The sequence below is a fragment of the Sphingobacterium thalpophilum genome (assembly GCF_038396785.1).
Taxonomy (GTDB): domain Bacteria; phylum Bacteroidota; class Bacteroidia; order Sphingobacteriales; family Sphingobacteriaceae; genus Sphingobacterium; species Sphingobacterium thalpophilum_A.
On record NZ_CP151087.1, the window covers coordinates 4,959,748 to 5,017,418 of the forward strand.

Annotated in this window: 53 protein-coding genes and 1 riboswitch; of the genes, 30 read left to right on the plus strand and 23 right to left on the minus strand. The window is 39.0% G+C overall.

What is annotated here, in order from left to right; all coding sequences use genetic code 11:
• The first annotated feature begins 46 nt into the window (after positions 1–46).
• The 4 genes from AACH28_RS21905 (at position 47) to AACH28_RS21920 (ending at position 3,043) form a co-directional block, all read left to right on the plus strand.
• Entirely contained in the window at positions 47–505 is a 459-nt protein-coding gene (locus tag AACH28_RS21905) for a DUF4783 domain-containing protein (RefSeq protein ID WP_312905355.1), read from the plus strand.
• Positions 506–581: 76 nt separating this feature from the next.
• Positions 582–1,439: a carboxylating nicotinate-nucleotide diphosphorylase gene (nadC, locus tag AACH28_RS21910; RefSeq protein WP_313262712.1), complete on the plus strand. Its 858-nt coding sequence runs from the start codon at positions 582–584 to the stop codon at positions 1,437–1,439.
• A 15-nt stretch (positions 1,440–1,454) separates the two neighbouring features.
• Positions 1,455–2,105 carry a glycerol-3-phosphate 1-O-acyltransferase PlsY gene (gene plsY / locus AACH28_RS21915; RefSeq protein WP_046674998.1) on the plus strand — a complete coding sequence of 217 codons (651 nt, stop codon included), beginning with the start codon at positions 1,455–1,457 and terminating at the stop codon, positions 2,103–2,105.
• 125 nt (positions 2,106–2,230) lie between these two features.
• Complete coding sequence (locus AACH28_RS21920; RefSeq protein WP_088162617.1) at positions 2,231–3,043, plus strand: M48 family metallopeptidase; 813 nt, start codon at positions 2,231–2,233, stop codon at positions 3,041–3,043.
• Between the two features lie 79 nt (positions 3,044–3,122).
• Here AACH28_RS21920 and AACH28_RS21925 read toward each other — a convergent pair whose 3' ends face one another.
• Entirely contained in the window at positions 3,123–3,599 is a 477-nt protein-coding gene (locus AACH28_RS21925) for a hypothetical protein (RefSeq protein ID WP_046675000.1), read from the minus strand.
• A 463-nt stretch (positions 3,600–4,062) separates the two neighbouring features.
• Between AACH28_RS21925 and AACH28_RS21930 the strand changes: the two genes are divergently transcribed.
• From AACH28_RS21930 to AACH28_RS21950, 5 genes are all read left to right on the plus strand, one after another.
• The gene (locus AACH28_RS21930) at positions 4,063–7,314 is read left to right on the plus strand and encodes a carboxypeptidase regulatory-like domain-containing protein (protein WP_341831492.1); all 3,252 of its coding nucleotides are present in this window, start codon (positions 4,063–4,065) and stop codon (positions 7,312–7,314) included.
• 300 nt (positions 7,315–7,614) lie between these two features.
• A complete protein-coding gene (locus tag AACH28_RS21935) occupies positions 7,615–8,790 on the plus strand; it encodes an IS4 family transposase (protein WP_103290968.1) in 1,176 nt (391 codons plus the stop codon).
• A 666-nt stretch (positions 8,791–9,456) separates the two neighbouring features.
• Positions 9,457–10,683, plus strand: a complete 1,227-nt coding sequence (locus tag AACH28_RS21940; protein WP_073067027.1) for an IS4 family transposase — start codon at positions 9,457–9,459, stop codon at positions 10,681–10,683.
• Positions 10,684–11,152: 469 nt separating this feature from the next.
• Positions 11,153–11,542 (plus strand): helix-turn-helix transcriptional regulator, encoded by a 390-nt coding sequence (locus AACH28_RS21945; RefSeq protein WP_341831493.1) that lies wholly within the window; start codon positions 11,153–11,155, stop codon positions 11,540–11,542.
• 69 nt (positions 11,543–11,611) lie between these two features.
• A complete protein-coding gene (locus tag AACH28_RS21950) occupies positions 11,612–12,238 on the plus strand; it encodes a hypothetical protein (protein ID WP_341831494.1) in 627 nt (208 codons plus the stop codon).
• Between the two features lie 307 nt (positions 12,239–12,545).
• Here the strand turns inward: AACH28_RS21950 and AACH28_RS21955 are convergent, their stop codons facing one another.
• Genes AACH28_RS21955 through AACH28_RS21995 form a run of 9 tightly spaced genes read right to left on the minus strand, consistent with a single transcriptional unit; the run spans position 12,546 to position 22,615 of the window.
• Positions 12,546–13,757 carry a Shedu immune nuclease family protein gene (locus AACH28_RS21955; protein WP_341831495.1) on the minus strand — a complete coding sequence of 404 codons (1,212 nt, stop codon included), beginning with the start codon at positions 13,755–13,757 and terminating at the stop codon, positions 12,546–12,548.
• A gap of 12 nt (positions 13,758–13,769) precedes the next feature.
• On the minus strand, positions 13,770–13,985 hold the full coding sequence (locus AACH28_RS21960; protein ID WP_341831496.1) for a hypothetical protein: 216 nt from the start codon (positions 13,983–13,985) through the stop codon (positions 13,770–13,772).
• Between the two features lie 37 nt (positions 13,986–14,022).
• On the minus strand, positions 14,023–15,300 hold the full coding sequence (locus AACH28_RS21965) for a GIY-YIG nuclease family protein (RefSeq protein WP_341831497.1): 1,278 nt from the start codon (positions 15,298–15,300) through the stop codon (positions 14,023–14,025).
• Positions 15,293–17,227, minus strand: a complete 1,935-nt coding sequence (locus AACH28_RS21970; RefSeq protein WP_341831498.1) for a DEAD/DEAH box helicase — start codon at positions 17,225–17,227, stop codon at positions 15,293–15,295. The genes AACH28_RS21965 and AACH28_RS21970 overlap by 8 nt, the downstream gene beginning before the upstream one ends.
• Before the next feature lie 60 nt (positions 17,228–17,287).
• Positions 17,288–17,716 carry a type II toxin-antitoxin system death-on-curing family toxin gene (locus tag AACH28_RS21975; RefSeq protein ID WP_341831499.1) on the minus strand — a complete coding sequence of 143 codons (429 nt, stop codon included), beginning with the start codon at positions 17,714–17,716 and terminating at the stop codon, positions 17,288–17,290.
• A gap of 3 nt (positions 17,717–17,719) precedes the next feature.
• Positions 17,720–18,793, minus strand: coding sequence for a DNA-binding protein (locus tag AACH28_RS21980; protein ID WP_341831500.1), 1,074 nt, complete (start codon positions 18,791–18,793; stop codon positions 17,720–17,722).
• 3 nt (positions 18,794–18,796) lie between these two features.
• Positions 18,797–21,472, minus strand: coding sequence for a DNA methyltransferase (locus AACH28_RS21985; protein ID WP_341831501.1), 2,676 nt, complete (start codon positions 21,470–21,472; stop codon positions 18,797–18,799).
• Positions 21,473–21,526: 54 nt separating this feature from the next.
• Positions 21,527–22,336, minus strand: a complete 810-nt coding sequence (locus AACH28_RS21990; RefSeq protein ID WP_341831502.1) for a hypothetical protein — start codon at positions 22,334–22,336, stop codon at positions 21,527–21,529.
• 6 nt (positions 22,337–22,342) lie between these two features.
• Positions 22,343–22,615, minus strand: coding sequence for a helix-turn-helix transcriptional regulator (locus tag AACH28_RS21995; RefSeq protein ID WP_341831503.1), 273 nt, complete (start codon positions 22,613–22,615; stop codon positions 22,343–22,345).
• Between the two features lie 71 nt (positions 22,616–22,686).
• Here AACH28_RS21995 and AACH28_RS22000 point away from each other — a divergent pair, with 71 nt between their 5' ends.
• Positions 22,687–23,598, plus strand: a complete 912-nt coding sequence (locus AACH28_RS22000) for a hypothetical protein (RefSeq protein WP_341831504.1) — start codon at positions 22,687–22,689, stop codon at positions 23,596–23,598.
• 816 nt (positions 23,599–24,414) lie between these two features.
• On the opposite strand, the gene ltrA is transcribed toward AACH28_RS22000, so the two are convergent.
• On the minus strand, positions 24,415–25,689 hold the full coding sequence (gene ltrA, locus AACH28_RS22005) for a group II intron reverse transcriptase/maturase (RefSeq protein WP_341831505.1): 1,275 nt from the start codon (positions 25,687–25,689) through the stop codon (positions 24,415–24,417).
• Positions 25,690–26,302: 613 nt separating this feature from the next.
• Between ltrA and AACH28_RS22010 the strand changes: the two genes are divergently transcribed.
• From AACH28_RS22010 to AACH28_RS22040, 7 genes are all read left to right on the plus strand, one after another.
• A complete protein-coding gene (locus AACH28_RS22010; protein ID WP_341831506.1) occupies positions 26,303–26,776 on the plus strand; it encodes a hypothetical protein in 474 nt (157 codons plus the stop codon).
• 4 nt (positions 26,777–26,780) lie between these two features.
• Positions 26,781–27,458: a hypothetical protein gene (locus tag AACH28_RS22015; RefSeq protein ID WP_341831507.1), complete on the plus strand. Its 678-nt coding sequence runs from the start codon at positions 26,781–26,783 to the stop codon at positions 27,456–27,458.
• A 131-nt stretch (positions 27,459–27,589) separates the two neighbouring features.
• Positions 27,590–28,135 (plus strand): hypothetical protein, encoded by a 546-nt coding sequence (locus tag AACH28_RS22020; RefSeq protein WP_341831508.1) that lies wholly within the window; start codon positions 27,590–27,592, stop codon positions 28,133–28,135.
• 47 nt (positions 28,136–28,182) lie between these two features.
• Positions 28,183–28,839 (plus strand): hypothetical protein, encoded by a 657-nt coding sequence (locus tag AACH28_RS22025; protein ID WP_341831509.1) that lies wholly within the window; start codon positions 28,183–28,185, stop codon positions 28,837–28,839.
• 1 nt (position 28,840) lies between these two features.
• The gene (locus AACH28_RS22030; RefSeq protein WP_341831510.1) at positions 28,841–29,407 is read left to right on the plus strand and encodes a hypothetical protein; all 567 of its coding nucleotides are present in this window, start codon (positions 28,841–28,843) and stop codon (positions 29,405–29,407) included.
• A gap of 54 nt (positions 29,408–29,461) precedes the next feature.
• Positions 29,462–30,307: a hypothetical protein gene (locus AACH28_RS22035; protein WP_341831511.1), complete on the plus strand. Its 846-nt coding sequence runs from the start codon at positions 29,462–29,464 to the stop codon at positions 30,305–30,307.
• Between the two features lie 3 nt (positions 30,308–30,310).
• Positions 30,311–30,847 (plus strand): hypothetical protein, encoded by a 537-nt coding sequence (locus AACH28_RS22040; RefSeq protein WP_341831512.1) that lies wholly within the window; start codon positions 30,311–30,313, stop codon positions 30,845–30,847.
• Positions 30,848–31,079: 232 nt separating this feature from the next.
• Here the strand turns inward: AACH28_RS22040 and AACH28_RS22045 are convergent, their stop codons facing one another.
• Positions 31,080–31,529: a helix-turn-helix transcriptional regulator gene (locus AACH28_RS22045; protein ID WP_341831513.1), complete on the minus strand. Its 450-nt coding sequence runs from the start codon at positions 31,527–31,529 to the stop codon at positions 31,080–31,082.
• A 190-nt stretch (positions 31,530–31,719) separates the two neighbouring features.
• On the opposite strand from AACH28_RS22045, the gene AACH28_RS22050 reads away from it, so the two are divergent.
• The 5 genes from AACH28_RS22050 to AACH28_RS22070 all read left to right on the plus strand — a co-directional run bounded on the left by AACH28_RS22050 (position 31,720) and on the right by AACH28_RS22070 (position 40,764).
• Entirely contained in the window at positions 31,720–32,916 is a 1,197-nt protein-coding gene (locus tag AACH28_RS22050) for an IS110 family transposase (protein ID WP_341831097.1), read from the plus strand.
• Positions 32,917–33,707: 791 nt separating this feature from the next.
• Entirely contained in the window at positions 33,708–34,082 is a 375-nt protein-coding gene (locus AACH28_RS22055; protein WP_286775124.1) for a hypothetical protein, read from the plus strand.
• Between the two features lie 125 nt (positions 34,083–34,207).
• Positions 34,208–36,166: a TlpA disulfide reductase family protein gene (locus AACH28_RS22060; RefSeq protein ID WP_341831514.1), complete on the plus strand. Its 1,959-nt coding sequence runs from the start codon at positions 34,208–34,210 to the stop codon at positions 36,164–36,166.
• A 2-nt stretch (positions 36,167–36,168) separates the two neighbouring features.
• Positions 36,169–39,390 carry a SusC/RagA family TonB-linked outer membrane protein gene (locus AACH28_RS22065; protein ID WP_341831515.1) on the plus strand — a complete coding sequence of 1,074 codons (3,222 nt, stop codon included), beginning with the start codon at positions 36,169–36,171 and terminating at the stop codon, positions 39,388–39,390.
• Between the two features lie 9 nt (positions 39,391–39,399).
• Entirely contained in the window at positions 39,400–40,764 is a 1,365-nt protein-coding gene (locus AACH28_RS22070; RefSeq protein WP_341831516.1) for a RagB/SusD family nutrient uptake outer membrane protein, read from the plus strand.
• 76 nt (positions 40,765–40,840) lie between these two features.
• Here the strand turns inward: AACH28_RS22070 and AACH28_RS22075 are convergent, their stop codons facing one another.
• From AACH28_RS22075 to AACH28_RS22090, 4 genes are all read right to left on the minus strand, one after another.
• Entirely contained in the window at positions 40,841–41,239 is a 399-nt protein-coding gene (locus AACH28_RS22075) for a hypothetical protein (protein WP_341831517.1), read from the minus strand.
• Positions 41,233–41,973 carry a MauE/DoxX family redox-associated membrane protein gene (locus AACH28_RS22080; protein ID WP_286775129.1) on the minus strand — a complete coding sequence of 247 codons (741 nt, stop codon included), beginning with the start codon at positions 41,971–41,973 and terminating at the stop codon, positions 41,233–41,235. Before AACH28_RS22080 ends, AACH28_RS22075 begins: the two co-directional genes overlap by 7 nt.
• 402 nt (positions 41,974–42,375) lie before the next feature.
• Positions 42,376–43,464 carry a hypothetical protein gene (locus AACH28_RS22085; RefSeq protein ID WP_341831518.1) on the minus strand — a complete coding sequence of 363 codons (1,089 nt, stop codon included), beginning with the start codon at positions 43,462–43,464 and terminating at the stop codon, positions 42,376–42,378.
• Positions 43,461–44,156, minus strand: coding sequence for a hypothetical protein (locus tag AACH28_RS22090; protein WP_341831519.1), 696 nt, complete (start codon positions 44,154–44,156; stop codon positions 43,461–43,463). The genes AACH28_RS22085 and AACH28_RS22090 overlap by 4 nt, the downstream gene beginning before the upstream one ends.
• A gap of 316 nt (positions 44,157–44,472) precedes the next feature.
• Between AACH28_RS22090 and AACH28_RS22095 the strand changes: the two genes are divergently transcribed.
• The gene (locus tag AACH28_RS22095) at positions 44,473–45,501 is read left to right on the plus strand and encodes a hypothetical protein (RefSeq protein ID WP_341831520.1); all 1,029 of its coding nucleotides are present in this window, start codon (positions 44,473–44,475) and stop codon (positions 45,499–45,501) included.
• Between the two features lie 31 nt (positions 45,502–45,532).
• Positions 45,533–45,841, plus strand: a complete 309-nt coding sequence (locus tag AACH28_RS22100; protein WP_112375799.1) for a hypothetical protein — start codon at positions 45,533–45,535, stop codon at positions 45,839–45,841.
• Between the two features lie 16 nt (positions 45,842–45,857).
• Here the strand turns inward: AACH28_RS22100 and AACH28_RS22105 are convergent, their stop codons facing one another.
• On the minus strand, positions 45,858–46,484 hold the full coding sequence (locus tag AACH28_RS22105; protein ID WP_115049991.1) for a DKNYY domain-containing protein: 627 nt from the start codon (positions 46,482–46,484) through the stop codon (positions 45,858–45,860).
• A 163-nt stretch (positions 46,485–46,647) separates the two neighbouring features.
• Here AACH28_RS22105 and AACH28_RS22110 point away from each other — a divergent pair, with 163 nt between their 5' ends.
• A complete protein-coding gene (locus AACH28_RS22110; protein ID WP_075993880.1) occupies positions 46,648–46,953 on the plus strand; it encodes a hypothetical protein in 306 nt (101 codons plus the stop codon).
• 30 nt (positions 46,954–46,983) lie between these two features.
• On the opposite strand, the gene AACH28_RS22115 is transcribed toward AACH28_RS22110, so the two are convergent.
• Complete coding sequence (locus AACH28_RS22115) at positions 46,984–47,247, minus strand: 5-oxoprolinase (protein WP_070567048.1); 264 nt, start codon at positions 47,245–47,247, stop codon at positions 46,984–46,986.
• A 66-nt stretch (positions 47,248–47,313) separates the two neighbouring features.
• A riboswitch (SAM-I-IV-variant riboswitch) is annotated at positions 47,314–47,407 on the minus strand.
• 210 nt (positions 47,408–47,617) lie between these two features.
• Between AACH28_RS22115 and AACH28_RS22120 the strand changes: the two genes are divergently transcribed.
• From AACH28_RS22120 to AACH28_RS22135, 4 genes are all read left to right on the plus strand, one after another.
• The gene (locus tag AACH28_RS22120) at positions 47,618–48,388 is read left to right on the plus strand and encodes a DUF3050 domain-containing protein (protein WP_341831521.1); all 771 of its coding nucleotides are present in this window, start codon (positions 47,618–47,620) and stop codon (positions 48,386–48,388) included.
• Positions 48,389–48,610: 222 nt separating this feature from the next.
• Positions 48,611–49,930 carry a TolC family protein gene (locus AACH28_RS22125; protein ID WP_204990979.1) on the plus strand — a complete coding sequence of 440 codons (1,320 nt, stop codon included), beginning with the start codon at positions 48,611–48,613 and terminating at the stop codon, positions 49,928–49,930.
• A complete protein-coding gene (locus AACH28_RS22130; RefSeq protein WP_112375805.1) occupies positions 49,930–50,991 on the plus strand; it encodes an HlyD family secretion protein in 1,062 nt (353 codons plus the stop codon). The genes AACH28_RS22125 and AACH28_RS22130 overlap by 1 nt, the downstream gene beginning before the upstream one ends.
• A complete protein-coding gene (locus AACH28_RS22135; RefSeq protein WP_146753141.1) occupies positions 50,991–52,568 on the plus strand; it encodes a beta-carotene 15,15'-monooxygenase in 1,578 nt (525 codons plus the stop codon). The genes AACH28_RS22130 and AACH28_RS22135 overlap by 1 nt, the downstream gene beginning before the upstream one ends.
• 70 nt (positions 52,569–52,638) lie before the next feature.
• Here the strand turns inward: AACH28_RS22135 and AACH28_RS22140 are convergent, their stop codons facing one another.
• The 5 genes from AACH28_RS22140 to AACH28_RS22160 all read right to left on the minus strand — a co-directional run bounded on the left by AACH28_RS22140 (position 52,639) and on the right by AACH28_RS22160 (position 56,871).
• Positions 52,639–54,015 carry an ATP-binding protein gene (locus AACH28_RS22140; protein ID WP_341831522.1) on the minus strand — a complete coding sequence of 459 codons (1,377 nt, stop codon included), beginning with the start codon at positions 54,013–54,015 and terminating at the stop codon, positions 52,639–52,641.
• Positions 54,015–54,173: a winged helix-turn-helix domain-containing protein gene (locus AACH28_RS22145; RefSeq protein WP_239468812.1), complete on the minus strand. Its 159-nt coding sequence runs from the start codon at positions 54,171–54,173 to the stop codon at positions 54,015–54,017. Before AACH28_RS22145 ends, AACH28_RS22140 begins: the two co-directional genes overlap by 1 nt.
• Positions 54,160–54,696, minus strand: coding sequence for a response regulator transcription factor (locus AACH28_RS22150; protein WP_341831523.1), 537 nt, complete (start codon positions 54,694–54,696; stop codon positions 54,160–54,162). Before AACH28_RS22150 ends, AACH28_RS22145 begins: the two co-directional genes overlap by 14 nt.
• A gap of 204 nt (positions 54,697–54,900) precedes the next feature.
• Positions 54,901–56,187, minus strand: a complete 1,287-nt coding sequence (locus tag AACH28_RS22155) for a HAMP domain-containing sensor histidine kinase (protein WP_341831524.1) — start codon at positions 56,185–56,187, stop codon at positions 54,901–54,903.
• A 9-nt stretch (positions 56,188–56,196) separates the two neighbouring features.
• The gene (locus AACH28_RS22160) at positions 56,197–56,871 is read right to left on the minus strand and encodes a response regulator transcription factor (RefSeq protein WP_088162590.1); all 675 of its coding nucleotides are present in this window, start codon (positions 56,869–56,871) and stop codon (positions 56,197–56,199) included.
• A gap of 166 nt (positions 56,872–57,037) precedes the next feature.
• Here AACH28_RS22160 and AACH28_RS22165 point away from each other — a divergent pair, with 166 nt between their 5' ends.
• Positions 57,038–57,562, plus strand: a complete 525-nt coding sequence (locus AACH28_RS22165; protein WP_145329622.1) for a DinB family protein — start codon at positions 57,038–57,040, stop codon at positions 57,560–57,562.
• The last annotated feature ends 109 nt before the right edge of the window (positions 57,563–57,671 follow it).

The following is a 57,671-nucleotide window of genomic DNA, read 5'->3' on the forward strand; positions in this document are numbered from 1 at the left end:
TGATTGATATGGATGATAGAAGCTGTTCTATAATATGTTGAGCTATATGAAATTTTTAAGCTATTGCGCATTTATACTTATTAATAGTCTTTTTGTACACACTGCGGCCTTCGGGCATTATTTAAGAGAAGTGAATACAGCGGTAAATGTAGCTTTGCCAGGTGATGATGATTCTTTAGGAAGTATTTCAGAGGAACTGAAATCATATTTGAAAGAAGGTAATGCAAAAAATATGGCCAAGTATTTCGGTTCAAACTTAACCTTATCTATTTTGGGGGAGAATGGCGTCTACACAAAGTATCAGTCAGAAATCATGTTGGCGGCATTTTTTAATCAGCATAAACCCAAGACTGTTAAATTGACGCAAGCAAACAATGCGAACAATGGCTATCAATATTTTACATTTACATTAGCTACAGAACAAACAAACTATCGTGTCTTTATTAAGATCGGCGTAGGAAATAATAACCATTCGATTGAAGAGCTAAGAATCGACAAAAATTAAAGCTAGCGATGCTTTTTTTATAAATCTATTTTTCGATTAAAAAATTATTCCACATCTTAGCCCAATAAATAGTATTATGGAGAAGGAAATCAAGGACTTTTTGGCCCATTTTGTAAAACAGGCTGTCGCGGAGGATTTGGGCGATGGAGATCATACCTCACTTTCTACGATTGAAACTGGGGCACAAGGGGAAGCCAAATTGATTGTTAAGGATAATGGTATTTTGGCCGGGGTTGAAGTGGCGCAGGCGATTATTGCCTATATTGACGATACGTTGACCTGCGAGGTGTTTATCCACGATGGAATTCAGGTTAAAGTAGGTGATATTGCTTTTTATGTGAGGGGAAATATCCAAAGTATTTTGCTGGCAGAGCGTTTGGTGCTGAATGTCATGCAGCGTATGAGTGGCATAGCGACAACTACCCGAAAATACGTAGACCTTCTCAAAGGTACAGATACGAAAGTTTTGGATACCCGGAAAACCACACCCTTATTGCGTGTATTGGAGAAAGAAGCCGTTCGTATAGGAGGCGGGACTAACCACCGTTTTGGTCTATTTGATATGATTTTAATTAAGGACAATCATGTGGACTATAGTGGCGGTATTGTACCGGCTCTAAAGCGCGCAAATGATTACAGAAAAAGCCTAAATAAACCGATAGAAATAGAAATTGAAGTCCGAAATTTTGCGGAGCTTGATGAAGTTCTTAACTTTGGCGAAGTGGACCGGATCATGTTAGATAATTTTTCACCGCAAGATGTAGCCAAAGCTGTTCAGCTAATTGACCATCGATTCAAGACAGAGGCCTCTGGGGGAATAACTTTCGACACGATCCGATCGTATGCGGAGGCCGGGGTAGATTATATTTCAGTAGGCGCTTTGACACATAGTGTAAAGAGCTTGGATCTTAGTCTGAAAGCCAAATTAATATAAGAACTGATTTAATTAATGATATCGATTTATTTAGTAACTGCAGTATTACTAGCTTATTTGTTTGGGTCCATACCTACAGCAGTATGGTTGGGACAGGCATTTTATGGGGTAGATGTTCGTGAGTATGGTAGCGGTAATGCTGGGGCGACTAACACCTTTCGCGTATTGGGTCCTAAAGCGGGGTCGATCGTGATGTTTGTAGATATATTTAAAGGCTGGACAGCAACAAACCTCGCTTATTTAATCGAATTGGGGCAAAATACGAGCGATGTCCAATTTGTCAACTTTCAGTTGGCCTTAGGCGTTATTGCGGTATTAGGGCATTTATTTCCTGTATTCGCCGGATTTAGAGGCGGAAAAGGGGTGGCAACACTTTGCGGGATGATTCTCGCGATCCATACACCGGCTGCATTGGTCTGTGTTTCTGTATTTATCATTATCCTGCTGACCACACATTATGTTTCATTGGGATCCATTTCAGCGGGATTTGCATTTCCCTTTAGTTTGGCCTTTATTTTTAAAACAACCATACCCTCTGTGCTGCTTTACGGCATAGCCATCTGTATTCTGTTGTTAATTACCCACCAAAAGAATATTGAGCGCCTGTTAAAGGGGCACGAATCCAAGATTTATCTCTTCAAGAAAAAGGCTAAGGAAAAAGAATAGGCACAATAATTGTATTTGCTAAGTACGATTTAATAATTATTGTGAAATATCCATGTGGGAAGAGCGGAAACGCGATTATCTTTCGCTTTGAAACTCCATATGGCCCTTGAAATAAAATATAAACTATGAACGGAATGTTTAAGTATTCAGCTATGGTATTAGCGTGTGTAACACTGGCATCGGGGTTGTCAGGTTGTGCAACTTCAGCTGTTACCGGGAAAAAATATTTGAAATTAGTGAGTGCTGATCAGGTTAACCAGCAAGCAGCATTGGCTTATAAAGATTTTTTATCGAAGAATGGTGCTAAAGTGGTCACTGGAACTGCGGATGCGGCGATGGTAAAACGTGTTGGTAACAAGTTGGCAACAGCGGTTAATCAGTATTTGCAGAGTACAGGTCGCGCAAATCAATTTAACTTCAATTGGGAATTTAATTTGGTGAAGAGTGATGACGTGAATGCCTGGTGTATGCCTGGGGGTAAAGTTGCGGTATATACTGGAATATTACCAGTAACACGTACGGAAGCAGGTTTGGCAACCGTGATGGGACACGAGATCGCACATGCTATTGAAGAACATTCTGTGGCTCAGGCTTCGAATCAGATAGCGCTGCAATTGGGTGGACAGATTTTAGGTTCAGCTGCAGGCGTATCTGGAAACAGTACGCTTGGTGTTTTTAACAATCTTTATGGATTAGGAGGCAACTTGGCGCAACTGAAATTTTCGCGAAGCGACGAATCTGATGCGGATGCAGCAGGTTTGATCATTATGGCTTTGGCGGGTTACAATCCCAATGAAGCTGTAGATTTCTGGAAGCGTATGGCATCGGGTAGTCAAAAAGGGCAGCCAGAGTTTTTGAGTACCCACCCGAGTGATGAGCGACGGATTGCGGATATTCAGAAATTGATTCCAAACGCAATGAAATATTATAAAAAATAAGGAGTCAATACGATAAAAAAAGCGGAGTATCCAAATGAATGAGATACTCCGCTTTTTTTTTACTTTATTTATGGCTGTATTATACCCCAGCAAAAGCGTCACTGATTCCGAGTACGACTCCAACGACCAATCCCATAAAATTGAACGCAATGGTAATAATGACCATGATTCCAATAAATTTATAGTGTTTTTTGAGCGCATCTAAGCATAATTCCAATTGGATGCTGTCACGGTTTGCTATTGCTTTTTTTGCTTTGGATCCAAAATTATACAGGAAATAGATGGGAAGGCAGAAGAAAGCAAGAAATAAAAGATAAAGTACACCAAAGGTGGATAAAGCTCCTGCTGTTACATATTCGTCGGCACCGAGTGATAATGCACTGGCACCGAAGATCAGGCTGACCATGGTTATGGCAGAAATGCCGATGAAAATAAAACAGACAATGGCCAGAAAGTTGGCCCATTTGGCCGCTGAAGCCAAGAAGGAGAGTCCTGCTGGAGACAGTTTAATGTCTGCAGGTTCTTGAAAAGAAGAATTTTGAATACCGTCTTCCATGAAGCATAAATTAATAGGTGTGCGAATTTCTGAAAAGTTCTCGGTTTTTGAAACATTTTTTATAGAAACCATCAGGCCTATAGAATCGTTTAGATTTTTGGTCAGAATAGGTTACAGTGGCTCAAATTTGACAAGGAACTGAGTTATTTAATAAAATTCTCGATTGACTGGAAATTAGCTAATTTTTTTTTAAAACTTAAATCTCAATTGGAAGAATGTTGTTACAAAAGAATTTTAGCGATTTGATGTGGAAAACTATTTTAAGTAGGTCCGTATGAGGGGATATGCTGGTTTAAAACATGTTATAACGTTTTTTTCGCTAATAAATTGTATGTTAATATAGTAATTTAGGACTGTATTTCATGAAGTATGTGTGGTTTAGTGTGTTAAGTTTATATTAAGTCCTTTGTAATTTAAAATCTCTTAGTAATTTTGCTTAACATTTTTTAACAAATCACATTATATGAAAAGATCTTTACTCTTTTTCGCTCTTGTTATGGCCAGCTATGGTGCTGTACAAGCTCAGGTTACGACAAGTAGCGTTACAGGTATTGTAAAAGAAGCAAACGGCAGTGTAACTTCGGGAGCAACAATCAAAGCTACACACGTTCCATCGGGAACAGTTTACTCTGGTTCTTCAAATTCAGCAGGTCGTTTTAACCTACCAGCGATGCGTGTTGGCGGACCTTACAGAATAGAGGTAACTTATGTTGGACAAAATCCGATTGTTTATAATGATGTTTATATACAATTAGGTCAGCCCTATGTTCTGAATAGTACTTTTGGCAGTAGTGAGACCGTATTGGATGAGGTCACTGTAACTAGAACAGGTGGGTCTAAAAATTTAAAGACTGGTGCTGAAACTTCGATTTCGAGAAAGCAGATGGAAAATTTACCTACTGTTTCTCGTTCGATTGAAGATTTTACTCGTTTGACGCCACAAGCCGATGTGAAAGGGCAGTCTGTCTCCATTGGCGGTATGAACAATAGATTCAATCAATTTACTATCGACGGAGCTGTTACCAATGATGTATTTGGTCTTAATGCAAATGGTTTAAACGGTGGTGGTAGTGGTACGAATCCGATATCTTTGGATGCGATCGAGCAGATGTCTGTTCAAGTGGCACCGTTTGATGTGCGCTCCAGTGGCTTTGCTGGAGGCGGTATTTCAGCAGTAACTAAATCAGGTACAAATCAATTTCAGGGATCAGTTTATCATTATTTTAGAAATCAGGATTTTACTGGTAAAACCCCAAAATCTTTGGTCAAAGATGGTGAGGAAAGAACTAAATTGGCAAACTTTTCAGAAAAAACATACGGCGTACGCTTAGGAGGACCTATTGTTAAGGATAAGTTGTTTTTCTTTGTAAATTACGAACATACGAAAAATAATACACCAGAAAATTATCCTGTAGGATCATCAAGCTCAAATTTATTAGAAGCTGATGCTCAACGTATTTATGACATCGCATTAAATAAATATAAATATGATGCAGGTTCTTACACTGATCTTGCAGATGAAAATACATCCAATAAAGTGATGACACGCTTGGACTGGAATATTAATGAAAAGAACAAACTTTCGTTGAGATACAATTATGTAGATGGTGTCGATATGGGTAATACGCGTACACAATCTTCATTAACTTTTGGTAATGGTGCTATCTTAAAAGATTTTAAGTCAAATACTTTGACGTTGGAGTTAAGTAGCCGTATTAACAATTCATTGGCAAATAGCTTTATTGCTGGTTATTCGAGAGTGAGGGACGCTAGGAGCTATAAAGGCCAGTTGTTTCCAAATGTTAGAATAAATGTACCAAGACAAATGGAGGTTAATGGAAAATTAACAACCGTGACAGGTACATACTATTTAGGTGTAGATCCTTATAGTAATATCAATCAATTGGACCAGGATGTTTATACTTTATCGAATAACTTGACTTGGTATAAAGGACTGCATACATTAACTTTCGGTACGCATAATGAATTTTATAAAATGTATAATGCATATACACAAAATTCAAATGGTGCCTTTGTTTTTAGTGATTCTAAAGCTGGAGATATTAACCCTGCTACAGGAAAAGCCTATACAGCAATTGAGAACTTTGAGAGAGGTTTGGCAAATAGCATGAACTATAGCTATAGCAATACAGATGATCCTCGCCAAGGAGCCAAATTTGATGCTGTTCAGTTAGGTTTTTATGCTCAAGATGAGTTTCAAATGCAGGATAATTTAAAAATAACTGCTGGCGTTCGAGTGGATATTCCAATTTATTTGGATAAACCGATGGAAAATACTGATTTTAATAATTCAATATTAGCAAAACAGTATAACGTCCAAACCAATCGTATGCCTAGTGCGCCTTTAATGTTCTCACCTCGTATTGGGTTCAACTGGGATGTAAATAGAGATCGTTCGACTGTCGTAAGGGGAGGAATGGGAATATTTACATCTAGAGTTCCATTTGTTTGGGCAGCGGGTGCATTTACCCAAAGTGGGGCATTACTTGGCGGTAATAGTCTTGGTAATGGTACTGATGCAAATGTGCCGTTTATAAGTGATGTTAACAATTTGCCAAAGTATTCGGGCACAGTTACACCATCTGGAAACATTACAGTACTTGATAAGAATCTGAAATTGCCTCAAATTGCACGTTTCTCTGGTGGAGTGGATCAAGTACTACCATATGGAGTTAAAGGAACTTTAGAATTTATTTATTCTAAAAACTTAAGTGCATTTAATTTTAGAGATTTAAATCTCGAGAGGCCAATTGGTACGTTAGAGGGGGCAGATAATCGATTAGTTTATGATGCAAATAACAATAACCGCCGAGTTCTCGATAATTATACAGAGGTTATTTACGTTAATAATGTTAACAAAGGTTACTCTTGGTCAACTACCGCATCACTATCAAAAAGCTTCTTGTTTGGCCTAGATGCATCTGTTGCGTATACTTATACCGCAGCTAAAGATTTAATTTCTGGTACATCGTCTCAGAACCAATCCAATTGGTATAGAGTTGCTTCTGTAAATGGTTCTAACAATGTAACCCTTGCTCACAATCCATTTAGTACTGGAAGTCGTGTAATCGGATTTTTATCATTCTCGAAAGAATATTTAAAACATTTAGGGACTTCTGTTTCTCTTGTATACACTGGACAATCTGGAGCTAGATTCTCCTATTTAGCTGGAGGTAACCTAACCGGCTATGCAACTTCATCTAGTAATCAGTTTAACTTAATGTATATCCCTAGGGATCAGTCCGAAATTACTTTTGTACAAAATGGCGATCAGACACCTCAACAACAATGGGAAGCTTTGAATGGATTTATTGAATCAAATGATTATTTGAAATCGAGAAGAGGACAATATGCGGAAAGAAATGGAGCTAGGTCGCCATTCTCTCATAAGTTTGATTTGAAAATTGTTCAAGATTTATTCACGAATATTGGAAATACCAAAAATAAACTTCAACTTTCAGTTGATATCATGAACGTTGGTAACTTGCTGAATGGAGATTGGGGTAAACAATATACTGGAGCAGGTAGTTTCTGGGATAATAGTTTTATACCTGTGACATTTGCTGGTTATGAGGGAACAACTAAAAAACCTACTTACAGATTATCAAATATAAATAACAATGTACCTTATTATGTGCAAGACATCTATTCAAGGTGGTCAGCACAAGTGGGAATTCGTTATATTTTCAACTAATCTGAAGAACATATCTTAAGAAGACCGTCCTAGATTCTAGGACGGTCTTTTTTGTTTCAGAATGAACAAAATGGGAGTCGCTTTTCTAGAGATCTATTATAGGATTTTCATAGCTCTTAACCCTCTTATTCTTATTTATATTGTATTACTAGAAAATTTATTACATTGAAAAAGAGATAAATAAATTGACGCCTTTATTATTTGTATTGAATTCACTTGCGTCCTAAACGTTTAAAAAGTGGCGGTGTTTGGATATAGCAAAGTTGCTATATTTAAATTGCAAAATTATAACACACCGCCATGATAAATTTAAATGTTTTTAGTCAGATTTTATCTCTTATCGACCGCGAATTATTCAAAGATTTGGTTTCAAAGCACAAAAGTGACAAACATCAGAAAGGGATCAACAGCTGGACGCATCTAGTCAGTATGCTTTTCTGTCATTTTTCCTCGGCAGATTCGGTTCGTGATATTAGTAACGGTCTACGCAGTACCACTGGTAATCTGAACCACTTAGGTGTAGTAAGAGCTCCAAGTAAGTCTAATATATCCTATATCAACACACACCGTACCCATGAACTTTTCAAAGATCTTTACTATTCTGTTTTGGATAGGCTTTGGCAAAAGGACACCCATTTTCGCAAAGATCTTGGTCAGCTAAAGCGTAAAGTATATCTGATGGATGCAAGCATCATCCCCTTATGTCTATCTGTATTTGACTGGGCAAAGTTTCGCAGCACCAAAGGTGCCGTAAAGCTGCACACTGTCTTGGATTATGATGGCTGCCTACCTGTTTTTATGCAGATTACCGATGGAAAAGTACATGAGAGCCAGCGAGCCGGTAGTTACAGTTTTTCCAAGGGAAGCGTGGTGGTAGTGGACCGTGGCTACGTGGATTACAGCTGGCTTGGGGATTTGGACAGCAGGGGGTGTTACTTCGTTACCAGGAGTAAAGTTAATATGAAGTACAAGGTTATCAAGTCCTATCAGAGTGAAGCACTCATGGAAAAGGGGATCCTTAAGGATGAGCTCATTGAGCTATCCGGTGCTGCCTGCAATAAATACAACGGCAAGCCGCTACGCCTAGTCCACTTTTGGGACAGCACCACTGGCAATGAGTACCACTTTTTGACCAATAATACGAAGTGGAAGGCTTCTTTGGTGGCAAACATCTATAAACAACGCTGGCATATCGAAGTCTTCTTCAAGCATCTAAAGCAGCGCTTAAAAGTATCGACATTCATAGGGACTTCTGAAAATGCAGTGATGATCCAGATCTGGACTTCACTCATTGGCATATTACTGTTAAAATACTTACAAAAAAAGGCCAAATATGACTGGAACCTGTCCAATCTGGTCGCATTCATCAGAATGAATATCTTCGTGAAAATAAACATCTGGCAATGGATAGATGATCCCTTTCTCAGGCCGCCTATAAAAGGAAAAAAGGGACAGCTAAAGATCTTCGCAGATTGAAAAATAGGGGTCAATATCGAAATGATGAAAAAAGCTATGCTTGTACCACAGAAATCGAATCCTAAAATTTATTTAGGACACATATGTATTGAATTCGTTTAGTCGTGTCCTTTGATCTCCGTTTATGGTATGTGTTATGTCTTTTCCGTTTCTAAAAAAAGAAGTTTTATAATAAGCTATCAAGCCGAGACTAAAGTTTTTATAAGGATATTCAACTAACAGACTTAGGTTATTAGTGCCCCCAATATCCCCTTGTGTAAAAGAAGGTTTTCTAAAGTTAGTCCGTAGATTCCAAAAACCTTCAGATTTGAGCTTTGATAAATATATAGTGTTTTGTAATTCAAAATAGAAGTTTTTTCGAAATCCAATTCCAGTATTTAAACCGATGTGTTTCATCGAAAATTTATAATAACTATCCAATCCAGTGGATTTATCAATAATAGGGAAATAGTGCTTTTCATAATTTAAATTAGTCGATAAGAATACCGTAAATTGTTTGCTCAGATAAAAATAATATCTTTTGAATCAACCATCCTGCTTCAAATAGACGTATTAACTGCCTGTATTTATTATAAAGAATCACTACTAACCGACAAAAAAATATAAGGAGCCATCTGTTCAGGTAGCTCCTTTTTTCATATTTTAGTTTTACTACACACTAAAAATATGAGCCATAAAAATACAGAAAAGAATTTAGTCGGTCAGCCAATTTTCAAACAAATATTGCAATTTATCCCCCGCAACAAGTTTGATTTATTGGTTAACAAGCATCAATCAGACCGATATTATAAAACATTTGATTCGTGGACGCATTTGATGACGATGCTTTTCGGCATATTCAGCCGATGCGATTCTATGGGTGAAATATGCGATGGGATGCAAGGTTTGGCAGGGAAACTCAATTATTTGGGAATGGAAAAATCTCCCGCCAAGAGCACGGCAGGCGATGGGCTTCGGGGCAGGGACAATGAATTTTTCAAGGATGTCTATTTTATGTTATTGGAACATTTCAAGTCCGTTTTGTCGGTCAGCCGTATTGATAATGTTTCTTTTGCCAAGCTTTTTATCTTCGATTCCAGTACCATACGCTTGTTTTCAGACATTATGAAAGGAGTAGGCAGAAACCCCAAGAACGAAGGAAAGAAAAAAGGCGGACTGAAAGTACACATGATGACAGATGCCCACAGCGATACGCCTGAATTTGTGAAAATCAGCGAAGCTAAACTGCACGACAAAAATTTTCTTCAGTATTTGAATCTGGCAGCCCACAGCATGATTGTTTTTGACAGAGCTTACAATCATTACCTGCAATTTGCCCATTGGACGGAGCAACAAGTCAATTTTGTGTGCAGATTGAAGAAAAATGCGGTATATCAAGTAGAGGAAGAACTCTTCAGACAAGAGTTGCAAGACGGAGAATCCGGTGTTTTGCTGGAAGAGCACGTTCATCTCATTTACAAAGAAGACAATAAGCAAAAGACTTTATGCCTCAGAAAAGTAAACTACAGGGATGATAAAGGGCGGATTTTTGAGTTTATCACCAATAATTTTGAAATCAGCCGGGAAGAAGTCGCTTTTTTGTACAAACTTCGTTGGAACATTGAACTATTGTTCAAAAAACTCAAACAAAACTTCCAGTTACATTATTTTTATTCCGAAACAGAAAACGGCATCAAAACCCAAATTTGGTGTACCCTGATTGCACAGCTACTGTTGCAAGTTCTACGTGTAAAATCAAAGAGCAAAAAGGCATTTTCTACCATTGCGGCACTCATCAGGATTCATTTAATCAGCCATCTGGAAATATTTTGGATGGTACAGAACAGCAGGAGAACTTACACGAAACAGAAAAAACGAAGAAAACCACCTTGGATACAGACAGAATTGTTCTGAAAAACAGAGAGGTGAGTTTTTGTATTCTTATAAAAACATATTGAAAAACAATGTTTTATGAAGGAATATTACTCATTTGTGTGTTTATCCGTTTGATAGTGATAAAGAATCAATGGAGATTCATAAGTTATCCAATAATTTCGACGGATAGCCAGTGTAAATATTTCAAATAATTCATCCTGTAGGTGAATAGGTGATGAAAACTCTTTGAATGTCTCTTTTAATACTATATACGGATTTAGTATTTCTTCATCTTTTAGTAGTGCGATGTAACTACTTTCATAATCTACATGATGCATAATCTTATGGATTTGTTGTAACCAAATGAACACAACATCATTCATGTACCGAACCAATAAAGCTTGTTTTACACCAATAATAAGTGGTATTTCACTAGAATTAACTTGTATTGTACCATCTGAATATCTTTCGTATATTGAGTGCTGAATAAATGTTAACTTTGGATATTATGAATACAACTAACACCACAAACCATATAGGAAGAAAAATCAGCCGTATCCGTGAACTGCGGGGAATGAAGCAGGAAGCTTTAGCGATTGAATTGGGCGTAAGTCAGCAGACGGTATCCAATATCGAAAAAAGTGCTGCTATCGAAGCTGATTTATTGGCACAAGTAGCAGAAATATTAGGTGTTACTCCGGAAGCGATTGAGAATTTTAGTGAAGAGGCTGTGTTCAATATTATTAATAACACTTTCCAAGACAGCAGTTCAAACAATAACAATTACTTGTGCACTATTAATCCACTGGATAAAATCATAGAATTGTACGAACGACTTTTGGAAGCGGAAAAATCTAAGGTAGAGTATTTGGAGAAATTAATGAAGGGTCGGCAATAGCCAAAAATCTCAAAAAGACATCTATTACCTTTGACGTTAAATAGAAAACCTAAATCCACTATTGATGATATGATAACGCAGGAAGATAATTCTTATTATAATGATTTAAGGCTGTTTTATGAACGACTAATTGTTTTGAGACATAATGCTTACTTCATGAATAACATGATGAATGCTACTCTCAAAAGTTACAGTGATGTATCTCCAGAACATTTAATATCAGCATCGGCGCTTGTTATAAGCGATATTACTGGAGTAACCGACAACGGTTGGGATATTAATTTTCATACAGGTATTTCGAAATCTGTATTCGCAAATGGATTTAATGATGAAGTGGCTAGGTTGATATCAGTTGAATGTTGTTATGTTTTAGCACAAAGTTTTGAAGCTTTAGAAAAGCTTTTCAAAAATTTTGTTTATGAAAAATGCAAATTAGACGATTTCTTTTCCGAAGAAATAAAAACGGAAAAGATTAATCCGCAAGATAGAGTTACCTACCCAGGAGGTGAATCACTTTTAAAGCTAATTCGTAAAGCGACCAAAGAAAATTTTAATAGTTATTCTGAATCCAATAATTACAGATTGAAGTTTTCTGTTTTTTGGAAGACAATCTCAGAGCTGAGACACGCTGTTACACACAGTCAAAATATTATAAAAAACGAAAGATATTTAAATCAAATGATTACACAAATTTAGCTAGGCATTTTGCATCATTCAATCCGATAAACGAAAATGAGTCCGAAATTTTATTAGATTACAAAAAAATTGATAGGCTTATAAAATCAATAGCCGAATTCGCATATCAAGTATTTAAGATTCTATCCATTGAGAGAGGTTTTGAATGGAAAATTACTTAAAATAATTATCTTCTTATTTGAGCACAGCCCTCCTAATTTCTTTTTCACCGCTCTTAAGCTCCAGATTCAACTCCACTTTCTTACTAAACTGCTTGCAGGTAGATATGGCCGACCGTAGTTTGTTGATGTCTTTTCGAAGTTGAAAATTAAAAAGGTAGGTCGTCATCGCTACTGTCGTGCATATTTTCCTCAACAGATTCAGCTCCGTCTTGATTAAGAAAATCGTAAAGGTATTTTAATTTTTCTAGCAGCTCTTTAAAGGTGATTATCTGTACATTTTTGCTATTACCGCGATAAAGATCGAAAGATTTTTGTTCCTCAGCAGTATTCACAGCATTTCCAGCGATTAAAACCCCTGTAACATGATATGTCTCTATAGACTGGCCTGTCATGCCAGAAGAAAGACTTAAGATGTTTTTTTGAAAATGATACATTTGATCGAGTACCTGATTAACAGAAGACGTCAGCTTATCCGAAGGGCCAAATACCCCGCTTCTATAAGTATTCTTTTTCAACAATTCCATAGAAGGTGTTTTGATTTCAATCAATGCAGCATTGCCTCCTATAGCGTTCTTTACCAAAAAATCTGTAATCTTATCTCCCTTACCCCTAAAATTTCGACCACCTACTGTAGCTTGACCTTGAACCAGCATGATTGGGACACCAAAGATCATATTTAAGATAAAAGGGTTTTGTTCAAATAACTTTTGCCATTGAGCTTCCGTTGTACTAACATTTAACATGTTGGTATACTTATCAATTAATTGTTTTAGCGAGACTAACTCAATCTCGTTTCGAAGCTTATATAATTCAAAAGGTTGCTCTCTGGCTATTTTAGAGCCATTTCTACGAATTACATCCATAGCATCTTTTTGCTCCCTTTTATTAGCACCATCAAAAAGAAATTTTCTTGCAGATCCAATCTGTTTTGTTATTTCTTTGGACATATTTTGATAAGTACTTTCGTGCTCTCCATTAATAGCTTGAACAATCCAACTTCCCACCGATTCACATTTTAAATTGTAAGACAGACGCTGAACCCTTTTTGTAAGACTGTCAATTCCATTACATATTTCACTTAAATCAACACGGTTAATTATCACTTTATGGTTCGAGATATCGAAAGCTGTTTTTTCAGAATATACGATGGTTAATTCGTTAATTTCAAAGTCCTCAAGGGACTTTACAATTGATCGATAATTCTTCTTAAATCCTAAACCAAAATTATAATTTTTTAAAAAAGAATTAGGCAATACTTCATCCAAGAAATCATTTAGGTCACCAGATTCGTAATCCGCCAATTGTGTCTCTTTCAGCTCAAAATTGATAACTCTCAATTTTAAATAACGATTTTTCATTGGTTCGATACCTCATACCTGATAAGGATAAAGTTTTAAGATATTATTCCTTTTATCTATTGTTATGACTGAACGCTTCCAGTCTCCTTCGAGATCATTTTGGATTGCTTCTTTAGGTGGTGTGAAAAATATCTGGTCTATACCTAATGATTCACTTGTCACTTTGGAAATTTCCCCAGGAATATCCCTTGCTTCAAATGAATATATTTTTTCTAAACTATTAATCATAATATAACATTTATTTTATCAACTGAGCAAGCTATACTTATTTCAAAACTATGCCTTCAATTGTAGCATCATATCGATACTTCACAATCTCCCCAGAAACAAACAAATCTATTGCCTGTAAAATCATATCCAAAGGAGCCACAAACCATTCCCTGGGCCTAGTCTTAAAACCATTCTTATCCGCCACTTCCAAGTCCAAGCACACCTCCGCAAAAAAAGTATGCATTAGCTGTTCAAACTTATAAGCGTCAAGATTATAACAGACCACCTTAGACACCAAATGCACATCAGACATCAAGTAAGTAGCCTCATCCTTCGCATTTTTAATACGATCCTCTACACTATTACGAGCCACACCAATCTTATACAAGTTTTTAATCCCACGAATCACTGGATCAACAGATTTAGATCGCAGCACATAAATGAAACCAGACTCCTGGTCACTCTCATTAACCAAATTTGCATTACTCAGCAACGAATGCATATTAGATTTATTAGAATGAGAGATAGCAGACCCTTCGTCATATAGCATTTTCTCTACCGATCTCAAATACATATTAGATTCCGTCCCATTCTCAAAAATACAACGCGTACGACCATCAAACCTTACACGAGTACCATCTTCTTTATAATGATCAGCTCGAGTCACCTCAATACTTTCCAACAAAAAGATAACACCCTTGTGAACATAAAAGGTCCCAGCCTGAAGAGCACCCGCCTTAAACTCAACATATTTTCTATCGCCGGATTTCAAGTCAGCATGCACCGATTTAAACATAGGCTCATATTGATCAAAATCTTTACACCGTTTTCTTCTCGCTACAAAATCTGTTTTCTCCCGTTCTTTATCCAGCTGAGGCAAATTTGAAGTATCAAATATCTGCAGCTGTTCTTCCTCTAAATCACCTAAAAGATTAAATGGATCTGCATTCAGCAAGTCATCAAACGACGTAACCTCCATATCCGTAAAGTCAACTTCTTCTTCAGCAACTGCTGCAGGTTCTTCAGAAACAAATTCTGTATCCAAAATATCCACGACAGGCAACAGGCCAAATTCATCAAATGAACTTAGTACAGAAACCTTATCAGAATCTTGAGACAAGGCCTCAAGACGAGCTGCCAACATACGTTCTTTGAAACCATTTTCCCGTTCCGGAGACTGACCATACTCAGAAACAAAATCATTAATTTCCTGAAAAGATTGGATTAAACGTTCCTCCTCAGTAATGCGACGTGCAGCTGGCTTAACTTCCAGCAGATTGAATTCATCATCAGCAAAGATATCTTCAAAACTGCGGTAAATTTTCTTATCCATTTTGAGTCACCGATTTTCTTTTCTTATCTCGTATATACAACAACACTTCAGCATAACGCTGTTCCTTCAGATCAGCAGAATGCACATCTGGTTCCCGTCCTTGTTCTTTTACAAATGCCAATATAGATGGCCAAGTCAACAGTGCCTCTTCCTCCGTTATTTTTATCTTAGAAGCGAGTAGTACATCCTGAATAGCTTTCAGCATAGGAACAGTAACTGATTTTGAAATGACTTCAAAAGCACGCTGAAAAGGATTAATGGTATCAATCAGGTTAATAGAAATGTCTTCGATATTAATAAATTGATTGGCCAAGGTGATGAACTTCTGGTCCCCAACCTCCGAAATTGTACCAGTCTTTACAGCTGAGTCCGTAACTACATATTGTCGAACAGCTTCCAGTTCTTCTTCTTCCAAGTCTGGATAGCGCATTTTAATAACTTTAGGAATAAGTACCTTATTGATTACCTCCGCATCAATTGTACTCGACAAAGCTTTCGTAACATCCTTATCCTGCAATATTGCCGCTTTCAGATCATTAATATCTTCTTCAACGATATCTTTCACACGTTTTGACACTAGTCCCTTAAATCCCTTTATTTTAATCGTACCGGGCTCATCAATTTCATTTTCATCACGCTTTGGTTTGAAATTAAAGTTGGGTGCCAATACTTGTTCCATTAAGAGCGAAGCGGTAATAGCTTTCAGCATATTGTTAACGGCAACGACAACGTTATCATCTTGTGTATCCGGTTTAGCCAATAGATTGGTAAACTGCGCATGTGTCTTGTTTGCACTGTCACGCGTAGCACGACCGATAATCTGGACAATCTCAGTTAACGAACCGCGATAACCAACGGTCAATGCATGCTCACAATAAGGCCAGTCAAATCCTTCCTTAGCCATACCCAAAGCGATGATCAGATCCATATCATCTTCAGTTTGAATATCCCGTAGATAATTCACGATCTTTTCACGTTGCTTAGCATCATCATTAACCAAATCTGCAACCTTCAAGACCTTCCCATCAGCTCGTCTTCGAACATGAATAATTCCTGTCTCTGGATCCACACTTTCTATTTCACCAATCATATCTAAGATACGGTCGACTTCATCATATTTATCCTTTGTCGACTCGCCCGAGTTCACATTGGGAATATGCAGAATTGTCTTTTTATCCGTATCCAATACTTCATTAATTGCTAAATGGTATTTACCTTGATAAAAATGATAACCAATACCCAATGATTTAAGGTACTTATAGCCATTCAACTGCTGGTAGTAATTATAAGTAACCTTAGCAAATTTCGCTTCGTCTTCAGGAGCTAATACCGGTATAGAATCTCCCCTGAAATAAGAACCTGTCATAGCCACAAGATGTACACTCGAGTTATTAATAAGACTGCGCAATACCGAACCTAAAATATTACTTCCATCTGCAGAGACGTGATGAAACTCATCAATGGCCAATAAGCAATCGTTAAAATCCGAATCTTCTAAAGCTTCATAGGCGAACCGCAAAGTTGCATGTGTACAGATCAGAATTTTTTCATCACTACGCATGAAATTTACAAATGCATCTACTTTAGTTTTGCTGCCATCCAAGCCAGGCGTACATAGATTATACAATTCGTTAGGCTCCCAATCCGCAAAAAAACCATGCGACATTAAATCTGTACGAGCAAACGAACTACCAATAGAGCGTTCCGGAACAGCTACAATAACTTTCTTAATACCCTGATTGACCAACTTATCCAGTGCAATAAACATCAATGCACGCGATTTACCAGATGCCGGCGGAGCTTTAATCAATAGCAATTGATTATTACGTGCCTGAAATGCCTTTTGTTGCATCTCCCGCATACCCATTGTATCGGATACTGTTGATGATCCTGTCTGTCCGTATGTTACTTGAATAATATTCTCCATTCTTATAATTGGTTTATTATTCACAGAGTGACATTGATGTCCCTCTGTGAAGACTGCATGCTAAAGCAATGCATTAAATATCTTTAACTTCAACGATTCCGAATAATCACTTTCGTAAACTATGGAATCGATAATTTCATGTAGAAGATCTCTATCAATCTTATTATCGGCCACATGAACAGCTATATTTTCCATTTGAACCATAAAATGACTGACTATATAATCCAATCCATTTATCTCTAGAAAATAAGCGGTGAGTGCGATCGAAGCTCTCTTGTTTCCGTCCTGAAAGCAGTGGTTTTTATTGATAGAGTAGAATAAGTGACAGGCTTTATCAACAAAGCTTTCATAGTAAAAATCATTCTGCAGATGGTCCAGAGTGCTGGCTAGCAATCCCTCATTGATAATACCATGAAGACCACCCGATTTATCAATAATATCGTCATGAACGCTAATGGCGTGCGCCACATCAAAGTATTGAACCCCCATGCGCTAGCGATCTTTTAGACGTTTGAAAACCTCAATATTCTCATCAATCTGCTCCTGAAGGCTTTTACTTTGCTCACCCAAAAACTTCTGATAGTCATCTGGCGAAATGCTATCGATATAGCTTTCCAGTTTCTTATGCACTACATCACGGAAACCATAATCCCGCGAAGCCATTTTTACCCGAGCATCCTCCAACTGCGGTTCCCAATGACGTCGATTCACAAAGCGGTGAATCAGAGCGTTCAATTCTGTGGGTTCTAGCTGTCTACCAAGGCGGTCATACTCATCTTTCATTTCATCCGCTATACCGATTTCAAAAGACGCAATTAGCTTGAGTACCTCAGCATACATCGTTTCTCTAGCGTTATCCTTTTCATCTAACTGTAGTAGCTCCTTATATTCGCTAGCTTTTTCCTTGAATATAGACTGGTAGATAGCGTCCGTATAAAACTTATACTTTACATTACCCATGTTTAGATAGCGACTAAGTGCACTCGTAAACTCTTTTCTATACTTTGGCTCTTTTACTATGGCCAACAAATACTCATCATCGCGCTGGTTGATATACTTCACCGATCCTCCAAGTTTTTTATTAACTAGGTCCAGCACCACATCAAGGATAGCACTACGAATGGATTTGGCCCGCTCGCTGTCAACTAGAATCATAGCCAAATTTAGAAAAGCACGGAAATTGAATACAGCCAAAGCTTTTAATCGATTAAGCTTCTGCTTCTCAGTTACATTTGTTGACAGAGGGACATCAGTGTCCCTCTGTGACTCTTGATCAATATCTTTGTAGATTAAGTGTCCAAAAAGCTCCTTGAATTCCTTCAGTTTTGCTCCACGCAATACACAGTAGCCATTGTGCTCCAGTTCCTGCAAATGATTTTCCACATAGCGTTTTATGGTCCGATCGGACACATCAAAGAAGTCGGCCAACTGCGTCGTCGTAAACCGATACTGTCCATCATAGAGCATGCCTGTAATACCCAAGAATTCCTGAATACTATCCAGCGCTTCGGGATTATTTAATATATTCTGCCTATCAACAGGCGATGTAGTCAAGTCAGCTGCCATACCTTATTTCTTTTTTTCTGCTGCAATCATTTTCTCATACAATTTAAACAAATGCTCCAATCTTTCTTCATCCGAATCGAAAGGTTTTGCGCGGTAACATGATTCCACAGCCAAATCATTCAAGCGATGCACTTCGCGCAAATCATCTGGCATCTTATCGGAATCATATAGTTGTGCCAATGTTTTCTCTGGATATCGCTCTCTTGTTTCCAAAATCTGATAAGCCCATTCCTCCAGTTCTCTTTCTTTCTCTTTACTGATTTTCGGGAAAGGGAAGGTGTTGTAGCAAATTACGGACGAGTATCTATAATCATTTTTCAAACGACCTGCGACTTGTCTTACCCATGTCATATGCATAGCCGATGTACATAAAGAAAAAACATAAAATGGCGGATCATAAATTGCAAATGCAAGATTGTTGACAATGATTTGTTTATCAACAACACCTATTGGAATATATTTTCTCCTTTCAGAGGACGTTCCAGGGAATACTAAGGTTGTCTTATTTGCTTCCCTCATTTCTCTAAACTTATGAGGAGTATCAGCTAATTTTCTTACACCTGGGTCTATAGACTCTAGCCTTATTTTCTTGTTAAGTTCAATCTTTTCTTTAATAAAAGGGAATGAAAGCGCATCACCTAATAAGTTATCTGTAATCCAAAGACAATATCTAGGTATTCTATTAATATATTCTTTAGAGCCAACAATCTGTCTAATGAATTTTTTTATCGCAGGTGTTTTAGAAACAATTGCTGTATATTCTGAATAATCAAAATGTATAATACCTCGATCATAAGGCATATTTCCAAGGACCATATTGGGCAAGCTTGAGATAGGTGTAGATCGTTTGTGAACTAAGACCTTATTTCCTTCTTCAAGATAAGAATTAATATATGAAACTTTTTTTTTCACATTATCTGCATATAGATGTTTAGCTTCAGAATTGATATTTCGTACGCCAACAATAACACAGAATACAGCAGCCTTTCCCTTCGCATTATTAGCCCACTTAAATGATTGGTGACCAAAATAAATTTCCTGATTTAGATCAAAAATAGATTTCCAAAGAAGTGTAGCTTGTTCTCCTTGACAAATTGAATTTGTAGATACTAAAGCATACTTAGCTTGAGTTTCTCTAATAAATTCGGAAGCCTTCAAAAACCATAATGATATATAATCTAGCTTAGTAGACTTTCCTAAATAGTCGAAAAGGTCTTCTTTTTGAATCTTAGTTTGCTGAGAAAAACCCTTATAAGGCGGATTCCCTAGAATATAAATCTCATCACCATCTTCTTTCGGGCAAACTTCTTCCCAATCAATACGACAAGCATTAGCACGAACTATTTTTCCCGAATCTTTTAGTGGTAAGGCAGGCCTTGAGTGTCCAAATTCTTTTCGAAAAGCTTGGTTCATCTGATGTTCTGCTAGCCACAAAGACAAACGAGCGATTTCATGTGCAAAGTCATCAATCTCAATCCCAAAAAAGTTATTTAAGCTAATTAGTGAGTTGAAGGACACAAAATCCAAAGTACCTGATCCCTTATTTCCTTTAAGCTCCGTCAAATCGTTGAGTATTTGAATCTCTAATTCCCGAAGCTTTTTATAAGCGATGATCAAAAAATTACCAGATCCACAAGCAGGGTCAAATATCTTGATATTGGATATCCGCTGTATCAAAGCATTCAATTGCTTTACATTGCCCTTGGACTTTTGATACTCTTCCAACAGTTCGTCCAAGAATAAAGGATTGATAACCTTCATAATATTCGGAACCGAAGTATAATGCATCCCCAATCCACCGCGCTTATCCGTCGTGACTACAGCCTGGATCATAGATCCAAAGATGTCCGGATTAATAGCAGACCAATCCAACTGGCCACATTCCAAAATTAAGTTTCGCGATTTAACCGACAGCACCGGAATAGGGTACACCTCACGGAAGAGCCCACCATTTACATAAGGAAATTTGTGCAAGTACTGTTTTTCATTGGTACGGTCAACATTGTCCGTATTCAGAATCAAGAAAAGATCCCGTAGATATTCCTGTGTATCACTAGCGTCTGCTTTGGTATTACTGGTGATGGCTGCAGTAAACAATTTGTCTTCAAAAATCCCCGTATCTTCCGCAAAGTAGCAGAACAACAACCGCGACAAGAAAACATTCAGCTGATGGATCTCATCTTCAGTAGAAAACTGATTATCCAGGTTAATCTGATCATAAAGCTTAGCCATCTTCTCCGCAGCCTTTACATCTGCAGGATTCTCCGCCAAATACTGAGCCTTCTCGATACCAGCAAACGGCAAGAAGAAATCGAAGTGCTTATCCAAGTCTGCAACCTTACAATCCAAAGTATCCTGCGTCAGCAAATCAACAGCCAACAACGTCTCCAGATCCGTCACCATCACAAAACGAGGTTGAGATTTTTTCAACCGCACGTCACTTCGAAGCTCCTGGACCAACTCCAACAGATTAGTGCTCGCAGCGACCTGTCTATAAAGAAGCTTCTTCTTCCAGACAAGCTCACCATCAGCTTCACCAAGATTTATCTTACCCGACTGAAGCCGAGCGATAGTAGCCTTCGGAGTACCAAACGCCAACAAAAAATCATATATAAAAGTATCAGAATCAACAGAAGCAATCAGCCCCTTAATATTATCTTCTATCTGAGCAATGGTCATATTCTTACAACAACACGGTTAATTAACTAGTCAAAATATTCTGTAGGTCTATTTCTAACCGAAATATTTCTGCACGAAAAATCCTAACCAAAATACTGCAAAACTCCAAATTCCACTTAAAATCCAATTATTCGAAATAATCTCCTTTATTCCTGAAATGGATAATCCATAAATTGTTCTTTGGTTTACTTTCACTTTTAAGCTATTACTATCAATTTTCTCTAGAATACTTTCAATAATACTAACCTTATTCAGGGTAGATTTATGAAGAGCAAGATAGTTTCTATTTTCAAAAGCTTCAGCCTCCTTTTTACCACTCAAAGCATCTCTGCAGGAAATTCCATTCCTTTGGCATAAACTCAGTAATTTACCGCTCTCTCCATGATCTTCATAATCATACGTATATATTTTAGTTAAGATTCTAGGCAAATCAAATCTATTTTCAATATCAATTTCTAACGGAATGCCGCAAAGAATTCGAAATCTATTTGAAATGGCTTCAAACCCAAAATTAGTATCACGCATATTCCAATGAATCCATTTAAATTTAAGCCTTTCTCTAGCAAAACGGTAAAACTCATCAAGCATATCATATTCTAATTTATCGTAATCAGTATCAGATAAATTATTAAAATCCATTTGATTAATTTGAGCCTGAATATGAATTGAAAATGAAATAGTTTGTCCTGTCTGTAAATTACGAATTGAGATAGATGTTACGCGAGGACTTCTCCCATGTAAATTCACAAAAGACTCGCAAGAGTAGTGTATAATCAGAGATTTCTCCTTATTGTCAAGAGATTTCTCCAATTCTTTTAACCCTTCATTACGTTGCTTTAATCTTTTAGATTGGATAAAACTCATTGGACACTAAATAATTTTCATAACTAATTTCAATGATTCCTTTTTATACGACTCATTATCTACTACTTTAAGCACTTTGTCTGCCAACCACACAATCAACAATTCTCGTTCAGAAACTTTGAAAATTGAAGCTATTTTCAATAGGTCTTCTTTCCTAAATGCGCGATCACCACGTTCCATCTTACTCAACAAGGCAGTATCCATATCCAACTGAGCAGCAAGCTGTCGAAGCAGAACATTGTTCGCCTCTCGTAGCTCTCGGACTTTCTCTCCAATCATAACCTTTTGCTTTGAAATTTGACTTGACAATTATTGGCTAATATATGGTTTTTTACCTATATTGAGAAGCAATGTATAGACAACATTTTTTCAGTAGATTTGCATCCAATTGGAAAGAAACCTTCAAAAAACACGGTATAACAATTAATGCAGGAGATTTTACGCTTCCTGATGAATTATACCTATGTCCAATTTCTCTAAATTTATACTCAATTGAGAGCCTTAAAAATAAAGAACTAACAATAGAACATGTCCCGCCCAAAAGCCTTGGAGGAAAAGAATTGGTCCTCGTAGCTAAAGAAGTTAATAATACAGATGGACATACTTCAGACAAAGACCTACTTCTATTTTTTCAAACGAAAAATTTCTTAGAACATGGTAAAGTTCTAAATGCAAAAATAAGTGCTGAGAATTTAGATATGAAAGGTATCACAACAGAATTTTCATTACAAAGATTACAAGCTTCGGAAGTTAATAAGATGAATATAAAATTCATGACTTCACAGCATAACATCAAAGTCATGGAATTTAAAGGTTTATTTGATAATTGGAATGAACTATCTTTTAAAGTTTCTGGACAAATGTCTACCAAACTTAAAGTTAAAACTATACTAAAATGTGCGTACCTAACCGCATTTTCACGAATTGGATACGACTTGCTATATGATAGATCAGGTTATAAATCGAACACCTATGGTGTTATTTTGGACATTTTGAATAACCGTAAAAATGAGCAAGACTTTCCATTTGCATGTCTGGCAGAACACGCGCCATTAGAAAATACTGATTTAGGTGTCATCAATAGACCTTTAAATTTGAGAGCTTTGGTTGTGAATTTGAGTTTTAAACTAGATGACCAGCTTCACAAATACGTTGTTTTTCTTCCTCACCCTGAATCTACTGACCTTGAAAACTTGAAAAGCATTAAAACAATATCGGGTGATGTAAAGTTCAACATAAGTTCAATTACTTATAAGATGTAGCAATGCCAATTTAAATAGCATTTCATTTGAACTGAATTTTCGCAATATCAATATAATTACATTCTGTGGAAGAATAAGCTTCGGTTTTTTAAATTTCATCCTTCAACGATTGTTAAGGCCAAAAAACAAGTATTCAAAAATGACCCAATGGTCCGTTTTTGAAGTACACCAAACCTGAAATATTGTTACTATCTTTGTAATAGTAATAAAAGTATGATTGCTTACTATCATCGCTTTGTTGAATGGTGTTGGATACTGTCCATCTTGGGTTAATTTTTTACTGAATATAGTGACGGGGATACAGTTGGGAGTTCAGATTATAGAAATAAAGAAATTGTGGATTAAGATAAGAAAAGGATGTGATATGATTTATTCAAAACTAAACAGAAGAATGTGGAACCTGGGTGGACGTAAAACTACACATTCAAAAAGCGTGAGAACTACTATATAGAGCATAGGTTCCACTCACCAGAAAATTAACAAATCATTATATTAGAAGGGCTGTAAAAGCCCTTTTTATGAATCACAACACTACTCAATCACCTGATTATCAAATATTTATACATCAAGACAGCTATACACTTACGTGCAAAAAAGCAAACAAGGCATTTGTCGCCCTCCTACAATAAAGAATGATTTTAATTCTATTAAAGATTTGCAAAAGTTACAATTCCCTTTAAGTTATCTTAACTTAACAGCACTCCCAATCTAACATAAATTTGCCCGAAATATGTCCGAAATCGAGTAGGAAGATAGGGATTATTTCCCTATCTGTCCTCTCACACCCGGCATACGGATCCGTACCAAGGCGGTTCGTTAGAATAACGTCGTTTGATGTGTTGTTCTCCAGTAATAGTAGTCTGCAAATCCTTCGTAACCTAGTTTAGTAAAGTATGAGTTTGTTAGCGTTGTTTGAAGGATAGGACTTGTCCCTGTTCGAGTATAGGATTTACGGGTGTTCGCATGTTGATAGGCAAGCCTGCGTTTGGCTCCCAGTTTCATTAAGTTCCGAATTCGATTACTTGCGGTCTTCCATTGTTTCCATAGCAGAACACGCAAGCGTCTTCGCACTAGTTTATCTAGCGCTACCATCACCTTCTTATTCGTTGCTATACGAAAGTAATCCACCCACCCGTGAATGATTTGCCGTAGTTTAGTCAATCGCTCATGCATAGGAGTAACTGTATTACGTCGAGTATTTTGACGTAACTTCTCTCGGATTCGTTCGATACTCTTTGCAGAGATACGAATGTGCCAGTCTCCTTTAGTTTTGAAGAAACTAAAGCCTAGTAAATTACTTTGGGAAGGTCTGCTTACCTTACTCTTTTCATGGTTCACCTTCAGCTTTAGTGTGGATTCGATGTAGCTGGTGATGTTGCGCATAATACGAGTTGCGGATTTATTGCTCTTCGTGTAGATACTACAGTCATCCGCATAGCGTACAAATCGATGTCCACGGGAGCTGAGTTCCGTATCCAGTTCGTGGAGGATGATGTTTGACAAAAGTGGACTTAAAGGACTGCCCTGTGGTGTGCCCTTGGTTCGCTTTTGTTCAAGACCATGATCCATAATCCCACAACGAAGGTATTTCCCGATCAGCACTAGGACTCGACGATCCGTAATCTTCTTGCTCAAAAGATACATCAGTTTGTCGTGGTTCACTTGATCGAAGAATTGCTCCAAATCAAGTTCAACGACCCACGTATAGCCCAAGTTCAGATACTCTTGCGCTTTATTGACGGCCTGATGAGCATTACGATTCGGACGGAAGCCGTAGCTGTTGTCGTGAAAATCACCCTCATACTTTAACCCAAGCCATTGGGAAATGCTTTGCTGAATAACACGGTCGATGACCGTGGGAATACCCAGCATACGCTTGCCGCCACTTGCTTTGGGAATCTCTACTTTCCGAACAGCTTGTGGGCGGTAAGTGCCAGAGAGAATATCCGATCGAAGGGGTTGCCAGTGCGTGTTAAGGTAGTCACGAAGATTATCGATCTGCATACCATCAACTCCGCTGGCGCCTCCATTAGAGATGACACGGTCAACTGCGTGTTTGACATTTCGGATGTGTAATATCTCTTCCAACATAGTATTACTAAAAAAAACCTCAGGCATTGTGTCCATTGTTTGCATGACTCAGCTAAGCTCCTCTTGCATTTTACTATCAGTTTCCGACCTACCCTCATGCAAGTAGTTCTCTTAAGTGGTTCGGCTTTTAACACTTCGTCATAAAATTCTTGGTTCCTTTGCCATTCTAACATTCAGACCTTCCCCTGTATAAAGTAGAGAAACAGGGTACTATGTCCTCTGCTGACTTCTGACTAAAGCATACTAGCATTATTATTCTGCTATATGTTTCTTCGCGGGCATTCGCGTATACCTTTGACAGAGTTTAGTCAGTCTCCCCAGGTAAGAACAATAACTTTCACCTCATATATCCGCTACATTTACCATAGTGTTTCCGTACAGTTTAGGGCATCGGTTTGTTTTGCAACCTTACCCAACACTTGCGGCCTTGTATGTAGTTTCTGTTCGTCGGACCGAGGTTTTGCCTCAGACTTCCTTCAGATTCCACCTCGCGGTGGACACCCTTGTCCTAAGCTAACACTTCCCACTGTAAAGGTGTGTTCGGGACTTACACCCTAGAGTTATTGCCCATGCTGGGCACACAAAAGAAAAAGCCACTGATTATCAGTGGCTTTTGTCGGGGTGGCAGAACGTCAACAGGGGGAGGCTCAAAGGCAACGACAGAACAAGATATCAGATTTACGATACCGTGAAGGCGGGCATCCGTAACAGCAGGAATTGGTCGGAACTACAGAACTATATCCGCTACAGAGGTGTAGAAATGCAGTTTAAATACAGATCGGGGACGGATGAGGTTCAGGGTATTTCGTTCAGCAAAAACGGACAGACATTTCGGGGATCGGCCATTGACCGCTCGTTGAGCTATGGACAGATCGACAGAGCTTTAAATGGGATCGATATCGTTATGGAACAAACCCATCGGATGGGAAGCAATGTTTCGACAGATCGGTCTATGGACTCCAACATCGGGGAAACCATCGGTTACTTAGCATCCGCTTTGTTTTCGATACCCGAAATTGTACCGGAGCAGGAAGATCCATTTATCAAGAAGAGAAAAAAGAAAGAAAATTACAGATTAAAACGTTAAGAATATGCGCACAGAATTAGAAAACTTACAGCAACAGGTAAACACTTTACAGGAGAATACAGATCTTATTACGCAGGACATCGTACGGATCATGCCGACAATAGTATCCCTGCTTTCTGGAAATGAAAAGAACATGAAGGATCTTTATGAGATACGGGCAAAGGATCAGGAACTTTTACGCCAGATACAGACTTTTATGAAGCGTGAAAATGATGTGCTGTCAAGGATCGTCAAGGATTACGGTTCATTGCAGAATCTGGCTATTCAGATTGTAGATGCGACAGGACAAGAGGTCAACAGATTGGTTGACAAGGAAAAAGAGATTATTTCAAAGCTCGCTGAAATCCCTGATCAGGTCAATGTAAAACATCAATATGGGCTTGATCTAAAGTCCACACCCGTGATTATTATCATGATAATATTGTCGATCCTCATCTCAGTGGGTTTAGGTACTCTATACGAGAAAAACAGAATGTTAGATGACAGGAAGTCTTACGAGATGCGCTATCGAATGATGGAATTGGAGCTACCCAATGTTACATCGCATATTGATTCCACATACGCACGTGATTCCGATAAATTCCATGATTTGGTAATAAAAAGAGAAGAGGAAAACAAACTGTTATACAGCATCGAACGAAAACGTCAAGAGATCAAAAAGCTTAAGATCCATCAACAGTAAAAATTCCACGAGAATTTATAAAAGTCTGACAGATATTCTTCGGACTTTTTACATTCAGCAGAATTGTACGCTTTCCCGTAAACTTAAAAGACAAATTATCTTTAACTTTACACAAAACACTGATAATACATATGAACAAAATATTGACCTTAAAATACTTACTTCTTTTTCTTGCTTTGATTACGTTTTCATCATGCAAAACAAATGAACCTTGGGATTACCCACATTTACTCGATCCACAAGATTACGTCAGATATTACAAAAACTTTGACCTCCTACGCAATGATTTAGAGAAAAAAGATTACGTCCATGAACCATATGGAACTTTACACGGCAATCCCCATGAAATGTGGGAACAAACATTTGTTGAACTCAACTATTCAAGTACAGTAATTATACGCTATAATAATTCGGAAGATAAAACTAATGCAAATGTAACTTCTTTTGAGACGTGGATTACTACAGATGGTGAAGAGCAAAATAAAGACAGGTTTAAAACGTTTATTGACGGCTATGTGAACCGTATAAAAAAGTATTTTCCGAAAAGAGGAGCTCAAAAGCATGGAAATGGAAATGAATATGAACTAACGTTAAGTAACGAACACGGATATAACGTCACTATCAAGAATGATCTAGAACAGGGCAACCAATTCATCGTGATTATAGATAAAGAGTAGAAACAAATAGTCTGAAACAATAATTTACCTCTATATAGTCGAGAATTATGAAAATAGCTGGGACAAAATCAGCGTCCGACTGGAAAGAAATTGAAAAAAAACTCGATCTGCAAAATAATACTTTTTGGAAAGAAGCTTTTGATTTCCTTTACATAAGGATACAGACAAGATATATCAATCCTATTGAGGAGATATTGCGAATTAAGAAATTCGAGGGAGAGGGGTTTGCCATTGTTAGCTTACAATGTTCTCTTATTGAAACAATCGAATGTTTCGTTAACGGATGGAAATTTAGAAGTAATCCAAGGGGGTGGTTTAAAAAAAACAAATCAAATAATGTTAAAAACCACAATAATAGCACAATTTTTAAATCCTTTTTTGAAAAACGTTCAGAGTTTACCGAAATCCCTATAGACGGAAATGATTTTTACGTATCTGTACGTTGTGGATTATTACACGAAACGCAAACTACAAATAATTGGAAAATTAGACGCAATGACAGTAGAAAAGAATTTGATTGGTATAGCCAAAGTGGTGACTTAAAGACTATCTATCCCTATCAACTAAACTGTATACTTAAATCTTTAATCGCAAGATTTAAAACCGCTATAATAACAGGAGCAGATTTTGACGAAATATCCAGTACCTGCTTACGGGAAAACTTCATCGATAAGATGAATCATATCTATACAAAATCAATGTAAAATGAAAATAGCAATATTAGGCTGGGGCTCATTGATTTGGCAATCAAATGAGTTAGAGTATGACAAAAGATTAGGTTGGATTAATGATGGACCGTGCCTACCTCTTGAATTTTCCCGAATATCAAGCGATGGAAGGTTGACTTTGGTGATAGACAAAAATGCACAAATGGTTAGAACACTATATTCAATTTCGCTATGTGAAGAACTAGGTGAAGCGATCTGTAATTTAGCAGCTAGGGAAAGGTGTGCCGAAAATAAGATTGGTAGATACATCAAAGAAATTGAAGAGAGTTACCCAAAGGACTTTCTTTTCAGTGAAGATATTAAATCATGGATTAATACTATTGATGTTGATGCTGCTATATGGACTAATCTTTCAAAGAAATTTAAAGACAAAATTGGGTTGAATCATAATTCTGACAACGTGATAGAATACCTGCGAACACTATCTAATGATGTCAAAGCCAATGCCGAGGAATATATTAGAAAAGCACCTTTTCAGATAAATACTGCATTGCGTAAAGAGATTGAAGATAAATTAGGATGGACTATGATAAGTAAGATTTAAATGCACCACTAACAGCCTTCATTTTGCAACACAATAAATATCAGCATATTAAAAATGGATAATAGAGACTATTTATTAATAAACAACATCCAGATCCTTGGTGAATTCCGGATACATTACGGAAGTATTTACGACAATCCAAACAAAGAATGTTTAAGGGCGGTTTTAAAAGTCAACAAAAAAAGCAACAATAACTTTTACTTCACGCCAGGCTACAAGTCATATGACGACAAATACTTCCAATGCCCTTTATCGGTTATATACACTCAATTGAACTTTATTGAAATCATCAATACTGAAAATACATCCTCTTTCAAAGCTGAAGTCGTCATTTTCTCCAAAAATTTTAAACAGACAAGGACTCTTAATATAAACTGTACACTCTCAAACCGTGGTAGTCAATCAGTATTGAATCCGATGCGATTAAATGGTGTTATAAATTTAATCAACAGCTATGTTGATGCGGGATATGAAATTGACTTACTAAACGTAGAATATATAGAAAAAAATTTAGATGTCCCTAGATTATATCCATCTGATTTGCTAAGCATTATCAACGCACTCAAATTTGAATTCTTTTCTAATGACCAAATAAGAGTTGGGAAAGATAATTGGTTTTGGGAGGAGGTCGAGATTTCAAATTTGCCTAGCGATTATTTAAGAAAACTCTTTGTTAGCATTTTATCGAAGTCCAATATATTAGATACTTGCAGACTAAAAGACTCAACGATTATAGGTACCTATAAGCATCACAATGCTTGGTGCGGATCTGATGGTCGAAGACCCATTGGGTTGGATGAAAGCAAAATAGAAGAAATAAAGGATTACCTTAAGATGAATATATTGGAGGTATACGACCCAGCAACAGATATTAATGAGAGGCTAATTAAAAGGATTTAGAGAATGATAAATTACCACTTTATCCCAATAAAAACCAAAACACCATGGCTATTGGATCACCGTGTTTTTTATTTTCAATTAGGAAAAAGACCGAAATACGAAACATTTGTTAAAAAGAACTATGAAGAGATAAATAGAATTGCGAATCAGAACGGACTATCGTTCATCTTACATAGGCATTTTACTAAAAACAATATAGATCATTCTCAAATTGATCACGAATTTCTTAAGGAAATATCCAACATAGATGAAAAGAAGTTTTATGACGAACTAGAATGGCAAATATTTACCTATCAAGTGATAGACCCTGTATATATTGTACGTAAATATAACGATACGTCATTAATTGCTTGGGGATATGATGCTTTTAAAAAAGGTAAAAGGGGAGTAAGATTTCCATTTGAGTCGTTACTCCCCATTAACCATATTGTAATAGGAGAGTATTGCCAACTAAACCCTCATTCAGATGAAAATTGGACGTCAAATACTGAATATATGGCTTTAAAGGTTGATAAAACGGGGCTTCCTTCTAATAAGTAAAGCTTCAAACACCAACTTTTCTTAACTTAACAAGTTCGAAAAATTTATATAATTCTGTCCGAAATATGTCCGAAAATAGAAAAAGCCACTGATTATCAGTGGCTTTTGTCGGGGTGGCAGGTTTCGAACCTACCACCTCGTCGTCCCGAACGAAGCACGAGGCTACCGAGCTATGCTACATGTCTTTCGATATCTCAATAGCTCGTTTAAAATACCTCCTTATAATAGCGGATCAATTTTCACCCTTCAACCTCTTCACCTCTTCCGTCAAATCAGCAACAACTTTGGTCAAATCCAAGATAGCTTTAGTTTTAACTTCATCATCGTGAATGAGTTTTTCTAAAAGCGACGTTAATTTGGGAGTTTCATTAAATATTGGTTGATGGTTTTGATGTGCGACGGCATGATCTTTAAAATCATGATTGTGTTGAATATTATAGATAGCGTTATCATCATTAAAATTTTTGATGAATTCGACAGTGACACCTAGTGCTGTAGCTAATTCTTCAAGGGTAGGTTCTTCAATAACGATTTGACTTTCGAGATCTGATATTTTCTGTTGAGAAAAATTACTTGGACACATTTTACCTAACGCATCCTGCTTAATTCCTTGCATCCTACGAAGCTTTGCCACAACTTCACCTTGTTTAATTTTTCTTTCATCTTGAAATGCAATACTCATAATTACCTGATTAAAATAAATCCGTAAAATACGGGTAAGTTACCCGTTTGTTACCAAAATCAAATTCGGTACCTTTGATATAAATTTACATTTAATTTTCCGATTACACACAAGCGGATAAAAATTGGCGAGAGCTATCGCAATCAAAGCAAGTCCCGCTGCTTATCTTTATGTTGAAAAAAAAAGTTATATGAAAACAGCAGGACTTGACGTGCATAAAGATAGTATTTTTTGTGCGGTATTTAATGGGAAGCATTATTCGGATGTGGAGGTTTTCGAAACCTTCAGTACGGGCATTCGACAGTTGGGAGCCTACTTGAAGGCTGCGGGTGTTCTCCGAGTAGCGATGGAGAGTACCAGTATTTACTGGATCCCGGTCTGGAATATTCTCTCTGAAATGGGCTTTGATCTGATGCTGGTGAATCCCTTTTTAATCAAACAGCTGCCCGGCCGCAAAAGCGATGTAAAGGATGCACAGTGGATTGCCCAGCTACTTCACAAAGATATGCTTCGCGGGAGTTTTGTGCCCGGTGAGCGAATACAGGAACTCAGGAGCTACACCCGTTCCTATAGCAAGTTGCAACAGCGGATAGTCCGTATGCTTACCAAAATGGACAATATCCTCGTACAGGCCGGAATCCGTTTGGGTAGTCTTGTGACCGATATCGGAGGGAAAAGTATGCTGAGTGTCATTGATGCCCTGATAGCCGGGGAGCGTGATGCCGTACGTTTAAGCAAACTGGTCTATGCCAGTAAGAAGAACAAAGAAAACGGAAAGCTGGCAGCAGCACTAACCGGCTGCATGAAGGAGCACCACCGCTTCAACCTGCAGATGGCAAAAGCTGAATACGACCTGTTGATCAAGCAGTCTGCTGAGTATATAGAAAAGATTGAAGCTATCTGCCTGCGTGATTTTCCACGGCAGAGTGCCTTGCTAAAGACGATTCCCGGCGTTAGCCGTATCAGTTCCGCTGTGATCATCGCCGAGACCGGCGCAGACATGAAAGTTTTTGAAAACAGCGGTAAACTGAGCGGATGGGTCGGATTACGACCAAAGAATGATGAAAGCGCAGGGAAATATAAAAGTACAGCAATCACTAAAGGAAACAGATATCTCAAGCCAATACTGGTACAGGTTGCCTGGGCGGCAAGCCGCTGTAAAGGCTCCTATTTTAAAGACAAATTCAACCGTCTAAGTATAAGAAAATCCTCGAAAAAGGCCCTGATCGCTATCGCACGAAAAATATCCGTTGTTGTATGGAATATCCTAAAAGACTTAACCCCTTATAATCCGGCACTACAGGTGATCTACGAACCAGCCAAACTAGATGCCAGGATACGGTATCACCAAAAAGAAATGGAACGCATAGCGAAACTTAAACCATAACAATTTTTTGCGTAAAGGCCGGGTATCTTTATGGTGGCTAAAAGACCCCGTTTTTAAATTGGCCAATGCAAATGCCTGAAAAGGCTATAAGTACACAAGCATGAGTTAATGCCAGCCTTACGGCTGACCAAACTCGAAGAGGAAAATCGCAAAACCCAATGCGCAAGGGGACTGTATTATAGTTAATTTATAGAGGAAAGATACGATTATTTGTCAATAAAAACTGCTTTAATAATATTTAAAGCCACTTTTGGGATGAATTATTTGTCTTTAGCATATTAAAACAATACATTTGCATCATCTTAATAGGTGGATGCACTTATGAGTCTTGTTAACGAAACCTGAGAAATTTCAAATGGAACAAGGCGATAAGTGGATCAAGCGCCCGTCGGTAATGGCGTGGCGTCCCGCTTACTCGTTCCATGGGCTTCTCAGGGCCTCGTTAACAGTGGGTTGGATGTCGCGCCATTGCCGTCTCTAATACCTACTAAAAAAGACTCGTTTTTATAAATCAAACGAGTTATGAACAAAAAACAAAGATCAAAGAACATCATCACAGCCCCCGAGTAGCTCGGCTGGTTTGGCCAAATTAGATTTGGCTTCTCTTTGCCATGGAACGCGTAACGCCAATATTATACACCTGTGTGACCCCTCAATCAAACGCGCTCTGGCTCCCAGAATGAATTAATTATTACTAATGTGAACTGAGTAACATCAGGCTCCCAATAAAAAGCTGATTTCGATCGGAGAGGGGATGCTATGTACTTTCGGTTACGAAGACTTACTGAAAAATGAACAGGATTTTAGCGCTACAATTTGCTTTTGACTGGATGATTTATGATGTCCATAAGGTCGATTACACCCCAATAAAGGAGATTGAGGCATTCTGGAATCATTATGCCTTAGATGCTATTTCTGCTAATATTATCCAGCTATTGAGTACTTATCTTGATAGTGGCATAGGAGAAAATAGGCTCCTGAAAGATGAGGAAATGCAGGAATTTGCAACTGCATTGTATCGCGTATTGATCGCCTACAATGTCGCCAATTATCGCCATATAGACCTGCGTAAAATGCAGCTGTCAGCAGAAGCTGAAGAGCGCATCGGAAAAGAGCTAGAATTGAGCAAGAAAGTCGCTGAGTTTTTCAGTAGGTTATCGAAATAACCGCCAACAAAAAAATTATGAATATCCTGAAATTTTTAGCCTTTTTAAGGGGCTATATAACCTATATATTTCAAGTACCTGTGAAGCACTACTTAAGTACAGATATAGTACTAATTACGCAAAATTTGCGTAAGAAAATTAGACAAGGAAAAACGTACTTTAAAGGTACTTCGATCCGGCTAAAACAGCGCTGTAAAATTAGCGATCAGAACCTAATAGAAATAAGTCTCGAAGCTGAGCCGAAGGCCAGCAGAACAGGGAGTGAGGTATCACCTTCTAGGGACTTTATTCTGACCAACTTCGCCCTGGCTTCTGCCTTTCATGCAATTGGCATCAAGTTTTCATCGGGATCTCATCGGGCCACAGCGATCAAAACCCGATGCCGACCCGATGAAAACCCGATGAAATGTAAAAATTCGGCAGGAATTGCTCAAAAGATGGTCGACTATAGCTTGGCACAAGAAACACACAGGCTTGACTATAGCGCGACCCTAGGTTCACCCTTGCTAAGCCCTTGTTATACACAAGGACAACTAAACGATTGCACAAGACCCACACAACAAAAGCAAGCTTTTCAGCAGGTGGGAAATGCTAGATTGACTTATGAAGTAGAATCTGAACGATCTGTTTTAAGGCTCTTTAAGTCGATCTGTAAGGTTTTTGTGTTTCGGCCCAATATTTTGCTTGTAACAAGTAAAATGGTTGCTCAGCGGGCTTTAAAATGCTTTTTATCTGTTTCGGATTATAAGCGTGCCTATCGCATCATTTTGACATGCTTGTTTTTATGTTTAGTTTCTATGTTTAGTTTATCGGCTCAGACGCCCCGCAAGAACAGCGGGGCCGATGGGCTATCTGAGATACAAGCGCTTGGAATAGGAGATACCATTCCGCAAAGCTTGTGGAACCTCCAAATGCCTGTTTATAACGATAGCAAAGGACGTTCAACGATTTCTCTTAGCGATTATCAGGATAATAAACTGATTATCGTAGATTTTTGGGCTACGTGGTGTACCAATTGCATCGAAAGCTTTCCGAAATTGGATCAGCTGAAGGCAACTTTCAAAAGCGATTTTGATGTGCTACTGGTCAACTGCAAGAGAACGCGTGACGATCAGGCAAGAATTGACAGGGTGCTCAAAAAATACAAAGATAATTATCAGCTCAATGTTCAGTTTCCGTATATTATTGGAGATACCATATTCAATGCCTTATTTCCGCATCGCGGGATACCGCATGTCGTGTGGATCGGAAACGACCGTGTCGTGAAAGCAATTACCTATACAACCGAACTTCAGGAGGACAATGTACGTCAGATTTTGGACGGCAAGAAAGCGAATTTCTATATAAAGGACGATTTTAAGTATAAGGTCCAGGATAGTCTGTCTACGGATACACTCAAACTGTTCTCCTCTTACCTGAGTAAACGTAGGGAGGGGATTCGGGAAATGGGCGTGCAGATAAAAGAAAAGGGAGATGAAAAGGAATTTACATTCCTGAATTCATCAGTAACCATGCGCATTTATGAATATTTGAGTGAAACTGGTCATCGTATAGAACGCAACCTATGGGTATTTGATACGAATGTAGCAAATGAAATCCGTAGAACGCTCAAAACACCTCAGCGCTACACAGATGAATATTGCTATTTTTTGCGGTACCCAAAAGATCGTATCGACTTTGATCCGTACCGGAAAATGATCCATGACATTCAGGATAATTTTGGGGTTAGATGGAAAATCAGGAAAGAAGTGATCGATGTATGGCGTATCGACTCTACGCCTAAAGTGAGGAAATTCAAGACCAAAGGCCATATTCCACTTGAAGCAATTGACGCATCGAATAATAAAAAGTTCATTCAAAACGTTCCCCTGCGCAATAGTCTTCATGTACTCTCTTGGTTGTTGAATAAGCCTGTGCTGCTGGGCGATATTGATGATATAAATGTCGACTTCGATCTGCCAGCGGATCTATTGACGTATACGGATACACAACTCATTCAGTTGTTGGAGCGACTTGGAGCCAAGATAACCGTAGCACCGCAAGAAGTGGAGTATGTTTATTTTTCTGCAGATAGGGGGATATAAGTATGAGAAAAATCATATTAATGGTGTTATTCCTAATTATTTCGGGGATGGCAAACTTTGCTATTGGACAGCACGCTTCGGCAAGAATGGTGGGGCGGGTTATCAATAGCGAAAATAAAAAACCGATTGAAGGTGCCTCAATTATCATATTAGGGGACAATAGCCAAGCAAAATCCGACAGTGACGGAGAGTTTGCACTAAAGGCAAATCATGGTGACAGCGTCTTGGTAAGCCATATCGGCTATCATAGTGAGACCGTGTTATACAAGTCTGGAACTTCAAGACTGACGATTATGTTAGTGCCTTTGGCTAATGTATTGGATGAGGTAATGGTGAGTTCGGGATATCAGCAGCTGCGACCCAATGAGATGACAGGAGCTTTTCAGGTATTGGATAAAAAGACACTCGACCAGCAGGTGGGAACCAATATCCTTGACCGGTTAAATAATGTGACACCTGGTTTCCGTAAGGGGACTTTCGAGTTTAAACCCAACCGCAATGAGAAGCTAAATATTTCATTTCGGGGCCTCAGTACAATAGAGGCTTCTAAGGATCCGTTGATCGTACTCGATGGTTTTATCTATGAGGGCGATATCGACAATATTGATCCGAATAGCATTGCATCAGTTACGGTGCTCAAAGATGCGGCAGCCACATCAATATGGGGAGCACGCGCTGGAAATGGTGTCATTGTGCTTACCAGTATCAATAGTTCCAATAAATTGCAAAAGACGACGGTGAATATTTCGCATACCGTCACGACGAAACGTGTAACGGATTACAGTAAGCTGTATCAGCCAGCAAATCTGGACTATATCTTGGCCGAACAGGAGCTTTTTAATGCGGGCTACTATGATGGAAAAATTGAGCAGAGCCCATACCTTGCTTTGACGCCTACCGCCGAAGTTTTCTTGGCTCGGCGCAGAGGATTGATTTCGGCGCAGGACTCAACAGATAGGATTGCCGAATTACTGGCAATGGATGGAAAAGCGGCTTATAGAGATGCTTTTCTAAGTAACCCATTTTTACAGCAGTCTTTTGCCAATATCTCGGGAGCTTCAACCGTGATAAGATATAGCTTTGGTGTTGGTAATACGATGGATCTCTCCGAAAATAAGGCGAAGGACAATAAGATAAATCTCTACCTCAACAATTCATTTCATTGGAAGGACAAATTTGAGCTGAATCTCAATGTGAATTTTCTCACGCAGAAACAACGTAGTGGCACATCCGTATTTGACCAGTTTAGATATAGTGGCAAATATGTGCCTTTCTTCGAATTTATGAATGCGGAAGGTGAAGCATTGCCTTTTAATAAGGGCTACCGAGGCAATTATCTCAATGAATTGTATGGAGATAAACTGTTGGACTGGAATTATTACCCATTGAATGATTATGAGCTAGATCGCGCGACAACACGGAAAAACGAATTGTATGCAGTCCTACAGGCTAAATATAATATCAAACCTTACTTAACGGCAACTGTATCATATCAATATCAGATCCAGCGAAAAGTAACGGAAAGGATCGCCCAAGCGGAAAGTTATTATGCCCGGAATTTGATCAATATGTTTTCCAATATTGACCCGCAATCTGGTGTAGTAGCACATCCTATTCCTATTGGAGGAATTTATGATCTTAACAATGGGGATTTGAGTTCGTATACATGGAGAGGGCAACTGAACTTTAACCGATCGTTTGGATCTCATCATGTCAATGGGATTTTAGGTGCAGAAATAAGAGAAGTATTATCAAAGGGTTCCACAAGTAGTTCGTATGGTTATAGCGCTGATCCGATACGCACGAAGGTGGTGGATTACGCAGGCTTTTACCCGACACTACCTGCAGGTGGATATGCTGCCATTCAGGGAAATATTTCGCTAATGAAATCCTTGAATCGTTTTGTGTCTCACTATGCAAATGTCGCGTATTTATTCAGGCAACGTTACGGTCTGTCGGCCAGTATACGTAAGGATGGGGCTAACGTGTTCGGCGTAAATACCAATGATAAATTTAATCCATTTTGGTCGGTAGGCGCGAGTTGGCAGATCAGAAAGGAAAAGTTCGCTGACTGGAAAGTGGTAGATGCGCTGCAGCTGAGAGCCACGTATGGTTATAGCGGCAACATTGATCCCTCGCGCACGCCTCTTCCGGTTGCTGAAACGACCAGCGGACGGTATACCAACTATCCTGCTTTTGTGATCAGCACCCTGAATGATCCATCTTTAAGATGGGAAAAGGTGCGGACATTAAATTTGGGACTACAATTTGGACTGTTCAAAAATAGAATCACAGGAAGTTTTGATTATTATGTGAAAAAGAGCACAGATCTCTATGGCAATTCATTGATAGATTATACGGTATTTGGAAAGGCCAACACCACGATAAAAAATAATGCTTCGATAAGAAGTCAGGGAGCTGAGTTGACCATGACTCTCGAAGCTGTGAGGACTCCGAGCTTCAGTTGGCGACCTGCCGTGCTTTTAAGCATGAACAAAAATAAAGTGCTGGAATATTACAATACTCAGTTTGGTCTCATCAATTTGGTGGGAAATGGCACGACTACTATGCCAATAGTCGGTAGGCCGCTCAATTCCATCGCCGCATTTAATTGGGGTGGCCTGGATCAAAATGGCGACCCACAAGGTTTCTTAGATGGTGAACTGTCCACAGATTATCAAAAGATAAGAAACTCAACTGTAGGGGAAATTAACGATAACCAGACCATTGTATACGTAGGTTCTGCGGTTCCACAATTGTTTGGAAATTTGATCAATACATTTTCCTATCGCAATTTTGAATTATCATTTAACCTTTCCTTTAAAGCCGATTACTATTTCAGCAGACAGGCAACCACTAGCGGCAATTTTTATATGTACGGCAAAGCGTATGCGGATTATGAAAAGCGCTGGCAGGCAGCAGGGGATGAAAATTATACACAGGTACCTCGAGTAAAATATCCCATTGATGCGAATCGCGATGCTTTTTATCAGGGAAGTAAAGTCAATGTGCTGAAAGGAGATCATGTCCGTGTGGAATATATCAATCTCTCTTGGAGGAACTTATGGCAATTGGGTAGCAAAAAGTTAAATACCCGTATGTTTTTCAATGCGAGTAATTTAGGGTTGATCTGGAAAAGAAATAAAGAAGGCGTAGATCCTGATTTTCCTGGGCGATTAACACCTAATCCTACTTATGCCATAGGGCTTAATGTCGGTTTTTAAATAAAGAAAATGATGAAAAAAAATTATACTATAATCAGACTATTGGGAATTTTTATGGTCTTGGGTGGAATGCTTTCATGCAGTAAGTTTCTGGAAGAAAAATCAAACTTTTCCCTTCAAACTCCAAATACACTGGAAAGTCTACAGGGGATATTGGATAATTCGATTGATATGAACATGAATGTCCCGGTATTTGGAGATATCCATTCAGATGACTATTTCTTTACCGAAAAGGAATTTAATGCGGTAGATGATCAGTCGCGGGGATTTTATACCTGGGTAGGTTTTCCTTACAACTATCCGGATGATTGGGCGTTGATGTACGTGCCTGTCTATCAGGTTAACGTGGTGCTGGATGCATTGCCCAAGGTTGAAGGTATACAACGTGAAAAAGATAGAATTAAAGGAGCTGCACTCTTTTTTCGTGCTTATCAGTATTTGCAGGGAATGTGGATATTTGCCAAGTCCTGGGATCCACAGACCTCCGACACCGATCTGGGAATTGTGTTGCGGCAGACCGCAGACCAGTCGGTACCTTCGAAACGCAGTACGGTATCAGACTGTTATCGCCAGGTCATCGGGGATTTGGTAACAGCGGCAGGATTACTTCCTGATCTCGCTGAATCGCCTATGCGCCCCTCAAAAATAGCCTGCTATGGGGCGTTGAGCAGAACTTATCTCTCTATTGGAAAGTACGATAGCGCATTTTATTATGCGGATAAGGTCTTAAAAGTTAAGAAAGACTTAATAGACTATAACGACTTTTCTTCCTCAGACCTATTGAAGCCTTATCCTTTATCTCGTTTGAATAAAGAGACGGTTTTTTATGCCCAGTTGACAACGTCGTATCCGAACCTCCATCCGAGTTATGGTCTGGTGGATACGATGCTGTATGCAAGTTATGCGGATAATGATATTCGGAAAATGCTGTTTTTTAAAGTTAGAAATGGGTACCGTAGTTTTAAAGGTAATTATACATCAGCTTTTAACCTATTCGGAGGTATGGCTACTGATGAGATGCTCTTGATACGGGCAGAGACCAGTATCCGACTGGGAAACGTCGAAAGTGGTTTGGATGACCTGAATACCTTACTGATGAAGCGAATTAAAAAGGGGAATTTCATCCCATACGTTGGATTTAATAAAGAGGACGCCCTCAAGTTGATAAAAAAAGAGCGGCGTAAAGAGCTGCTCATGCGTGGATTGCGATGGATGGATATAAAGCGTTACAACAAATATGATGGCGATAATATTAAGTTGATGCGGTATATAAGTGGAACCGAGTATGAGTTGGCACCGAATTCAAATCGATATGCCTTACCCTTGCCGACAGATATTATTCTTCTGACTGGGATGGAACAGAATCCCTTATAACATTTAATCGAATGCCCCGGAAGTTATCCCGGGGCATTCTTGCAGTATAAACATAGTTAAAACTGCATTTCCAAGCCTATAACTTATTAATTGGAGATATAGGTTGGCTACTAGGATTACTCGCCGCCGTATTTTTTGACGGAATGAATTGCGAACCAACTGCATTCGCATTCAGTGTAATCCTGCTCGGATTTAAAGAACGAGAACCAGGGGTACCCGTAAGATCAGAAGCGTCAGCCTCCATGGCGCATGCTGCATTATTTCCAGACCCGCAGTCTTCATCATTTGGCGTTTCGGTCCAAAGTGATTGATTTTGCACATCTGACGAAGAACTGGTGCTTCCATGGAAGTAGATTGTTACAGGGTTATCTATTTTCCCTGCATAAGCTTCAGCACCTTTAAATGCTGAGAATCCGATAATCATGGCTCCGCCTAATATCATGTAGCCATAATTGTTTAAAAATTTGGTTAGCATAATGCTACCCTCCTTTCTGTACTGCAGGCCTGCAATTGATGAGGAAAGCTGCTAGCCTGCAAACGTTTGGTAAATAATTGTCGGTACGGTCCTGTGTACCGATCGTATGTGGATACCAGCAGACCTTTTACATTGCTGCTGGCAGTATTGGGCTGTTGATAGTCGTAAATGCTATCTGGTGCGTACCAAATATCCTTTGACTTCGTATAGTGGATATTACAGTAACTGATGGCTCCCGTTGCCATAAAGCCTATCAGGAATAATGCGATATTTGTTCGGCCTGTTAGTGCACGCTCGCCGTAGTTGATCGTCTTACGATGCAATCGCCATCCGGTTATCGAAAGACCTAGAATGACGAGATTGACAAAAAGATGCTTTATCCAAGAAATATTGCTCAAAAAGCTGGTACACATACAGGGTTTCTTTTCATATACATTCAATACCCCCAGACCGATATAAATACTAAAAACGAAAATCAGTATGGCCGAAACTTTCCATCCCAGGGCGCTCAACCTCGCTGATGGTATCGCCAGGAATACGCCAACACCGATTTCTATAAGCGGAAGTAGCCAGTAGATGACCGGAGCCAGATAACTGATCAGAGGCTGCTGCTCAAGGGCGATCTTGAATGCACCGAGCTGCCAGAGTTTATCCATCCCCACATAGACCCAAAAAAGTATCATTGCTGCCCGGATCACCTTGTATATCATGTTGCTGTTTTTATTCCTTTCCATAACTTTTATTATTTAGATCATGGTATTTATTATTTCCTATCGCTGTTTTATTATTTTTCGTCGTTTCAAAAACAGGGCGCCGTACCTGCCCCCTCCATTGGATACAGCGGCCTGCCTGAGCGTCAGCTTCTACTTTCTCGTACGCTATAAAACAAAGGTAGTATGGAAAATAGGCCGGCGTAGGTGTAGCGAAATGGTTAATTTGGAAAGTGCACCTGCCTCTATTGGATTTAAATAAAGACTGGGATGTAATGAAGATGTATTATGCGGTAAAAAGATCAGCGGGGAATTCTTGGTAAAACGGTCGGTTTTCGCATAACTAGGACTGTTTTTGATGGGTAGAATGAACACATTTAGGAGGTGTAGCGGTGGCATACCCCCTTTTTTTTAAATTTTTATGTTTTATTTATTTAAGTCAGGAAACTGTCTATTCAGTTCGTCAAGCATCGTATTCAATACCTTGCGGATACGGAGCGCTGTATGAAACTCGGCGCTTTTGTCCATCCGGATCAGACTATGCGCAGAAAGTAAGGTGCCTTCCCTCGTTTTGACGAGCCTGGAAAATACCTCGGCAACTTCTTTTTTCTCTGACGACCACATAATGTTCGCTTTTACAGATATATGCATCCAAAGTTTGAGCTCTTTGCCATTAAAATTGCTTTGAATAAATTGTTGGGGATAATCCTGCATTGTTGCTGATGGAGAGATTTTTTCATCCTCCATGTACCCGCGCATCAACTTGAGCAAGCTCCTACGGTTGCTATCATATGCAAAGTCCGGGATACAGGAGAAGTGTTTGGGGAAGCGTAACAAGGCATCCATAAAGGATGGGTCTGAATTGTAAAGTTCTTTCCAGCGATTGAAGAAGCCCATGTGGTTAAAATTGAAATTGACCATCAGAATCAAAAAGCGGTAATGCCAGTTTTTACTCTGGCGCTTGTCTTCAGCCAATTGGCAAAGTGATTCGATCATTTTGGTTAGGTAGTCCTGATGTCGGTATTGAATATAGGGAATCTTGCCATTTTCAAATAGGCTGTCCATACCCGAAAGGATCTCGGTGAGATAGGCTTTAGGTATGCTTTTCTGAGCCAACTTATCCAGGATATAGGGCATATGTTCGTATACATATTCATGCAGCCTCAGGTGATAATGCTCCGGCAGCGGCGTATAGGGATCAATATCTTTTTTAAAGAGCTGTTCGATTCGCTCAAGTAATTCTTCTAGGGCAAATAGCGCTGCAGAACTCACAATTTTACGCACGTTACAGAAGCTATACAACAAAGAGTGTAGCCGCAACAATTGAGTATGGTAAATTTGGATAGCCTGACGGGCATTATTTACCTGAATAATCTTCCGATGGGCTTGTAGTGCCAATGCAAAATTAGTATTGCAGGCCTCGGCGATCTCACCCAAATGGTTTGGAATATCTTTGTTATCAAGATAAACCAAAGCTTCTATGAGCGTTGTCAGCTTCTGTAAACTTACGATCATCTGTACCTCCTTTTGATATCTTTATGGTACCACGGCCAGCCAAATCTCCCGGGATGCATCTGAAGTATGAGTGAATCTCCTTCGTTGGTCTGTTCATGTAGTTGGGGATTGACATTAATCGAAACTTTTTCTTCCTGGCCTTCATAATTGAACGAAAACCATAGTTCGTATAGGTCACAGCAAACAGGGCATTTCTGGATAACAATGGCGGGTATGCGTACAGCTTTTGCATTTGGGATATGCTGGCAATTAGCCATGATCAGCAGCATACGGATATACCAGGCACATGCAATGATCATGATGGGAAATTGGATCCCATAAAGTTTGAAAAGGTCTGTCTTTCTCCAGAAAAACAGATTTGCCATCGCGCAGATGATAAAGGCTGTCGGTATGCCCTTTTTTACAGCTGTCCAAAAGGGTTGCGAGCTGATCAGCAGCTGGTAGGGAAGGCGGTCAAATAGTGCTATGCTGCTGACCTGAATACAGACAAAAAAGATAACGAAAAGCTGCATGGCGCGTTCTTGGCCACGCATTTCCAGAAATGGGATAAGAATGATCATTGCCCCGATGCTATAGACGCGCTCGCTATGTGTCCGGGCCCAGAAAATCCCATATAAGGTTATCAGTACAGCAATTGCAATAAATACATAATTGCGGCTAAATAGCAGTCTAAATTTCTTTATCGTCCTCATGATTTATGGTTTAATAATCAGTGAAGTTTTACGCTATAAATTTACCCACTATAGCATGAAATTTCAGTGAATATCCCAACCATTTCAATGAAGGTCAATTTTTTACAATGAGGGCTAATTTCTTGACAGCGAAATAGGATTTTCTGGCAACAAAGAATTAATTTTTTCATCCAGCAGGGGAATTATTTGAACCGTAAAACGATGCAAAAGCATTGATTTAAGTTAGTTGGACATCGTTTAATAAATAATTGGCTAAATTTATATAACAAAAATAAGTATGTAAATTTTAATAGCGTTATTAAAATGTCGTCTGTACATGAAAAGTTTTAGCAAAAATAGATATCAGGATAATAGAACATTGACGGTGCAGTATCCCGATGGGATCTGGCAGTTGATTGCATCTTTCATTTTTGGAGGATTCTGTTGGTATCTGGGCTATCGCGGCGCTTTGGCGGAATGGCTTTTAGACTGGCCGGTAACCTATAGCTATCTATTTTTTGTATTGATGGTAGCGATTATTTTCTTCTATATACGATTGGCTATCGTGATATTGGACAAAAAGCAGAACTGGCTGGTTAACCCGGAAAAACGCGCCGGTATACAATTATTTTTTTGCTGCATACTTCCGACACTTTTATTGTTCTGGATCATTGGCCCCGATCCACAGGCGAAGGATGAATGGCTGCTGTTTCCTTTAATGGTCATATTTAGCGGTATTTTGGTCCTGAACATGTCCTATACAGTTTATTTCTACGTGGCTGTTTACCACAGGCAAAAAATATTGATTTTAGAACAGAAAGAAACTATCCTGCAGCAGGAATCAAGAACGATAGATCTCCAGGAGCAGATTGAGCTGCTTTCTCCGGGCATCGAAGAGCTGAAAGAGATCCTGGAAACAGCAGGGGAAGATAGAGATGTGGATTCCATGGATGAAATAGATTTAACCATGTGCAGATCCATGGATCTGGAGCAAGAGGTATTCCTGCTCAATAATAAAATCTTGTCCCAAAAGATACGCTATAAGGATATAGGAATCTTTACTTATAAAAATGGAATGGTCAGCCTTTATTTAAAAACTGCGATGGACGAAAATCTGACTTGTGGTGAGCAGCGCAGCTTAAAGGAAGTTGTTAATATCACGAAGGGATTTGTACAGAAGATTGACCGGGATAAAGCCATACCCTTGGATATGATCCAAGCTTGCCAGCAACTGAAACGGGGCCGATTGCGTATCGTGCTCAAAATACCTTTTGAGGGACGGTACTATTTTGAGGTGTCCGACAAGATTGCAAAGCATATCAGGGAATGGGTCATGTTGCAGGTGCCAATAGAAAAAGAGCAATAAAATATATTAGGTAAACTTTAATAGATAGATTATGGAAAAAGTAAGGGACAATACCTGGAAATGCCGAGCTACTGGTAAAGTTGGATTTCCTTCTTTAATTGAGGCGCAATGGGCAATGCTTCACTTTAAGTTCAGATCCCGGATGAGAAACAAACTGGATGGTAAACGTATCAAACACAGGATGGGTAAAGATGCCTGCAAAAGGGCTTATTATTGTAAGTTCTGTAAAGGTTACCATATTACCACTTGGGAAAAAGGTCACTTTAATAATTACAAGACCAAAGCCGAATCCTGGGAGATACCGAAAGTATTAGGAAATTGGAATTATTCAATAGAATAATCCCGTGGTCTATTTTCTATTCTAATTTTTTTCCTCTATAATATTCATTCCAGCTATCCTTCGCATAACCTTTGCCCAGATATTTAAATGTAAAAGCAGTTGCATCTTTTATCTCCTGACCAAAATAATAGACTTTCCAGCTATCTTTGCTGTATCCATCGCCGAGAAGAACAAAGCTTTGGTCGGATACATCTTTTAGTCGATTGCCTCTATAATAGACATTCCAACTGTCTTTGGCATATCCTTCATCCAGTATTTTAAAGCTGGGCGCAGAGACATCTTTAATCTTAACGCCACGATAATAGGCATTCCAACTATCTTTGGCATATCCCCAACCAAGTGATTGGAAAGAATGTGGCGATACATCTTTAATCTTAACGCCACGATAATAGGCATTCCAGTTGTCTATTGCATAAGCATTGCCAAGGTCTTTGAAAGATCGTGCATCGACACCTTCGACCATCTTATCCCTGTAGAAGATCCGGTTGCCTATGTTGACATAATCGTTTTCTCTGTCATGTCGAAACGTCGTCTGAGACGTAGATCTTTTATTGTGACGACCTTGTTGAGCAATACTTTTCTCCAATATACATAGCAATGCAAAGGAAATAACAAGCATATTTTTTAAGTGGATAAAGGCCATAATGTATCTGTTTTATAATATGATATTTATATTGAATCCCTCCTTTATGACCAAGATAATTCACCGAAGGTTTAATCATTTTATCATTTTATTTCTCGTTATCCTTATCCGTTTCAAATGCAACTATTTTGGAATCCAAATATTTTTTTGTATATTGCTGGTTATGAGTTTTAAAGAAAAATTAGAGAACTGGCGCACGTCAATCAATCGCGCCGGCAGTGGTGAGGAATTGTATATTTTGCTTTTGAACTATAAAAGGTTTATCAACAAAAATTGGGTGGACGATTTTGGCGATCCGGGCAACTGGAAATCGGAATTAAATCAGGTCATCAGCAAAGTAAGAAACAAGGTGGATGTAGCAGATATCAGAGCCTGCCAAGATTTATCGTCCTATCAGGACGATGCCCGGCAGACCGCACATTCACTCAATCATACCTTAAAATATCATCACTCATTGACAAAAGGGTAGGCTAGGCCTACCTTTTTTTGCCGATAAAGATTATTGTAAAGGAATCAGGACATTCTGTTCCAAGCGTACAGGAACATGCTTCACCGAGGTAAAACCGTCTTCCTTGGAAATGATGTTGGAAAGATCCAATCCTCTTTTGGAGAACGTACTGATCAAAGCTGTTCTAAAGGTTGCCTTGGCTGAACCCCAGCCTTGTCCTAAAATCGTGTCATTGTTGAGCTGGATCAGTTCATCTGTTGAGTAATAACTGAATTTTTCCAGTAAGTGTTGGTAAAGATTTGTTGTAGTAGCCATACAATTTAAAAATTTAAAGGATTAAACCATAAACTGTATCCAGATCTTGTTGGGAAAATAATCGTTCTGTGACGTTTATTTTGGTCGAAACCCGTATTAATTTACCACCGCGGTGCCTCCACTCGGTTGGTATTGCATCATGCAATTCTGAATACTCTACAAATATAGTAGATTATTTTTTATAATAAAAAATATTTTTGTTTTTAAGGGTAAATGAGCGCTAACAACAGGAATAGGGAGGTCAAAGGCGAGGCGCGTTGTTGGCTGTGATTTGGTTATGAAGCGGATAGCTGGGCGAAAAATTTATCATGTTACTGTAATCTCATCGAAAATACTTTTAAAAACAGAGATAAGACAATACTTTTGCGCCATGAATAGAATTGCGGAAATTAACGAATACATTGCTGCCGAACGCGAGGTATTATTGCAACACCCTTTGTATCGTAAGATCAAAACGATCAAGAATCTACGTTCTTTTACAGAAGGGCATGTGTACGCTGTATGGGATTTTATGTCTTTACTAAAAGCTTTACAGATTAAATTGACCTGTACGACTTTACCTTGGTTTGCGAGTGAGCATCCATCAACACGCTATCTAATCAACGAAATTGTCTTGGCTGAGGAGTCGGATGAATACATTGATGGCCGCCGTTTGAGCCACTTTGAGATGTATCTGGACGCCATGGGTGCCATGGGTGCCGACCTTCATCTGGTCAACAAATTTATTGCTCAAGCCAAAAAATCGAGCAACATATTCGATGTCATTGCAACAACCACATTGGACAAGCGGATCAAAGACTTTTTGAATTTTACATTCGAAGTGATTGCTGAGGGCGAGGTGCATAAAATTGCTGCTGCATTTACATTCGGACGTGAAGACCTTATTCCGGGAATGTTTACCTCTATTTTGGAAGAAATTAAAACAAACTTTCCTACAGCCAATCTGGATAGCTTTATTTATTATTTTCAACGCCATATTGATCTTGACGGCGACGAGCATGGACCGTTGGCGATGCAGATGATCACAGATCTTGCCAAGGACGATGAGGTTAAATGGACGGAAATGAAAGAGATCAGTAAAATTGCGCTACAAAAAAGAATCCAGCTGTGGAATGCAATAGAAGATTCCTTATACGGATAATCTATTATTATACCATCGAGAAAGGCCTTTCAAATCACGATTTGAAAGGCCTTTTTTATGTGCTGTAAAAAAGGATATTGTAAGGACTTCTTGGCAGATATTGGTCTTTTTGTTTGAATTGATGAAAAAATGTCTTTTTTTCGTAACATATTGGCGTTTGTGAAGAAATCCAAGTTCCAATAAGTGTCTAAGTTTGCTACGTAAAAAAATTACATAGCACACGTGAACTTTTTTCCTCCCTATTGGGCAAAAGGCATACTAACCATGGGATTGTTAGTATGCGTTATTTCGGACACCTTCGCCCTCGATTCTTTGCGCATGTCCCTGAAAGACATGATCGACAAAGCGCTACAGAACAGTAAATACATCGAGCAGTCTTATTTGCAGCTCAAAGAAACTGAGGTGGCAGTACAGCAGCAACGCATGGAGTTGCTCCCTAAGATTTCCGCCAGAGCTTCTGCTAGTTATGCAAGTAATATGCCTGTATATGACCAGGGGCTTTTAAATAAACCTTCCCAGCATGATATCATTCACTACTTGTACGATAGCGGCCTGGATTTTTATCTGAACCTCTACAATGGGCATCGGGACCTAATGAAAATAGAGTCCAAAAAACTGGAAAATGAGCTGGCTAGAATCGATTGGAAGAATGCCGCAGCACAGACGAAATTGGAGGTTTGCAATCTTTTTTTGGATTTGGAACTGTCGTATAGTAACCGATCTTTAATCGAGCAGGATATTGCTGATCAACGGGTACAGCTCAAGGAGATTGAGCATCTGTATAAGGCGGGCGTGGTATTACACAGTGACGTCTTGCGTATTTCGTTGGAACTTTCGAAGCGGGAACTGTTGCTCGTGCAGATCGGTCATGATATTCAGGCTGCAAATCAGAAGCTGCAGCTAATTGGCGGTATTACAGCAGAGATTATCCCCTTGACCGAACCTTTTAAAGTGGAAAGCCCCAGCTATGAAGCGCTTGTTGCCGAAGCGCGAAGCCATGCTTTTTCCCTTCTAAAATCCGAACAGGAAGTTGTTTTGAAGAAACTGTCGGTCAAACAGGCGCGATCAAATTATCTTCCTGAGTTGGGTTTGACCAGTACATTTACCTTTGCCAATCCACAGGTCTTCTTGTATCCCTATAATCCCAGCTGGTATAATCTGAGTATCACAGGGCTCAAATTAAACATACCGATCTCGGCTATCTATCTCAATAAAAACGTGGTGCGCGGAGCACAGATCGCATTGGATCGACAAGAGGTAAAACACCATCATGAAGAGGAGATTCTGGAAAATCAGCTGTTACAGGCCCTGTTGGATTATCAATTGGCTATTAAGCAGCAGGACGTCTGTCAAAACAATAAGGCTTTGGCGCAGGAAAATGCACGAATTATAAAAAACAGGTATTTTAAATCATCGGCTTTGATTACAGATCTCTTAGATGCTGATATGCAATACCTAAAAACACTTTTTGATCTTGAAACCGCACATATTGCGATACAGAAACACTATTATTTTATCGAATTTTTGAAGGGTACTATCTAATGAAACCTAAATCACGAAGAACAGTTGTGGAGGCACAACTCACTCGAATCACCAACTGGTTGGCTGGAATTGTCTTGTTGGCTTTGTTGTTATGGGGCGCTCAAGCATTATGGATGCGACTGCGGTATACCTACACAAATGATGCACAGGTAACGCAGTATATCAATCCCATTGTTTCCCGGGTAGGCGGATATGTGGTTTCTGTGCATTATCACGATCATCAATTGGTTAAACGGGGTGATACCTTGTTGCTTATAGATAATAAGGAATATAAATATGAGGCTGATCAGGTAGCGGCATCCGTCAATAAGGAAGCTGCAGAGATCAATGTTCTTCATAGTCAAAAGGAAATTCTACAGGCGGAACATGAATCTTTACGCACATCAATTGCTGCCGGGGAGGCTCGGGTAACCAAGCAACAGTTGGAATATGATCGATATAATTATTTGTTTCAGGAAAAGTCTGCAACGGCTCAGCAACTGGAGGATGTAAAAGCAACGTTGGATGTGTATAAGAGTGAGCTGGCTTCGTTAAAGCATAAATTACAGGCTTCACAAGAACGTGTGCATGATGTGGATATGAAAAAAGGTGTGGTGGATGCCGAACGTGTTCGTTTGACGGCTGCTGTCGGCCGCAAGCGGCTTGATGTTGGCTATACCGTTATTCGTGCACCTTACGATGGTCAGATTGGCAAACGCACGATTGAAAAAGGTCAAATGATAAGTGCTGGCGAAGTTTTGGGCTTTATCGTCAATAGAGAAACCCCAACCTGGGTGACGGCTAATTTTAAGGAGACACAGTTGCGCTATTTACATCTTGGCAATAGGGTTGAGGTGGTGGCGGATGCCTATCCGGATCAGAAATTTTATGGCAAAATTATTTCCATCTCCCCAGCTACAGGTTCTGCATTCTCCCTTTTACCGCCAGATAATGCAACGGGCAACTTTGTGAAGATTGTACAACGCGTACCTGTTCGCATTGAGCTGGATAAGCAAAGGGGAGCCCAACAGCTTCTTTCGGGAATGAATGTAAATGTCTCGGTATCAAAAAATCAGAACTAGTGAAAGGAATTTTTAAAGAATGGGTGCCGGAGTGGTTGATCAAGCTTATCCTGTTTAGTAGTCTAATGCCTAGCATGGTCTTATTTTTCCTGCCGGGGGCCAATACAAATGTCACTGCTGGATTTTATGGGGCGCAACCCAGTGACATCCAGTTTCTGATTATTTTGTTTTATGCTGGTTTTGTCGGATTCTACGTGTTGGAACGACGCTTTTTTTTATACTTTCCCATTAAGCAGTACTATATTATCTTTCATCTGCTACAGCTATTGAATTGCTTTTTGATGTACAGCATCACCGATATCAGCTGGGTATACGGGCTGCGTTTTTTTCAAGGTATGTTGTTTGCTTCTGCCGTAAACTTATCGATCTCCATGATATTTTCCAGGTTGAAAAGTGATCGGGCCAAGGAAGTAAGTTATGCTGTTTTTTTCGGCCTATTATTATGTAGCTCGCCTTTTAATACGTTTGTTACGGCTGAATTTATCGATTCATTCAATTTTGATCAGCTCTATCTATACGCTGCATTATCATTTGTACCGGGTTTATTGCTCATTATGCTAACGATGCGCTCCATACGGCATATACGTCCTTACCCCCTGTTTTCATTAGACTGGGCAAGCTGCATTTTCTATAGTCTTGTGATCGTCAGTTTTGGCTATTTAATGGTGTATGGACAAGAAGTTTATTGGTTTAACGATCAGCATATGCTGATCATATTCGGGGTAGGTTTAACGTTGCTTATTCTTTTTATTGTTCGGCAAATGGTGCTCAGGCGTGTGTATGTTCATTTGGCGATTTTTAAAAACAGGAACTTTCTCTTGGGCTTATTGATTTTGTACATGATGTATATCGAGCGCTTCTCCTTGACCATCTCAAATCAATATCTCGTACAGGTTATTCAACTCGATCCTATTCATTTGTCCTATATCCAGTGGTTTAATATTGCTGGTATTGTCGCTGGTGTTCTAGGCTCATTGTATTGGATGCTTGGGCAACGCCCCGTAAAATGGATCTGGATTTCGGGCTATTGTTGCTTGCTGCTGTTTCACCAATGGATGTTTTTCTCCTTTGAGGGGCAGGGTAATGATGCGCATTTTTGGATACCTTTGGTTTTACACGGACTCGGAGTAGGGCTTATTATGGTGCCCACCATCTTATTTTGCATTACCAGTGTCAGCCCTCAATTGGGGGCTTCTGCGGCTGCGGTCTGTCTTGCTATCCGATACCTAGGCTACACGAGCAGTATCGGTTTACAGAATTTTTTCAAGTTGTTTGACTATGCCCAGCACCAGCAGGTTTTTAGGGACCAAACGGAAGTGGGCAATCCCTTATTTCGGGAGTACCTGCAGCAGGAATCTGTCAGCATTTTGCAGCATGGACTGCAGTATAAGGAACATACAGCCGCCTTAAAGCTCGTTGCTGAGCGGGTCAAGATCCAATCCTTTGTGCGATATGCCATGGATTATTATGAGATCATGTCCATGATCAGTATCAGCATACTTTTGCTGATACTGATTTCGCCTTCCTTGAAAAGCATGTATAAAAAGTTGAGAAAAAACAGAATTTCTCCTGCTTAGCTGACAGTGCTACATTTTTCCTTTACCACAATATGCTGGTTAAGGAGACTTAAAAAAAAATAGCATGCTATCAGGATAGGGAACGATGTGAGATATCAATGCTAAAAACACTTCCAACGCCTTTTGCCGAGCGGACGCTGATCTCGCCTTGATGGAGAAGCACGATTTTTCGGGTAAGCGATAAACCGATACCATTTCCCTCGCTATAATCTTTGTTGCTTCCACGATAAAATGGCGTGAATATATTGGGCAGATCGACCGGGTCAATGCCTATTCCGTCATCTTTAAATTCCAGCTGAACCCTATTTTCATCCGCCTTGATAGCGATTAGGCATTTTTGATTGGGTGAAAATTTACAGGCATTTTCAATGAGGTTGACAAAGGCGACCTGCAATAGATACTCATTTGCATTGATGGATAGAAGTTTTTCATCTTCAATCGCCGGATCGACAAAAATGTCGAGTTTATAATTTGGACTTGACTGGAGAACCTGCTGGCATGCATCAATTAGTATTTCGTCTATACGTAAGGTTTTAAACGCGATTTCAGCACTGTCGTAGCTTGCTTTGGCAAAATCAAGTAAGCTATTAAATAACTTCTTCAGTTTCTGTGCATCATTTAGCGTATTGTCGATGACAGTTTTATACTCCACTATGCTACGGTCCTTATTGGCAGAAATCTCGAGTTCTGCAATCATGGCGGCCAAGGGTGTTCTTAGCTCATGCGAGATATTGGAGACAAAATGCTTTTGGGCATCAAAGGAGTTCTCGAGGCGGTCGAGCATCGCATTGAATGTGCTGGCCAATTCGGAAAGCTCGTCTTTATTTCCGCTACTCGTAAGCCTAGCATCCAAACTTGTTGCAGAAATGGTTTTTACACGTTGTGTCATTTCCAGGATAGGTTGAAAGACCTTTTTGGAAAAGAATATTCCTGCTGCATAGATCAGAAATATAGACAAAATGAAAACCAAAAAAATGGTAGATAATAGACTATTCAGTTTATTGTAGCCGTATTGATCATAGGCTGCGGCTGTGATGATGTAAGTTTTGTCTTTGTACGGAAAGGTTATGCCGATGACCTGCCATTTTTCCTGATAAAATCGTATCTCTTTATTTTTGAGAATATCCTGCAACATGGCTGGTGTCTCTTTGACAAAGTCGATATCTACGGCATCATGATACAAGAGATCAAAACGGGTGTCGTAAATTGCAACCTCGACTTCGTTGAGGATTTTTCGGTTGTTGTGGTAGATATCTTCTAAGGTCTTTTTGTCAACTTTTGCATTCAAAAAAAGGTTTGCTTTGGTGTAAGCTTCTTTTTTCAATAGGGCGTAAAATTCTCTTTTCCGATTCTCCACCGCTGAAAAATATACTGTACAGGCAAATACCAGCAATATGGTGGCTGTAATCAGCGTGAACAATATGGAGATTCGTGTCCTGATTGGCATTAGTCTTGTTTTAGAATAAAGCCCATTCCGGATTTGGTATGGATATATCTGGTCGCAAAATCTTTGTCGATTTTTTTACGTAGATAGTTGATGTAAACATCAATGAAGTTGGTTCCGGTGTCGAAATGCGTTTCCCACACTTTTTCAGCAATTTCCATTCTGGAAAGGACACGCTCGGGATTCTGCAATAAATAATGGAGTAACTTGAACTCTTTTGGGGGTCAAATGGATTTCGACCGTATTCCTTTTGATGCTTTTGGTATGGAGGTTCATTTCCAGGTCTCCATAACGCAAAATTGTTCCCGTGAGTGTATCTTGTTTTTGATATCTTTTGAGCAGGACTCTGATGCGGGCTAGGAGTTCGCGCATTTCAAAAGGTTTGACCAGATAGTCATCCGCTCTGGCGTCAAAACCCTCAATTTTATCATCTGTAGTTCCTAATGCTGTTAACATGATAATGGGAACATCGGGTTTGATATGACGAATTTCTTTGCAGAGATCCAATCCATCCATCTTAGGGAGTACGATATCGGTTATGATAAGATCAAAGTCGTGTTGTAAGGCCATTTTCTTTCCAGATATGCCGTCGTAGGCAATAGCTGTTTGAAATTCATTTTCATCAAGTCCGCGTTTGATCAATCCTGCGACACGTACGTCATCTTCGACTAGGAGAATCTTCATATAAAGAAAAACGTTAAAAACTTCGATAAATCGAAGTTTATCTATGATACCAAATCATGGGCTATCCATGCATTGTCCCTACAAATGTATCAAACTACGCTAAATTTACACGGATATGCAAATAAAACTTTCTACACGGTCCTGCGATGACATCACTTACCCAATGTCCGTTATTGATCGTAGAATAGGACTACTTTTGGAATTTTAAAAATGAATGGAAAAAATATGTTGATTATTTTCAAATTGATAATCAACAGTCCAGCCTTGATACCGGGCGATTTCGGTAATAATTGCCAATCCTAAACCACTGCCTTGGCTGTTTTTCGAAAGTTTGGAAAACCGTTTGAATAAAAGTATTTTATCTAAGGGCATTGAACCGGGATTATATACCGTTAAAGAAGTTTGATTGAGATGTACAGCAAGTGTATCGTTGGCATTGCTGTAACGTATGGCGTTCAGGAGTAGGTTGTTGATCAGGATTTCGGTCAGACTGCTGTTTCCTGTCAGCAGCACCGACGGTTGGATCTCTTGTTGCAGCTGTAGCTGTTTTAGCTCCAGATGTTCTTGCATGACTTCAATACTTTGTGTAACAAGCGAGTCCATACTGATTTTTTCGGAATGATCGAATTGACTATTGTCAATCTTGGCGAGCAGCAGCAGGTTGCGGTTGATTCGCGTGCTACGTGAAAGCGCTTTATGCATATCTTCAAAGAGCTGGTATTGCTCATCACTTAGATCAGGGTACTGCAATAAGATATCTAGCTTATTTTTTAGGATTGCCAAGGGTGTTTGCAATTCATGAGAAGCATTTTCAGTGAATTCCTTTTGTGATCGGTATACGGCCAGGTTTTTTTCAAGAAGTTTGGATAAGGATTGATTAAGCTCATGGAACTCTATGGTGTCCGTTTGCTGAAAGTCAACCTGTTGTTGACTATTGAGATTAAATGCCTTCAATTTATCAACGGTATCTCGAAATGGTTTCCAGAGCCTAAGTGATATTTTTCTGGAGATAATAAGTAGACCAATGACCAAGATAACAAAGAAAAACAGCGTTGTTGCGGCGATGGCGGCGATGGTTTCTACAGATTCTTCAATATTTGTTTGTACGGTAAAACGATAAGGCGCACCATTGATCTGAATGACAGATGATAGGCATCTAAATCGGTCAATTGTCTTTGGCTCGACAAAACGCTGCGGTTTTTCGATGGTATACACGCTATCTTGCAATAAATCGCCCGGTTTTACTTGATGTATATTCGTTTCAGGTTGTATGCTATTCCATAAAGCGATGCTGGCTTGGAGCTTGTCTTCGGACAGTTTTAAACTGTTCAGTTCGTAGGTTGTTTTTTTGACGATAATTTCGTTATGTTCGTCTAATTCACTTTTCCATATCCCGTCGATTACAAAATAATAAACAGGAATACTGACACCTAGTACAATCAATACATAGAGTAGAAATGGGGTCGTTATTTTGCTCAGTAGGGGTTTCATCTCACTATTTTAATTTTCCCATTTGTAGCCCGTACCGTATACCGTTTTGATATAGGATTGACTTCCGGCGTCCTGTAGTTTCTTTTTTAAATTTTTGACATGAGCATAGACAAAGTCATGGTTATCGAGCATATCAGCAATGTCGCCGGACAAGTGTTCTGCTAAGGTGCTTTTTGAAATTACTTTATTTTTGTTGCCAATAAAAAACATCAGCAGATCGAACTCTTTTTTGGTCAATACAACAGGAAGATCATTGACGACAACAGTTTTTGCAAGTAGATCAATCTGTATTTCATTTTGCACAACAATATTTGAGCTATTGAATTGTTTTCGACGGATCAAGGAATAGATTCGTGCTGTGAGTTCAGATAAATGGAAAGGTTTGGTCAGATAATCGTCGGCCCCCAGTTGTAGTCCATGGATTTTGTCGTCCAATGCATTTTTTGCAGAAATGATGATCACACCGTCTTGCTTTCGCTGCGTCTTCAACTCTTCGAGTAGTTTCAGACCATTTCCATCTGGTAGGCCGATGTCCAGTAAGATACAGTCGTACTGGTATAACTGAATTTTGTCCAGAGCATCCTGCAAAGTTGGCGCAAATTCGCATAAATAGTGTTGTTCGCTAAGGTACGTAGCGATGCTTTTGGCCAGCTCCAATTCGTCTTCTATGATCAAAATCTTCATGTGGTAAAGATAGAAGTTCAATTTAGTAGAAATTTAGAATTTATTTCGCAATGATCTATCAATTTTGTTCATTTTTATTTCTTGTCCTACGACAAGTGTAATCGCTATTGAAACTTGTAATTTTAGTATAAATCAGTTATTTAGTATTTGAAAAAATCAAAACGAAATGGATAAACCGAAATCATTAAAATTAGAAATCATCATTCCTGCTTATCGCATGCACAGTCAAATTTTTCTGAATGCGTTGGATGGCGTTTCGGAAGAAGATGCATTAAAACGAATTGATGGACAGACCAATCATATCGTATGGATGGCGGGTAATTTTGTAAATGTGCGTTATGCAATGGCACATGTTCTTGGGCTTCAGGAAAATGATCCTTACCATGAGCTATTTTTTATGGGAAAGACACTCGATGAAAGTTATCACTATCCCAGTGTGCAGGAATTAAAAGAAAATTTTAAATCGATATCACCGAAAGTCTATGCTGCTTTGCTGCAAGTGGACGATACGCAGCTGGCTGAACTATTTAAGATTAATATGAATATCCCTTTTATTGAGGAAGACAAGCTAAATTTCATTGGGATGTGTATCGGACGGGAGGATTATCTGGCCGGTCAGATTGCCTTGATGCGAAGGTTGCTGCACTATCCGGGTATGAAATACGATATTGACGAAAAAATCCAGTACTAAAAGAAAAAATCCAGTACTTAAAAAACTCAAGATCGGCCGCTGCTTAAAACGTCCGATCTTGAGTTTTTAAGTATGGACCCAGCCGCATGATCTGTCTGCGCTGAAAAGT

Bases quoted from the DNA above. Each gene is read 5' to 3' on its own strand.
- AACH28_RS21905 (WP_312905355.1), top strand. From the start codon at position 47: ATGAAATTTTTAAGCTATTGCGCATTTATACTTATTAATAGTCTTTTT.
- nadC (WP_313262712.1), top strand. From the start codon at position 582: ATGGAGAAGGAAATCAAGGACTTTTTGGCCCATTTTGTAAAACAGGCT.
- plsY (WP_046674998.1), top strand. From the start codon at position 1,455: ATGATATCGATTTATTTAGTAACTGCAGTATTACTAGCTTATTTGTTT.
- AACH28_RS21920 (WP_088162617.1), top strand. From the start codon at position 2,231: ATGAACGGAATGTTTAAGTATTCAGCTATGGTATTAGCGTGTGTAACA.
- AACH28_RS21925 (WP_046675000.1), bottom strand. From the start codon at position 3,599: ATGGAAGACGGTATTCAAAATTCTTCTTTTCAAGAACCTGCAGACATT.
- AACH28_RS21930 (WP_341831492.1), top strand. From the start codon at position 4,063: ATGAAAAGATCTTTACTCTTTTTCGCTCTTGTTATGGCCAGCTATGGT.
- AACH28_RS21935 (WP_103290968.1), top strand. From the start codon at position 7,615: ATGATAAATTTAAATGTTTTTAGTCAGATTTTATCTCTTATCGACCGC.
- AACH28_RS21940 (WP_073067027.1), top strand. From the start codon at position 9,457: ATGAGCCATAAAAATACAGAAAAGAATTTAGTCGGTCAGCCAATTTTC.
- AACH28_RS21945 (WP_341831493.1), top strand. From the start codon at position 11,153: ATGAATACAACTAACACCACAAACCATATAGGAAGAAAAATCAGCCGT.
- AACH28_RS21950 (WP_341831494.1), top strand. From the start codon at position 11,612: ATGATAACGCAGGAAGATAATTCTTATTATAATGATTTAAGGCTGTTT.
- AACH28_RS21955 (WP_341831495.1), bottom strand. From the start codon at position 13,757: ATGAAAAATCGTTATTTAAAATTGAGAGTTATCAATTTTGAGCTGAAA.
- AACH28_RS21960 (WP_341831496.1), bottom strand. From the start codon at position 13,985: ATGATTAATAGTTTAGAAAAAATATATTCATTTGAAGCAAGGGATATT.
- AACH28_RS21965 (WP_341831497.1), bottom strand. From the start codon at position 15,300: ATGGATAAGAAAATTTACCGCAGTTTTGAAGATATCTTTGCTGATGAT.
- AACH28_RS21970 (WP_341831498.1), bottom strand. From the start codon at position 17,227: ATGGAGAATATTATTCAAGTAACATACGGACAGACAGGATCATCAACA.
- AACH28_RS21975 (WP_341831499.1), bottom strand. From the start codon at position 17,716: ATGGGGGTTCAATACTTTGATGTGGCGCACGCCATTAGCGTTCATGAC.
- AACH28_RS21980 (WP_341831500.1), bottom strand. From the start codon at position 18,793: ATGGCAGCTGACTTGACTACATCGCCTGTTGATAGGCAGAATATATTA.
- AACH28_RS21985 (WP_341831501.1), bottom strand. From the start codon at position 21,472: ATGACCATTGCTCAGATAGAAGATAATATTAAGGGGCTGATTGCTTCT.
- AACH28_RS21990 (WP_341831502.1), bottom strand. From the start codon at position 22,336: ATGAGTTTTATCCAATCTAAAAGATTAAAGCAACGTAATGAAGGGTTA.
- AACH28_RS21995 (WP_341831503.1), bottom strand. From the start codon at position 22,615: ATGATTGGAGAGAAAGTCCGAGAGCTACGAGAGGCGAACAATGTTCTG.
- AACH28_RS22000 (WP_341831504.1), top strand. From the start codon at position 22,687: ATGTATAGACAACATTTTTTCAGTAGATTTGCATCCAATTGGAAAGAA.
- ltrA (WP_341831505.1), bottom strand. From the start codon at position 25,689: ATGTTGGAAGAGATATTACACATCCGAAATGTCAAACACGCAGTTGAC.
- AACH28_RS22015 (WP_341831507.1), top strand. From the start codon at position 26,781: ATGCGCACAGAATTAGAAAACTTACAGCAACAGGTAAACACTTTACAG.
- AACH28_RS22020 (WP_341831508.1), top strand. From the start codon at position 27,590: ATGAACAAAATATTGACCTTAAAATACTTACTTCTTTTTCTTGCTTTG.
- AACH28_RS22025 (WP_341831509.1), top strand. From the start codon at position 28,183: ATGAAAATAGCTGGGACAAAATCAGCGTCCGACTGGAAAGAAATTGAA.
- AACH28_RS22030 (WP_341831510.1), top strand. From the start codon at position 28,841: ATGAAAATAGCAATATTAGGCTGGGGCTCATTGATTTGGCAATCAAAT.
- AACH28_RS22035 (WP_341831511.1), top strand. From the start codon at position 29,462: ATGGATAATAGAGACTATTTATTAATAAACAACATCCAGATCCTTGGT.
- AACH28_RS22040 (WP_341831512.1), top strand. From the start codon at position 30,311: ATGATAAATTACCACTTTATCCCAATAAAAACCAAAACACCATGGCTA.
- AACH28_RS22045 (WP_341831513.1), bottom strand. From the start codon at position 31,529: ATGAGTATTGCATTTCAAGATGAAAGAAAAATTAAACAAGGTGAAGTT.
- AACH28_RS22050 (WP_341831097.1), top strand. From the start codon at position 31,720: ATGAAAACAGCAGGACTTGACGTGCATAAAGATAGTATTTTTTGTGCG.
- AACH28_RS22055 (WP_286775124.1), top strand. From the start codon at position 33,708: ATGAACAGGATTTTAGCGCTACAATTTGCTTTTGACTGGATGATTTAT.
- AACH28_RS22065 (WP_341831515.1), top strand. From the start codon at position 36,169: ATGAGAAAAATCATATTAATGGTGTTATTCCTAATTATTTCGGGGATG.
- AACH28_RS22070 (WP_341831516.1), top strand. From the start codon at position 39,400: ATGATGAAAAAAAATTATACTATAATCAGACTATTGGGAATTTTTATG.
- AACH28_RS22075 (WP_341831517.1), bottom strand. From the start codon at position 41,239: ATGCTAACCAAATTTTTAAACAATTATGGCTACATGATATTAGGCGGA.
- AACH28_RS22080 (WP_286775129.1), bottom strand. From the start codon at position 41,973: ATGGAAAGGAATAAAAACAGCAACATGATATACAAGGTGATCCGGGCA.
- AACH28_RS22085 (WP_341831518.1), bottom strand. From the start codon at position 43,464: ATGATCGTAAGTTTACAGAAGCTGACAACGCTCATAGAAGCTTTGGTT.
- AACH28_RS22090 (WP_341831519.1), bottom strand. From the start codon at position 44,156: ATGAGGACGATAAAGAAATTTAGACTGCTATTTAGCCGCAATTATGTA.
- AACH28_RS22095 (WP_341831520.1), top strand. From the start codon at position 44,473: ATGAAAAGTTTTAGCAAAAATAGATATCAGGATAATAGAACATTGACG.
- AACH28_RS22100 (WP_112375799.1), top strand. From the start codon at position 45,533: ATGGAAAAAGTAAGGGACAATACCTGGAAATGCCGAGCTACTGGTAAA.
- AACH28_RS22105 (WP_115049991.1), bottom strand. From the start codon at position 46,484: ATGGCCTTTATCCACTTAAAAAATATGCTTGTTATTTCCTTTGCATTG.
- AACH28_RS22110 (WP_075993880.1), top strand. From the start codon at position 46,648: ATGAGTTTTAAAGAAAAATTAGAGAACTGGCGCACGTCAATCAATCGC.
- AACH28_RS22115 (WP_070567048.1), bottom strand. From the start codon at position 47,247: ATGGCTACTACAACAAATCTTTACCAACACTTACTGGAAAAATTCAGT.
- AACH28_RS22120 (WP_341831521.1), top strand. From the start codon at position 47,618: ATGAATAGAATTGCGGAAATTAACGAATACATTGCTGCCGAACGCGAG.
- AACH28_RS22130 (WP_112375805.1), top strand. From the start codon at position 49,930: ATGAAACCTAAATCACGAAGAACAGTTGTGGAGGCACAACTCACTCGA.
- AACH28_RS22140 (WP_341831522.1), bottom strand. From the start codon at position 54,015: ATGCCAATCAGGACACGAATCTCCATATTGTTCACGCTGATTACAGCC.
- AACH28_RS22145 (WP_239468812.1), bottom strand. From the start codon at position 54,173: ATGGAAATTGCTGAAAAAGTGTGGGAAACGCATTTCGACACCGGAACC.
- AACH28_RS22150 (WP_341831523.1), bottom strand. From the start codon at position 54,696: ATGAAGATTCTCCTAGTCGAAGATGACGTACGTGTCGCAGGATTGATC.
- AACH28_RS22155 (WP_341831524.1), bottom strand. From the start codon at position 56,187: ATGAAACCCCTACTGAGCAAAATAACGACCCCATTTCTACTCTATGTA.
- AACH28_RS22160 (WP_088162590.1), bottom strand. From the start codon at position 56,871: ATGAAGATTTTGATCATAGAAGACGAATTGGAGCTGGCCAAAAGCATC.
- AACH28_RS22165 (WP_145329622.1), top strand. From the start codon at position 57,038: ATGGATAAACCGAAATCATTAAAATTAGAAATCATCATTCCTGCTTAT.